This is a genomic window from bacterium (assembly GCA_029210965.1).
Classification (GTDB): domain Bacteria; phylum BMS3Abin14; class BMS3Abin14; order BMS3Abin14; family BMS3Abin14; genus JALHUC01.
The window spans coordinates 1-57,671 of sequence record JARGFZ010000008.1; the positions used below are offsets into that span (position 1 = coordinate 1).

General features: G+C 53.1%; 51 protein-coding genes (1 of these 51 running past the window's edge). 39 read left to right on the forward strand and 12 right to left on the reverse strand.

Features of this window, described 5'->3' with window-relative positions; translation table 11 throughout:
- The 5 genes from P1S59_04960 to P1S59_04980 form a co-directional block, all read right to left on the reverse strand.
- Positions 1–567 (reverse strand): transposase (locus P1S59_04960; GenBank protein MDF1525604.1); only part of this gene is annotated, 567 nt, incomplete at its 3' end.
- 200 nt (positions 568–767) lie between these two features.
- Positions 768–1,757 carry an AmmeMemoRadiSam system radical SAM enzyme gene (amrS, locus tag P1S59_04965; GenBank protein MDF1525605.1) on the reverse strand — a complete coding sequence of 330 codons (990 nt, stop codon included), beginning with the start codon at positions 1,755–1,757 and terminating at the stop codon, positions 768–770.
- Entirely contained in the window at positions 1,726–1,965 is a 240-nt protein-coding gene (locus P1S59_04970) for a hypothetical protein (GenBank protein ID MDF1525606.1), read from the reverse strand. The genes amrS and P1S59_04970 overlap by 32 nt, the downstream gene beginning before the upstream one ends.
- Positions 1,952–3,127 (reverse strand): 4Fe-4S binding protein, encoded by a 1,176-nt coding sequence (locus tag P1S59_04975; GenBank protein MDF1525607.1) that lies wholly within the window; start codon positions 3,125–3,127, stop codon positions 1,952–1,954. Before P1S59_04975 ends, P1S59_04970 begins: the two co-directional genes overlap by 14 nt.
- A gap of 32 nt (positions 3,128–3,159) precedes the next feature.
- Positions 3,160–4,275 (reverse strand): alcohol dehydrogenase catalytic domain-containing protein, encoded by a 1,116-nt coding sequence (locus P1S59_04980; protein ID MDF1525608.1) that lies wholly within the window; start codon positions 4,273–4,275, stop codon positions 3,160–3,162.
- 358 nt (positions 4,276–4,633) lie between these two features.
- Between P1S59_04980 and P1S59_04985 the strand changes: the two genes are divergently transcribed.
- The 6 genes from P1S59_04985 (at position 4,634) to speB (ending at position 10,272) form a co-directional block, all read left to right on the forward strand.
- Positions 4,634–6,730, forward strand: a complete 2,097-nt coding sequence (locus tag P1S59_04985) for a chitobiase/beta-hexosaminidase C-terminal domain-containing protein (protein ID MDF1525609.1) — start codon at positions 4,634–4,636, stop codon at positions 6,728–6,730.
- Between the two features lie 291 nt (positions 6,731–7,021).
- A complete protein-coding gene (locus tag P1S59_04990; GenBank protein MDF1525610.1) occupies positions 7,022–7,570 on the forward strand; it encodes a cupin domain-containing protein in 549 nt (182 codons plus the stop codon).
- Between the two features lie 33 nt (positions 7,571–7,603).
- The gene (speD, locus tag P1S59_04995) at positions 7,604–8,020 is read left to right on the forward strand and encodes an adenosylmethionine decarboxylase (protein MDF1525611.1); all 417 of its coding nucleotides are present in this window, start codon (positions 7,604–7,606) and stop codon (positions 8,018–8,020) included.
- A complete protein-coding gene (locus P1S59_05000; protein MDF1525612.1) occupies positions 8,017–8,508 on the forward strand; it encodes an arginine decarboxylase, pyruvoyl-dependent in 492 nt (163 codons plus the stop codon). Before speD ends, P1S59_05000 begins: the two co-directional genes overlap by 4 nt.
- Before the next feature lie 61 nt (positions 8,509–8,569).
- Positions 8,570–9,403, forward strand: a complete 834-nt coding sequence (gene speE / locus P1S59_05005) for a polyamine aminopropyltransferase (GenBank protein ID MDF1525613.1) — start codon at positions 8,570–8,572, stop codon at positions 9,401–9,403.
- Positions 9,400–10,272: an agmatinase gene (gene speB / locus P1S59_05010; GenBank protein MDF1525614.1), complete on the forward strand. Its 873-nt coding sequence runs from the start codon at positions 9,400–9,402 to the stop codon at positions 10,270–10,272. The genes speE and speB overlap by 4 nt, the downstream gene beginning before the upstream one ends.
- Positions 10,273–10,475: 203 nt before the next feature.
- Here the strand turns inward: speB and P1S59_05015 are convergent, their stop codons facing one another.
- On the reverse strand, positions 10,476–10,841 hold the full coding sequence (locus P1S59_05015) for a response regulator (GenBank protein MDF1525615.1): 366 nt from the start codon (positions 10,839–10,841) through the stop codon (positions 10,476–10,478).
- A 359-nt stretch (positions 10,842–11,200) separates the two neighbouring features.
- Here P1S59_05015 and P1S59_05020 point away from each other — a divergent pair, with 359 nt between their 5' ends.
- From P1S59_05020 to P1S59_05065, 10 genes are all read left to right on the forward strand, one after another.
- The gene (locus tag P1S59_05020; GenBank protein MDF1525616.1) at positions 11,201–13,042 is read left to right on the forward strand and encodes a TIGR04442 family protein; all 1,842 of its coding nucleotides are present in this window, start codon (positions 11,201–11,203) and stop codon (positions 13,040–13,042) included.
- An 11-nt stretch (positions 13,043–13,053) separates the two neighbouring features.
- Positions 13,054–14,085 (forward strand): ParM/StbA family protein, encoded by a 1,032-nt coding sequence (locus tag P1S59_05025; protein MDF1525617.1) that lies wholly within the window; start codon positions 13,054–13,056, stop codon positions 14,083–14,085.
- Positions 14,085–16,871: a chitobiase/beta-hexosaminidase C-terminal domain-containing protein gene (locus tag P1S59_05030; GenBank protein ID MDF1525618.1), complete on the forward strand. Its 2,787-nt coding sequence runs from the start codon at positions 14,085–14,087 to the stop codon at positions 16,869–16,871. Before P1S59_05025 ends, P1S59_05030 begins: the two co-directional genes overlap by 1 nt.
- Positions 16,872–16,958: 87 nt before the next feature.
- Positions 16,959–17,525, forward strand: coding sequence for an FHA domain-containing protein (locus P1S59_05035; GenBank protein MDF1525619.1), 567 nt, complete (start codon positions 16,959–16,961; stop codon positions 17,523–17,525).
- A gap of 18 nt (positions 17,526–17,543) precedes the next feature.
- Entirely contained in the window at positions 17,544–18,944 is a 1,401-nt protein-coding gene (locus tag P1S59_05040; protein MDF1525620.1) for an HD domain-containing protein, read from the forward strand.
- 50 nt (positions 18,945–18,994) lie between these two features.
- A complete protein-coding gene (locus P1S59_05045) occupies positions 18,995–19,957 on the forward strand; it encodes a hypothetical protein (GenBank protein ID MDF1525621.1) in 963 nt (320 codons plus the stop codon).
- Positions 19,947–20,228 carry a hypothetical protein gene (locus tag P1S59_05050; GenBank protein ID MDF1525622.1) on the forward strand — a complete coding sequence of 94 codons (282 nt, stop codon included), beginning with the start codon at positions 19,947–19,949 and terminating at the stop codon, positions 20,226–20,228. Before P1S59_05045 ends, P1S59_05050 begins: the two co-directional genes overlap by 11 nt.
- A gap of 13 nt (positions 20,229–20,241) precedes the next feature.
- A complete protein-coding gene (locus P1S59_05055; protein MDF1525623.1) occupies positions 20,242–21,576 on the forward strand; it encodes a peptidoglycan DD-metalloendopeptidase family protein in 1,335 nt (444 codons plus the stop codon).
- Entirely contained in the window at positions 21,563–24,361 is a 2,799-nt protein-coding gene (locus tag P1S59_05060; GenBank protein ID MDF1525624.1) for a sigma 54-interacting transcriptional regulator, read from the forward strand. The genes P1S59_05055 and P1S59_05060 overlap by 14 nt, the downstream gene beginning before the upstream one ends.
- A 477-nt stretch (positions 24,362–24,838) precedes the next feature.
- Positions 24,839–25,357: a permease gene (locus P1S59_05065; protein ID MDF1525625.1), complete on the forward strand. Its 519-nt coding sequence runs from the start codon at positions 24,839–24,841 to the stop codon at positions 25,355–25,357.
- Between the two features lie 137 nt (positions 25,358–25,494).
- On the opposite strand, the gene P1S59_05070 is transcribed toward P1S59_05065, so the two are convergent.
- Both P1S59_05070 and P1S59_05075 read right to left on the reverse strand, forming a co-directional pair.
- Complete coding sequence (locus P1S59_05070) at positions 25,495–25,779, reverse strand: DUF3467 domain-containing protein (GenBank protein MDF1525626.1); 285 nt, start codon at positions 25,777–25,779, stop codon at positions 25,495–25,497.
- A 350-nt stretch (positions 25,780–26,129) separates the two neighbouring features.
- Positions 26,130–27,065: a diguanylate cyclase gene (locus P1S59_05075; GenBank protein MDF1525627.1), complete on the reverse strand. Its 936-nt coding sequence runs from the start codon at positions 27,063–27,065 to the stop codon at positions 26,130–26,132.
- 294 nt (positions 27,066–27,359) lie between these two features.
- Between P1S59_05075 and rlmD the strand changes: the two genes are divergently transcribed.
- The 3 genes from rlmD to P1S59_05090 are packed head-to-tail and all read left to right on the forward strand — an operon-like array spanning position 27,360 to position 29,589.
- Positions 27,360–28,667: a 23S rRNA (uracil(1939)-C(5))-methyltransferase RlmD gene (gene rlmD, locus P1S59_05080; GenBank protein ID MDF1525628.1), complete on the forward strand. Its 1,308-nt coding sequence runs from the start codon at positions 27,360–27,362 to the stop codon at positions 28,665–28,667.
- 7 nt (positions 28,668–28,674) lie between these two features.
- Positions 28,675–29,097: a hypothetical protein gene (locus P1S59_05085; GenBank protein ID MDF1525629.1), complete on the forward strand. Its 423-nt coding sequence runs from the start codon at positions 28,675–28,677 to the stop codon at positions 29,095–29,097.
- A 60-nt stretch (positions 29,098–29,157) separates the two neighbouring features.
- Positions 29,158–29,589, forward strand: coding sequence for a hypothetical protein (locus P1S59_05090; protein MDF1525630.1), 432 nt, complete (start codon positions 29,158–29,160; stop codon positions 29,587–29,589).
- Positions 29,590–29,789: 200 nt separating this feature from the next.
- Here the strand turns inward: P1S59_05090 and P1S59_05095 are convergent, their stop codons facing one another.
- Positions 29,790–31,694, reverse strand: coding sequence for a SurA N-terminal domain-containing protein (locus P1S59_05095; GenBank protein ID MDF1525631.1), 1,905 nt, complete (start codon positions 31,692–31,694; stop codon positions 29,790–29,792).
- Between the two features lie 434 nt (positions 31,695–32,128).
- Between P1S59_05095 and P1S59_05100 the strand changes: the two genes are divergently transcribed.
- Genes P1S59_05100 through rodA form a run of 5 tightly spaced genes read left to right on the forward strand, consistent with a single transcriptional unit; the run spans position 32,129 to position 37,488 of the window.
- Complete coding sequence (locus P1S59_05100) at positions 32,129–33,166, forward strand: rod shape-determining protein (GenBank protein ID MDF1525632.1); 1,038 nt, start codon at positions 32,129–32,131, stop codon at positions 33,164–33,166.
- 25 nt (positions 33,167–33,191) lie between these two features.
- Entirely contained in the window at positions 33,192–34,025 is an 834-nt protein-coding gene (gene mreC / locus P1S59_05105) for a rod shape-determining protein MreC (GenBank protein ID MDF1525633.1), read from the forward strand.
- Complete coding sequence (gene mreD, locus P1S59_05110) at positions 34,022–34,537, forward strand: rod shape-determining protein MreD (protein MDF1525634.1); 516 nt, start codon at positions 34,022–34,024, stop codon at positions 34,535–34,537. Before mreC ends, mreD begins: the two co-directional genes overlap by 4 nt.
- Before the next feature lie 3 nt (positions 34,538–34,540).
- Complete coding sequence (mrdA, locus tag P1S59_05115; GenBank protein MDF1525635.1) at positions 34,541–36,409, forward strand: penicillin-binding protein 2; 1,869 nt, start codon at positions 34,541–34,543, stop codon at positions 36,407–36,409.
- Positions 36,406–37,488 carry a rod shape-determining protein RodA gene (gene rodA, locus P1S59_05120; protein MDF1525636.1) on the forward strand — a complete coding sequence of 361 codons (1,083 nt, stop codon included), beginning with the start codon at positions 36,406–36,408 and terminating at the stop codon, positions 37,486–37,488. Before mrdA ends, rodA begins: the two co-directional genes overlap by 4 nt.
- A gap of 394 nt (positions 37,489–37,882) precedes the next feature.
- Here the strand turns inward: rodA and P1S59_05125 are convergent, their stop codons facing one another.
- From P1S59_05125 to rsmI, 3 genes are all read right to left on the reverse strand, one after another.
- Positions 37,883–39,406 (reverse strand): response regulator, encoded by a 1,524-nt coding sequence (locus tag P1S59_05125; protein MDF1525637.1) that lies wholly within the window; start codon positions 39,404–39,406, stop codon positions 37,883–37,885.
- A 328-nt stretch (positions 39,407–39,734) separates the two neighbouring features.
- Entirely contained in the window at positions 39,735–39,914 is a 180-nt protein-coding gene (locus tag P1S59_05130; protein MDF1525638.1) for a hypothetical protein, read from the reverse strand.
- Positions 39,915–40,136: 222 nt separating this feature from the next.
- Positions 40,137–40,961: a 16S rRNA (cytidine(1402)-2'-O)-methyltransferase gene (gene rsmI / locus P1S59_05135; protein ID MDF1525639.1), complete on the reverse strand. Its 825-nt coding sequence runs from the start codon at positions 40,959–40,961 to the stop codon at positions 40,137–40,139.
- A 715-nt stretch (positions 40,962–41,676) separates the two neighbouring features.
- Between rsmI and P1S59_05140 the strand changes: the two genes are divergently transcribed.
- The 15 genes from P1S59_05140 to gspD form a co-directional block, all read left to right on the forward strand.
- Positions 41,677–42,714, forward strand: a complete 1,038-nt coding sequence (locus tag P1S59_05140) for an ATP-dependent 6-phosphofructokinase (protein MDF1525640.1) — start codon at positions 41,677–41,679, stop codon at positions 42,712–42,714.
- A gap of 10 nt (positions 42,715–42,724) precedes the next feature.
- Positions 42,725–43,753, forward strand: a complete 1,029-nt coding sequence (locus P1S59_05145; protein MDF1525641.1) for an NAD(P)-dependent glycerol-3-phosphate dehydrogenase — start codon at positions 42,725–42,727, stop codon at positions 43,751–43,753.
- Complete coding sequence (locus P1S59_05150; protein MDF1525642.1) at positions 43,737–43,955, forward strand: DUF4177 domain-containing protein; 219 nt, start codon at positions 43,737–43,739, stop codon at positions 43,953–43,955. The genes P1S59_05145 and P1S59_05150 overlap by 17 nt, the downstream gene beginning before the upstream one ends.
- The gene (locus tag P1S59_05155; GenBank protein ID MDF1525643.1) at positions 43,939–44,370 is read left to right on the forward strand and encodes an RDD family protein; all 432 of its coding nucleotides are present in this window, start codon (positions 43,939–43,941) and stop codon (positions 44,368–44,370) included. The genes P1S59_05150 and P1S59_05155 overlap by 17 nt, the downstream gene beginning before the upstream one ends.
- A 500-nt stretch (positions 44,371–44,870) precedes the next feature.
- Entirely contained in the window at positions 44,871–45,326 is a 456-nt protein-coding gene (locus tag P1S59_05160; protein ID MDF1525644.1) for a phosphatidylglycerophosphatase A, read from the forward strand.
- Positions 45,327–45,338: 12 nt separating this feature from the next.
- On the forward strand, positions 45,339–45,806 hold the full coding sequence (locus tag P1S59_05165; protein MDF1525645.1) for a CinA family protein: 468 nt from the start codon (positions 45,339–45,341) through the stop codon (positions 45,804–45,806).
- 201 nt (positions 45,807–46,007) lie between these two features.
- Positions 46,008–46,601: an RNA 2',3'-cyclic phosphodiesterase gene (gene thpR / locus P1S59_05170; GenBank protein ID MDF1525646.1), complete on the forward strand. Its 594-nt coding sequence runs from the start codon at positions 46,008–46,010 to the stop codon at positions 46,599–46,601.
- Between the two features lie 192 nt (positions 46,602–46,793).
- Entirely contained in the window at positions 46,794–46,955 is a 162-nt protein-coding gene (locus tag P1S59_05175; protein ID MDF1525647.1) for a hypothetical protein, read from the forward strand.
- Between the two features lie 476 nt (positions 46,956–47,431).
- Positions 47,432–48,463, forward strand: a complete 1,032-nt coding sequence (recA, locus tag P1S59_05180) for a recombinase RecA (GenBank protein ID MDF1525648.1) — start codon at positions 47,432–47,434, stop codon at positions 48,461–48,463.
- Between the two features lie 14 nt (positions 48,464–48,477).
- Positions 48,478–49,662, forward strand: a complete 1,185-nt coding sequence (locus P1S59_05185; protein ID MDF1525649.1) for a PilT/PilU family type 4a pilus ATPase — start codon at positions 48,478–48,480, stop codon at positions 49,660–49,662.
- Positions 49,663–49,721: 59 nt separating this feature from the next.
- The gene (locus P1S59_05190; protein MDF1525650.1) at positions 49,722–50,165 is read left to right on the forward strand and encodes a RecX family transcriptional regulator; all 444 of its coding nucleotides are present in this window, start codon (positions 49,722–49,724) and stop codon (positions 50,163–50,165) included.
- Positions 50,162–52,807, forward strand: coding sequence for an alanine--tRNA ligase (alaS, locus tag P1S59_05195; GenBank protein ID MDF1525651.1), 2,646 nt, complete (start codon positions 50,162–50,164; stop codon positions 52,805–52,807). The genes P1S59_05190 and alaS overlap by 4 nt, the downstream gene beginning before the upstream one ends.
- Positions 52,804–55,245, forward strand: coding sequence for a hypothetical protein (locus P1S59_05200; protein ID MDF1525652.1), 2,442 nt, complete (start codon positions 52,804–52,806; stop codon positions 55,243–55,245). The genes alaS and P1S59_05200 overlap by 4 nt, the downstream gene beginning before the upstream one ends.
- A gap of 27 nt (positions 55,246–55,272) precedes the next feature.
- Positions 55,273–56,196 carry a type II secretion system protein GspC gene (gspC, locus tag P1S59_05205; protein MDF1525653.1) on the forward strand — a complete coding sequence of 308 codons (924 nt, stop codon included), beginning with the start codon at positions 55,273–55,275 and terminating at the stop codon, positions 56,194–56,196.
- 4 nt (positions 56,197–56,200) lie between these two features.
- Positions 56,201–57,671, forward strand: the 5' portion of a protein-coding gene (gene gspD, locus P1S59_05210; protein ID MDF1525654.1) for a type II secretion system secretin GspD. Its footprint extends 551 nt past the window's final position; only the first 1,471 of its 2,022 coding nucleotides appear in the window; the start codon lies at positions 56,201–56,203; its stop codon lies off the right edge, out of view.

Consider the following 57,671-nt stretch of genomic DNA (forward strand, 5'->3'; position numbering starts at 1 on the left):
CACCAGAGCCACAGCCAGGGGCGCAAGGGGATACTTCAGCTTTTTCATAATGTACCCGACGACACCGAAGACGAGGGCCGCATCGCACTTCGGCAAACGAAAACCCAACGACTTGCACACTCCACGAACGTGGTTGACAAGCTTTGTCCGCGTCTCCATCAGTACCCGACGGCTTCGGATCACCACCAAACCCGCCTGACGCTGTTCACTATGGATCGCCACAGGGTGCAAAAGCTTCGGATCCGAACGGGCAAGACGAGCCAGCATCTCGGCGTCTACACGATCGCTCTTGTCATCGTTCTGGTAGATGCTACGAACCTTCCTGGGGTTGGCCAGAATCACCTCGTGACCAAGCCCCTCCAATAATCGGCCGATCCATGGGGAGTGTGTCCCCACTTCAAAAGCCACGCGGACTCTATCCATCTCACTAAAACGACGCCTTAGACCGTGAGGAGTCGTCGGAACCTTGCTCTCCTCTTCAACCTCACCGTCCATCCCCAAAACGCAAAGGTGACTGTAGCGATCTGATACATCCATTCCAACTACCCGTGTGATATTATTATCCATGGCCGGTACCTCCCGTGTCTTTGGGGCCTTCGGGACCCCGTTAAAAGTTGGGAGCTATTTTAGCATCCCGTTGACAGGTGGTACCGGCCTACTTCATCCCATCTGTGGTGAAAAACATCGTCTTAATAATAACCGCGCTGTTCCCCAAAACTTAAGCTTTCCTCTGCGTATCTTCGCGCACTCTGCGTTAAAACCGATCTTTAAAACAATCCGTAAATTGTTTCCCCACAAAACCTGCACTTCCCGTTCACCACATCGTTTCTCAATATCCGGTATCCGTACCGATCAATGACAAGTTTACCGCAGGAAGGACAGAAAGTGTCCTCCCCCGGGTCCCCGGGAACGTTACCGGTATAAACGTATTGCAGACCAGCGTCCAGTGCCGTCTCCCGGGCACGCTGCAGGGTCTTTACCGGGGTGGGCGGCAGGTCCTTGAGCTTGTACATGGGTGTGAAGCGGGAGAAGTGGATGGGGACTTCCTCCCCCAGTTCGGAAACCATCCATCGGCACATCTCCCGTATCGTGGTCATGTCATCGTTTAAATTGGGAACAATGAGGTTCGTGACCTCCAGGATGACCCCCTCTTCCCGCGTGGTCACGAGGGTGTTTTGAACTGCCCTCAGGTTCCCGAAACACACCTCCCGGTAGTACTTTTCGGTGAACCCTTTCAGATCCACATTAGCGCCGTCCACCACCTGGCATAACTGCCGCAGAGGATCTTTGTTGATGAAGCCGGCGGTGACCATAATGTTCCTGATCCCCCTCTCTTTCGCCAGAGCGGAGGTGTCATGGACGTATTCATAAAAGACAACCGGTTCCGAATAGGTGTAGGCGATGGAGGCGCAACCGGACTTTACCGCCAGTGCGACCGCTTTTTCCGGGGGCAGGTCTGTGTTGTTGGCGTCCTCGGGATCGGTCTGGGAGATCTCCCAGTTCTGGCAGAAGAGGCAGTGAAGGTTGCACCCTGCTGTGGCTACGGAGAAGGCTCCAGAGCCCGGAAGGAAGTGGAACATGGGCTTCTTCTCCACGGGGTCCACGTGCACTGCGCACACCTTCCCGTAGACCAGGGAATACAGCTTTCCCTCATCGTTGTACCTGACCCGGCAGTCCCCACGCTGGCCGGGGGCCAGGCGACAGGACTTCGGGCAGAGGGTGCACTCAACGGATCTCGGTTGTGTCAGCCCCAGCATAGTCTTTCCTGTAGTAGATCGCTTCAGTACGTCCCACGTTGCCGTGCTGGATCTGCTGCTTAAGAAGTTTCATGTCGACAAAAGGCAGGTCCGCTATCGGATATCGGGAGGTTATCTCCCGGTGCCAGCCCGTCAGGAGTACGAGCAGCAGCGTCAGTCCCAGAAGGAGGGCGGCGACGGCCGGTGGAAGTTGTCTATACCGTTTCATCGGCTTTTCCGTCCCCGGGTCTTGCGAACCTGCTCAAAATGGAAAGCAGCGTTCCTGTGGGACACATGGTATTGCACCAGAAGCGTCTTAAAAACATGGACATTATTAGAGTAAAGGTAACCATCACCCACATAATTGAGGTTAGCCTGAGGGAAAAAAGGCTGAAAAACGGTTCCACTTCGGTGAACCCTTCCCAACCTGTCCACGTTGCCAGGAAGAGGAGGAGAGCAAGTACCAGGCGCCTGATGTTGGGGAGGTGTTCCACGATACCGGGGGTGAAGTTCAACTGCCAGGGAGAAATCCGGGCTGCCAACTGCTGAAGGGCCCCGAAGGGACAGACCAAACGGCAGTATGCTCTGCCCTGAAGAGGCAGGGATATGAGGACATACAGAAAAATGAGGATCAGAAGGGTGTTTTCAGGGCCGGGCAGTTTAAGGGTCAGGATCCTGGACAGGGCAGAAAGAGTGAGGGGTGTGTTGAGGATAAACCCGATCCCCACCAGGTTGAGGACCATGACCACCTCCCTGAATGGTTTCCGCTTCCGGGCAAACCCTGCCAGCAGGGACATGCCCAGGAGCAGGGCGATTGTAATAGTCTTCCAGTCAGTCCACAGGTTTTTCCCAGGGATAACGGGAGGAGGCACCTCTATTCCAAACAGGGACCGGGCTGCCAGAGAGGAAGCCTCCCTGATGTCCCTGATGATCGCATGGGAGGATATTGTTGCCCCGGATATTGTGTCGATCTCAGGGAAGGGCCTGGAAAGATCCAGCCTGGTCATATCATCGATGAGGCCGGAATCGATGATCATGTTCATATAGTATGGTGTTTCCTTGTGCCGTACCGTAACCGCCTGGGTGATCCTGCCCTTTTCTGTTATTCCCACAGCCACGCCGATCTCTCCCAGATACCCCCTGACCGCAGGTGATATGGTATCTGTGACGATGATGGCTCCGATGAGTTTGCCCTTGGCATCGAGAGCCTTGAAGTGAAAAAAAGGTTCCTTGCTTTTTTCAGTGCTGGCTGCGTCGGGAAACACTGCCAGGAGGGTGCCGTTGGATAGAGGGTGAGGCGGCGCGAGGATGTCAAGAAATCCAAAAACCAGGCAACCGACAGCGATAACCAGGACAAGGACCCAGGTCAAGGTGGTCCATCTGGCCAGCAAGCCGGTTTCCTTATCGTAGCGGCCCACAGGCATCAGGTCAGTGTCAGGGATGGAATAATGGTGTCTCGTGTGTCCAGAGTCAGGAGCCGGTTGTATTCAGCCAGGGGGAATGTGTCTGTCAGGAGAGATGCCAGGGAGTCCCCGTAAAGATCTGATAGCTCGGTTAAATCTCTTACTGCCAACTCGAAGGCGTCCCTGCCGGCCTTGATGCTCCCGAAGATCACCTGATTTCCCACGACCATGCGTGTAAAGACCCGGTTTATGTCCACCTCCGGGATCTTTTCCTTAGAATCGTGATCGGGAACTCCGATGATCGCCATGACGGCGTTGGGGCCCATAAACGGCATCACGCTTATCATGTACTCCGGATCGCCGGTGGTTTCGAACAACTGTTGAAAGCTGTATCCGGTCTTTATAAGGCGCGGTATGGGTATGCGGGATGTGTTGATGTACTCAAGGTCGAGGGGTTCGAGGATCCTGGAGCGAATGTCGTCAGATTCTCTGCGGCAGAAGACGGTTAACCTGTAACCGTACAAGCTCAAAAGGTAGGCCATCATGATGCCGACCGATCCCATACCTGTTATCAGTGCGCTGGGAACGACATCAATCGACTCGTGGTAACAATAAAAATTGTACCGTTTGATTATCTGGATCGCCTCCTGGTGGGCTTTTTCCGCGACGCTTAAATGTGTCAGCAGCAGGGCAAGGTCCTCGAGCTGGGGCGGGATCTTGATCAGGTAGCGTCCGTGTACCGCCATAAAGTCCCTGGCAAAGCCGTGAGCACCCGAAATGCCTGAATCCTGGTAGCGATCGGGATGGGGGCATAGATCGGACCTGGCATCAATACAACGGCGGCAGTCCCTGCGGATCGTGGGTACCACGATATCCCCCGGTTCAAACTCCTTGACCATGGAACCGATCTCGACCACCTTTCCCACAGCAACGTGTCCCGGGATGATAAAATCATCTCCCTCCGGCATTGTGGCGCTCTTGTCTTTCAGGAGCAGGCGGTCACGGCGTGTGAAGGCAACCCGCGTGATCCGGACCAGTATCTCGTCGGCCTCAAGGGGCTGTATCGGGAAATCCACAAGGCGTATTCCACCGTCTGATGGGAAATAAGCGAGGGCTCTGGTGGTCTGGCTTGTCATGAAACTTATTATAGCAGGTATTGGTAGGGCCCGTGCACCTCGTAATCGAAAAAAATGATAACGGAGCTATATTAGGAGGTTGAATTTTTCGAGGTACCTTTCGACTGGACGAAGAATTCCGGATTCCGAATTGATCATTCCGAATCAAGGTCAAAAAAATTCTCAATCAGGAATCCTAAATTATCAATCGCTCTTGTTGCCATTTAAATTTAGATTCCCTAGTATGTCGCGGTATTCCCTAATATGTCGTGGCGTTCTCACCGTATCTTATATTTTCCATGATATAGGCCGGTGTGCTCCAGGGGCCTGCCAAAGGATCACTCCAGGCTTCCAGGCAACCCTATGGTCGGAGGTCCAGGTGGATTTTTCAACTGCGCGCAGCACTCTTGGTTTTTTCCTGATTGCAATCATCGGGTTGCTTGTCACACCGATTCCTGCCCATCCAGGGGAGACAGGCCTTACGCCCGTTCCGGGGGAGTATTCGAACCCTATTACCGTGACCTTCAATGTTCCTGAAGATACACACATATATTACACCCTGGACGGCTCAGAACCCAGTGGCAACTCATCGATCTTCAAGGGCCCGGTAGCTATTGAGGATGATACGGTTATCCGTTACTTTACTGTCCATTCCAGTGGTTTGCGGAGCAGTGTCCAGGAAGCGTTCTACCGTATCAGGCTCCAGAAGCCTTTCGAGGGCGAACTGAGGACTGTGGCAGAGCCTCCTGCTGGAATGAACTCAAAACGCGTCAGAGTCACGCTGTCCACCAAGGAAGGAGCGACGATCTATTACACCATCGATGGTTCCGATCCCTCCACCGACAGTAACAGTTACAGGATGCCCATAGTCCTTACAGTGGATACACAGTTGAAGTTTTTTGCCATGGACACGGATGGGTCCAGGGAGTCGATCAGGGAGGAGTTCTACAGGTTCAAGCTTGCCGATCAAATGCTGGACACGACCCCCCCCGAGGCCAGTATTACCCCCCTGCCGGAGAATTACCGCGCCGGGGATTTTATCAGGCTGACAGCCAATGAGAAATCGGAGGTCTACTACACTCTGGACGGGACAGAGCCCACAGAGGGGTCGGTAAAATACGAGGGTCCGTTCTGGCTGACCCAGAGTTCGGAGCTCAGGTTCCTTGCTGTGGACGAGAGCGGGAATCAGAGCAGGACCTACAGTGAGACCTTTCATCTTGATAAGGATGCGCCGTCATCTGAGGCATTTCCTGCAACCGGTCTTTACACCTCTCCCCTGACAGTGAAGATCAACGTATCAGATGCCGATGCCCGGACCCATTACACTATCAACGGTCTTCCTCCTACCACCAACTCTCCCCAATACATGGAACCACTGGTGCTCAGGAAAGATACTGTTCTCCAGTTTTTTTCCGTGGACCCCTTCGGCAACAGTGAAGCGTTAAAAAAGGAGACATACCTCTTCGATGATGCTGCGCCTGTAACTATTGCTGATCCTCCTGGCGGTGATTATGTTCCGCCCATAAACGTCACTCTCCGCACCGAGGAATCGGCCAGAACGCATTATAGCCTGGACGGATATGACCCTGACACGGAAAGTCCCATCTATTTTTCAGGTTTTTCCTTCAGCAGACCTGCCACGCTGAAATTCTTTTCCATGGACAGTGCCGGGAATAGGGAAAATATTCAGACTCACGAATACGGGTTGGTGAGTGGAGTATGGCTAAGGTTCGCCAGAGGAGTTTACCTGATACCCAGCATCACAGATGGCAAAACTTTCTGGATGGGATCGGAATCTGGGCTGGCAGTCTACCATGTCGGCTCAGGGGAAAGGGTTTTCATGGGGGAAGGGGAAGGGCTCCTGGGAACCAGTATCAATGATCTTGTTCTCGATGAGAAGGGAGACCTGTGGATCGCCACCGATCGGGGTCTCAATCACTTGCGCCCCGATGGAGGTTTTACACATTTTACCCGTGACGAGGGTCTGCCCGACAGGGAGGTTCTCTGCCTGGGAGTGGACAGGGATGGGAGCATATGGGCAGGAACCAATAAGGGGGTTTCCCGCATCAAGGATGGTGTTGTCCATGAGACTCTTAGAGCAGCGGATGGCCTGCCCCACGATACCGTCCTCTCCATTGCCGTGGACTACTCCGGTAATAAATGGTTTGGCACCATGAAGGGCTTGGCCAAATTCACAGGAAGTGAATTGCGGATCTATACCAAAGACAGCGGGATGATCAATGACGAGGTCCGAACTGTGGCCATTGATAAGGACTGGAATACCTGGGTGGGGACTCCAAGGGGTGTGTCTGTTTTCGACAGGGAAGAGTGGGTGAGCTTCACGAAAAATGACGGTCTTCCTGGAAACGCTGTCGTAATGGTTGCGCCCGACCCTGACGGAGAGGTGTGGGTTGCCACCCGAACGGGAGTAGCCCGCTATTCCAATGGAGAGTGGATAAAAGAGAATCCTCCTTGATCTCCTGGATCAAGGAGGATTTTGTGAACGGTTAACAGTGAATCGTGAACAGTAATTAAACGCAACCTGAGGGGCCAAACGGCCCCTGTTTTATTTTTTTAATTCACCCTTCACCTTTCACTATTCACGGTAAACGGAGCACTTTCAGCGAGGCTCCGTTTTCATCTTGACAACCATCTTTTCCCTGTTCTATAAAGTCAACTCTCACTAAACACTTTGGTACATGTTGTTAAACACTGCAGTTGTACCTGCCTCGGGTCAAACCGGGGTTTTCGAAAGTGTATTAACGCTATGGAAATCGGGAAAAAAATAAAAAGGCTCCGCCTTGCCAACGATCTGACCCAGGACGAGCTGGCTCTAAGGTCCGATCTGACCAAAGGGTTCATCTCTCTTCTGGAAAGGGACCACACATCCATATCCATCGAAGCTTTGGCCCAGGTGCTGGAGGTTTTCGGGTCCAGTTTGTCGGAATTTTTCAAAGATCTGGAAATGGGTGAGCAGAAAGTGGTGTTTCGTGCAGGGGACAGGGTGCTGGTCCAAGGGGAGGGAGAAGAGGAAACCATAGAACTTCTGATCCCGGGCGCACAGCGGAACATGATGGATCCCGTTCTGGTGACCATCGAGCCAGGGAAGGCCTCAACGGACAGCGGTCATGAGGGGGAGGAGTTCGGGATGGTCCTTTCCGGAAGCGTCATCCTGGAGATGGAGGGGCACAAGCACCAGCGTATAGGCAAGGGAGAGTGTTTTTATTTCAAGGCCGACAGGCCTCATGCAGTTGTCAACAGGGGCAAGAGAACCGCTAACGTACTATGGGTCGTATCACCTCCGGTTTACCACTAATCCGGGAGGCCGTATCCTTGAAAGGGATGAGTTATGAAATCACTGGGCAGGCATATACTGGTTGAGTTCTACGATTGCGATCCCGTGGCCCTGGACGATCTGAGCCTGGTGGAAAGGTCCATGAAGGAGGCTGCTGTCGCAGCCGGGTCCACCATCGTCGATTCTGTCTTCAGGAGGTTCGCGCCTCACGGCATAAGCGGGGTCGTGGTCATTGCCGAATCCCATCTTGCCATCCATACCTGGCCGGAATACGGCTATGCTGCTGTCGACCTCTTTACCTGCGGAGAAAAGGTGGACCCGTGGGCGGCACACGATCATCTGCAGGATGTCTTCCGTGCCCGTGACTCCGAATACAAGGAGGTGCCCAGGGGAGAGCTGCGAGTTCTGGGTGAAAACGCGTGTCACAAACCAAAGGGCAGTTTAGGCCCCGTTCCACACCAGGCAGGATGATGATCACTCGAATACCGGACGCCTATTTTTTTGCCAAGGGTGCATCCGAAGGATATATGCCTCTGAACGCTTTTGACGGTGCTCTCCTGGCTTCAGGTATCGGTAATACGAACCTGGTCAAAATGAGCAGTATCGTCCCACCCGGTGCCCGGCTTATCGAACCGGTTTCAATTCCCTACGGCGCACTTGTTCCTGTGGCCTACGCTTCCATCACAAGCAGTCTCAAGGGTCAGACCATCTCGGCGGCGGTGGCAGCAGCGTTTCCGGAGGATCGGTCCATGCCCGGACTCATCATGGAGTACAGCGCCACAGGTCCTTCAGAGGAGATAGAGCAGATCTGCTGTGATATGGCTGCCCACGGCCTCGGGATGAGAGGCCTCAAGGTTGGCCGTATTGAGAGCGCTGCGGTTTCCCATAATGTTGACAGTGTGGGAGCTGCTTTTGCAGCTGTTGTCCTCTGGACAAAAGATGATGATGTAGGGGTATAGAATTTTCCAGCTTCCTTGTTTTCCCTCCCCCACCCTTAATTTTTTTGTGAGGTTAGCTGAAATGGGCATTTGGTACACCGAAAAACATACTCCCCATTGCGGGATCACCATAGAGGTGAAGAAAAGCATCTACTACGGTGAGAGTGATTTCCAGACCCTGGAGATCCTGGACACTTTCGAGTTCGGACGGGTGTTGCTTCTCGATGGAGTGGTGATGCTTACCGAGCGCGATGAATTCGTCTATCACGAGATGCTGACTCACGTTCCGCTCAACACTCACCCCTCCCCTGAGAAGGTCCTGGTGATCGGTGGTGGAGATGGGGGGACGGCCAGGGAGGCGCTCAAACATCCACAGGTCAAGGATGTCACCCTGGTGGAGATCGACCGCATGGTGGTGGAGGCTGCTCTTACGCATCTGCCCGGCATCAGTGAGGGGCTCAGGGACCCCCGCACGAGGATCGTTTACGACGACGGGGTGCGGTTTGTTGCCGACGCTCCCCCGGGTAGTTATGATGTAATACTTGTAGACTCTACCGATCCCGTTGGCCCTGCCGAGGCGCTTTTTTCAGAGGATTTCTTTCGAAACTGTGCAAATGCACTTGGGCCTGATGGTGTATTCGCATGCCAGTCAGAATCTCCCTTTTACCATCTGCCCTTCATGGTCGATATATTCAGGCGGGTGGACGGGATCTATCCGAAAGTGGCGTTCTACCTCGCTGCTGTGCCTACCTACCCCAGTGGAAACTGGAGTTTCCTCATGGGTTCCAGGGCAGGGGGAACACCTTTTCCACAGTGCCGGGAGCATGTCCAACTGCAGACCAAATACTACGATCAGCACATTCATCTTGCCAGTTTTGCCCTTCCGCGGTACCTGGCTGAAGCCCTGACCAAATGAACACCCACCAGCGCTACCTTGGAGCGGACTGCAGCGTCGATGAAGCCGATGTCGTATTGGTAGGGGTTCCCTTTGATGGCACCGCAAGTTTCAGGCCTGGAGCCCGTTTCGGGCCTCAGGGGGTCCGGTTCTGGTCTGATGCTCTGGAGACCTACAGCCGTCCATTTAATGCCGATCTGGAGGATCTGAAGCTGGCTGATGCCGGGGATCTCCGGATACTCCCTGCTGATTGGCAAAAAGCTGCAGGAGCGATCCACGAGGCGGTTGAAAAGATCCTCCAGCTGGAAGCTGTACCGATCATGATGGGCGGTGAACACCTCATTACCCTTCCAGCAGTCGAGGCCACTGTCGCAGCGTTCCCTGGACTTGTTGTGGTTCACATGGATGCCCATATGGATCTGAGGGATGACTATGAGGGGATCAGGTTGTCCCATGCCACAGTGATGAGAAGGGTAATGGAAAAGGTGGGTTCTGACAGTATGCTGCAGTACGGGATTCGTTCCGGGACAAGGGAGGAATGGGCGCTATCGGAGGAAAATGACACCCTTCTCTCTGATCTTGAGACCCTTCCTGATATTATAGGGGACAGGCCGGTTTATCTCAGCATTGATCTGGATGTTCTGGATCCCTCGATCATGCCCGAGACAGGCACACCGGAACCAGGTGGAATATCCTTTTCCCAACTTCACAAGGCAATACTTGCATGCCGTGGACTCAATATGGTAGCGGGAGATGTTGTGGAATATTGTCCAATTCCCGGCTGGGGAGGCCCTTCGGGAGCTGTGGCTGCGAAGGTGGTGCGAGAGCTTATTTTTCTTTGTGCGGAAAGCCACCAGAATGCAGAACGCAGAACGCAGAACGCAGAATAAATATATAAACGTCAGACTAAAGCAAGTTTTCCACCATCGCTAATCTGTACTCAACAAAACTTTCCAGAACCAACCCGTCCCCGTCCAGATAGAAACCGGATTGGACTTTTTGCGACTCTATCAAGCTTGAAGTGGTAAACGTAGATTACTTGGTTAAATATTCTCTTTCTGCGTTCTGCGTCCTGTGTTCTGGGTTCTGTATTTCAAAGAAGCTTTTCGATTCGTTCTATAAGCTCCTCCGGTTCGAAGGGTTTAAAGATATAGTCGTCTGCCCCCATGGCATAACCATTCGTTACTTCATCCTTAAAGGCTCCTGCTGTAACCATGATAATGGGGGTTGAAAAGATCTCCGGGTTATCACGGACAGCTTTGCACACCTCCAGTCCTGAAACCCCGGGCATATAGACGTCCAGCAGGATCAGGTCAGGTCTTTCTTCCACTGCCTTGTCGATGCCGCAGCGTCCATTTTCACAAAGGACCAGATCGTAATCGTCCCTCAGGATAAAGGTCATCATAATCCTTATATCGGGGTCGTCTTCGACCAGGAGGATCTTATTTTTTTTAACCATGGTAACAGACCCTTTTTCAGCTGACTCAAATGGGGGGTTTGAAAGGATGTTATATCTGGAATAAATTGAACAACATTTTTACCCATAACGTCAAGATTTCAAGCTGTTATAGTGGAGATTTTAATGCTCAAGACATACGCAAAGAAATGATATAACATTATCGAAGTTTTTGAAAATTTCATAGGACTCGGGATGCCGTAAAGTGTCAGGTAAAGGTGTGCTCTGGTTTTGCTGCAAGGATGATCTGGTATGTCAAGGTCGGTTTGGCAACTGTCTGGATAAGAAATCGGGGTTTGGTTGTCAACTCCCGAAAACAAGGCCCGCTGGACTAAAACAGAAGATTCAGGTGGACTGAAAATATGATCAAGGATCTCAGGATCCATGGCGAAATAGGAGGCGACAAGGAGTTTTTCGCTACACTCAGCGGAGACGGCCTGGACGGCCGTTATTTCCACGAATCCCTGGAAAGGGAGGGTGAAATCGTCCACCGTTTTTTTGTAGGTGGCAGCGAATTTCTGCTGGGTCCGGCAGCCCTGTCTCATTCCGGCAACGGAGGCAATTTTTGTCCCTACATGTTCGGTGTGGACGAGCCTATTGAGGACCTTGTCAAACAGGAGGTGATAAACCGTCTTGTGGTCTTTGGCGCGAGGCATGAGCCGAGCTCCAGGATCGTATTCTCGGATAGAACTTCCTCCAGTGAGGAGTACAAACAGATCTTCCTCAAAGGGCACGCGGTTTTCAACTATTACTTCTTTGTTCAGTACAAAGGCAGCGGCGGACTGAAAAAACAGCAGGAAGAGATCCTCAGGTCGCTGGGCAAAGCCCTCAAGAGGTTTCCGCTCAATCTGGATGAAGAGGATTCGCGTATTGTGGAGGGGCTCAAGTCGAGATGGTTCGAGCTCGCTTCCGTATTTTTCCTGCTCAAGGTGGTCAACCGCTCACACCTTAAATTTTACCGAAGACTCGAAGAGATGTTCGCCGCATCCCAGACCCTGGGAGACGAAGAAAATGCTCTTTTGGGGGAACTTGCTGCTCGTCTCGCCATCGACCCCTATTCTCAGGAAAGAATGAAGATCGATGTTATGTACAGATATCCGGGCAACCGTCAGGTTGTGGAGGAGTACCGCTCCATACTGGTTGATATCAGGAGCAGGGACGAGATCCGGTTTGACGACCAGGCGCGCATTTCACGATTGCGGACAGTAGCTCTTCGAAAGGGAATCCCGGTAAACCTGCTCAACTCTTTAGATGAAAAGCTGCTGGGCGACCGGAAAATGATCGTCGCCGAGGAACCGGCTTATCTGGTCGAGATGAGGGGGGTCCTGGAAACCATCCTCCTGCAGAGCAGGCAGGTGAGCATCCTTCTTGAGAAAGAGGACCTGATAAAATTGCTCAAGTCAAAGCTCATCGCTTTGGAAAATAGGGATTCGGCCTTCGACCGGATCCTCATTGAAGTGGGAAAAGAGTGTGACGAGCGTAGCCGGGAAGCAGGGAATACTGTGGCCCTCGAAGAGTTCGGGAATATCGTCACCTTCTTCGACAGGTTTGACAATGTATATCACGTTGTCAATAGTCTGGGTTTCCACGAGGAAGAAAGGCTTCCGGAGGACAAACTCCGGAGCCTGATGATGAGCAAGAAGGTGTTCGATGATGTTCAGGAGAACCTTTTCCACGACCTTTTCATCGTCCAGATCCTGAAGAACCATTATCTTCCGCAGTACGGTAAAAAGAAGGTGGAGGCGCTGTTTGGCGGTATGTCCCATATCGAGACAGGTGATTTTTCCCTTCAGGACGTGCTGATATCCCTGGAAGATCTGGTCAGGGAAGAGCGGGAATACCGCATTGTAAAGACAGCCATGGATCGCTGGCTTAAAAAGTTTGGTCGTTCCCTCAAAGGGATCGAAGAGGAAACGTCATTTATTAACGATGTCAGGAAGATGCTGGTTTCCCGCTCGCTGGTACGTCCGGACGTGCCGGAATCGTTTTTCCGAAAGGCTCTCGAGGACCTGAAAATGGAGAGGATCTTTTTCGGTTCCGTGCTTCCCAACGCTATCAAGGCCAGGGATGCTGTCATCAGAAGCGAGTTCATCGACACAAGCGGTATGGATATGATGAGGATCGAAGAACTGGAAAGAGAGTTTCAGCAACAGTACCTTATCACGGACGAGGTCATGGATATTATCCGGAGTGATGGAGCCTGAGGAGGACACATATGTTAATGGCAGGTGTTGATGTTGGGTTCGGATTTACCAAGGCTACAGACGGTGAATCCTATACCCTGTTCAAATCTATCGTCGGCGAACCTCAACCGCGGTCAATGGAGGACAATTTTTTCTCCAGTGAAGCGATACCGGGGCTGCATTTGACATTGGATGACCGCTCCTACTTTGTTGGAGAACTGGCCGAATCGGAGTCAAGGGTACGGCAATTTACCCTGGACCAGGCTCAAATGGTTACCCAGCAATTCAAGATCCTTGCCCTCGCCGCACTTGCCAAGATAGTGCCCAGCCGGGTACCAGTCAACGTGATCACCGGGTTACCGGTGGGATATTACATGGAGTACAAGGACAAGCTGGCCCAGGTTCTGGAGGGTGAGCACAAGCTCCTGATCCATGACAGCTCCCAGGGGAATGAAACCGAAACCGTTCTTAACATCAGCCATGCCAGGGTGATACCCCAGCCCTACGGGAGCCTCGTAGATTATCTGTTTCGGGATGACGGGACTGTACTCAGAGCGGATGCTGCGCGGCAGAAGATAGGGGTGGTCGATATTGGTTTCAAAACAACTGATTTTACCGTTTGCAAGGATTTCAGGCATTCCGAGCGCGGCAGCAGGACCACCGATACAGGCATTGCCAAAGCGTTCACTTACATCTCCGAGGCGCTCAACGACATGAGCGGTGTCAATGTGGAGATCTACCGTCTGTACGATGCAGTCCGTGAGGGCAGTATCAAGATCAGGGGCGCTGAATATGATCTTTCCAAGGTTAAAGGCGAAGTTTTCGGCAGGTTGGCGACGGCTGTGGCCAGCGATATGGAGAGGGTCTGGACCGATGATTGGGATCTGGATCTTGTTCTCCTGGCCGGTGGGGGCGGAGAGGCACTCTTCGAATACCTGAAACCCCTGGTACGTGGCGAACTGGCACTACTCAAGACAAAGGATGATCCACGGATGTCGAACGTTTCGGGGTATGTAAAATACGGTCGTTACTATTATGATGGAAGCGTGGTGAAGGAGGCCTGATGAGAGGCAAGAGTTTCCTTTTTCTGGCGATACTTCTGGCGCTGGTAGCGGTCCTGGCACAGTTCTGGCCTTTTGACCGCACCCCGCCAGAGGTCCAGATTCAGCCTGCACCGGGTAAATACCACGAGAAGATCCAGGTCACGCTCACCACGGAACCGGACGCTGAACTGTTCATCGCCACTGGTGACGGGCAGCCCATGCCCTATTTTGTCCCCCTTCAGCTCAAGAAGGATACGGTTATCCGATACTTCGCGAAGGATCGATACGGCAACCTGTCTACCGAGAGTATTGCCAGATATGAGGTTCGTCTTGATACGGTTCCCCCTGTAAGCACTGCCTCCCCCAGGGGCGGAAAATATTTCCACCCTGTTTCCGTCAGGATAAATACTGAAGATGGAGGAGTGGTCCATTACACCACGGACGGGTCAAAACCCACCCGCCAATCCCAGACTTACCTGAACCCCGTAGCCATGAGGAAGGATACCACTATCAGGTTCTTCGCGGTGGACGAGGCGGGGAATGCAGAAGATGTGCACAAAGAGGTCTACACCGTAAGGGTTGACAGCACCAAACCGGTCACTCTGGCTGAACCGTCCGGCGGTCTATTCAGGCAGCCGGTTTTGGTTAACCTTTCAGCAGAAAAAAATACCACAGTTTACTACACTGTTGACGGCAGTCGGCCCACGACGAAGTCCCCCCGGTACTCCACCCCCATCAAGTTCGTCAGAAGCGGAGTCCTGAGGTTTTTCGCTGTGGACGAAGTGGGCAACAAGGAGAGCGTCAGAGAGGAAAGCTATGTTGTTGATTCACAGCCGCCAACTGTGAAAGCGGATCCCGCGGCAGCTGCCTTTGCCGGTCCTGTTAAAGTTGTTCTCATATCCAGTGAACAGGGGACTATTCGATACGAACTCGATGGCGGTGAGGCAAGTCTGTCATCGCCTGTGTATAAAGGCCCTCTGAATATTTCCAGGACAACAACCCTGTCCTTCCTCGCTGAGGATAAAGCTGGCAATAAAAGCCCTGTCATAAAGAATGAATATATCATTGATACAGTACCTCCACAGGCCGTTCCCAGGCCGCCGGGGGGTAAATATTCCGGCAGGATCCGTGTAAAGATCGAATCATCGGAACCCGCCGACATTTTTTACACAGTAGACGGTTCGACCCCATCAGGGGACTCTTCCCCATACAAAGGTCCCATCACCATAAACAACAACACGACTTTGTCCTATTTTGCTGTGGACAAGGTTGGCAACAGAAGCGCTGGACAAAGTCAGCGATACATCCTCGACAGCAGCCCTCCAAAAACCAGGGCCGAGCCGCCAGGGGGAACCTTCTCGGGCGAGATTACTGTGAGCCTTCTAGGTGAGGAAGACTCCGTGGTGCGCTATACACTGGACGGGATCTCCCCCACCGAGGCTTCACCTGTTTACAAAACCCCTGTCCGCCTGGTCAAGGACGCCCAGCTTAAATTTTACGGCACCGATATATCAGGGAACAGGGAAGAGGTTCAGGTCGAAAAATACACCTTTGATACAACCCCCCCCTCCACCAGGGTCGAGCCTTCGCCCGGATATTACAGCAAGCCGATCAGTGTGACCCTCTCCTCGGAAATGAGCGGTCAGATATTTGTGCGCAGGGCCGAACAAAAGGGTTTTGTCGTGTATACAGGGCCCTTCGTCATTGAGAAGACGGAAAAACTTTCCTTCTACGCCATGGATGATGCAGGGAACAAAGAGGCCTCCCAGGTGGCCGAATATATAATAGACACTGATGCGCCCCAGACGGTGCCGTATCCGGCCCCCGGTCAGTACAACCCTCCCATTACTCTTGAACTGAAATCAGAGCAAAACGCCCGGATCCATTACACCCTCGATGGTTCTCAACCATCGGAAATGTCTCCGGTTTACAATGCGCCCCTGTCCCTGAATGACAACATCACCGTAAAATATTTCGCGGTGGACAAGGCAGGGAACCGGGAGCGGACAAAAACCGCTGCATATACTGTATCGAGTGGTATCTGGCGCGATAACTCCAACGGTGTGTTTATCCATCCCAGTGTGATCGAAGGTGATTTCCTTTGGGTCGGTGGTGAGGAAGGGCTTTTCAGGGTCAATATAGAAACCAAGAAGAAGAAAAATTATACAACCTCCAACGGGCTCATAAGCAACTCGGTGCGCGCCATAGCTGTTGACAGGCTGGGTTTCAAATGGATAGGCACCGACAAGGGTATATCCCAGTTCGATGGAGATCGAAACTGGGTAACCTACGATTACAGTGACGGCCTGCCGAGCAACTTCATCAACTGTGTTGTCATAGATCCTCTGGACAACATCTGGTTCGGTACCGATAAGGGACTGGCGATATTTGACCGCAAGAAGTTTACGGTCAGGACCACAGAACAGGGCCTGCCCGACAACAACGTGACATCCCTGGCCATTGATGCCAACGGTGTGTTCTGGATCGGGACCTCGAAGGGGCTCCTGAGACAGGACGGAAAAAAACAGCGGGTGTTCACGACATCCCAGGGGCTGCCTTCAGATCGGATCCTTTCGGTAGCGGTAGACGGCAGATGGAATGTCTGGGCCGGTACTGAAGGTAAGGGAGTAGCCAGGTACGACGGCGGGAAATGGTTGCAATATACTGATTCACAGGGAATGCCCCGGATCTCGATCAGGGTGATCGTGGTTGACCTTGCTGACAGCAAATGGTTTGGGACTGACGCAGGTGTTTATAAATATGATGGAAGGCTGTTCACTCGGTCGGAGACGGAAATATATAGATAAGAGGCCGTGACTAGTGACTGGTAATGAGTGATTAGTAAATTCTTTTTCCAATCACAAATAACCAGTCACCAATTACGGAGGTAACTTATGAAATTAGCTTGCTCCAACTGCCAGACGAATTATCAGATTGCGGATGAAAAGATCCCGGTCAAGGGTGCGCGGGCCAACTGCCAAAACTGCGGCCAGCTCATTCTTATCCCCGGGAGGGGCAGTGAAGGCAGGTCCAGCAGCTTTCTTCCCGGAGCAACAGATGTGGATTTCGGACAGACAATGGCATACGATTTTTCCGAAGTGGACCAGAGCCGGACAGAGATCTCCGCATTCCTTGAGAAAATTTCCGAACGTGAACCGTTCATGGAGGAAGGGCTGGTCCTTTCCCTGAGGGATATTCAGACCGGGGAGGAGTATGCCCTGCCCGGGGCAGAGGTGACCGTTGGCCGACGCGGGGCCAGTATAAACGTGGATGATCCGGAGGTTTCCAGGAGTCACTGCCTCATCAAGGTGTTTGGCGACCGTATTGTCATTCTGGATCTCGAGAGCACCAACGGTACATACGTCCATGGCAAGAAAGTAATGACTGCCAGCCTGGGAGTCTCTGAACAGTTCAGCATAGGTAACACAATAGTTGAACTGGTGAAAAAACAGGTGGATTGAGGTGACGGGGCCTACCTCATGAAGACAGACGCAAAGACTGACAGAAACCTCCTGGACAGAAGTGGAATCCTTCCTCCGGGATTCTCCCATGAGGTTGCCTCTTTTGGTCGCAGCTCTGGACCTTTCACTTTTTCTCTTCGCTGGAAGGTTTCTATCTCCTTCTCCGTCCTTTTATTCATGGTCGTCGGTCTCCTGTTCTTTGCCTTTATGCGGTACGAACGGATATTCCTCCAAAAGGAAGGGGAGAAAAGAGCTTACTCACTTGCTCTAAACCTTGCCGTAAATGCGCGGGATCCTCTTCTGGCGCAGGACGATCTCAGACTTGGTCCCGTTACAGAATCCATTAGCCAGGACAGTGATGTTTTATACGCCTTCCTCATGGATCATCAGTCCCGTGTTCTCTATCACTCAGATCCCGTTAAAACGGGGAAGCTGCTGCCTCAGGGTGTTCCCATGTCTGAAAAAGGGGTTATCCAGGCATCGGTACCTGTAGTGGTGGAGGGTGTCCAGGTTGGTACCGCAGTGGTTGGCCTGAGTGAGAATCATATCAGAAAAGCGGTTGAGGCCACAGCAATCGGCCTGATCTTTCCCTTGAGCGTAGGGACGGGGTTAGGCCTGCTCGGCATTTTTTTCCTGACGGGGGTGCATATCAACAGAGTGGAGCTACTTGAAAAGGCAGTGCAGGCCCTGGGATCGGGCAACCTCCAGGTGAGGGTGGACGATCGGAGCATGGATGAGGTTGGCCGATTATCAAGGGGATTTAACGAAATGGTTAGCCAGCTTCATATGGCCAGAAAGCTGGTAGAGAAAAACTTTAAAGAAACTATCAGCGCTCTGGCTGAAGCGGTTGAGGCTAAGGACGCATACACACGTGGTCATTGCGATCGAGTTGCCAGGATCTCTATGGCCATAGCGAAACGGGCTGGTTTGGAAACCGCGCGCTGCATGGAACTGGAGCTTGCAGCTATCCTGCACGACATTGGAAAAATCGGTGTTGAAGAAGGTGTGGTTGGAAAGCTTGGGGCGCTTAACCAGGACGAAACGAGGGACATGAGAAATCACCCCGAGATCGGAGCAAGGATCCTCAGCCCCCTGTCCTCCCTCAAGAGAGTCGGTTCTTATGTTAAGCATCACCATGAACATTACGACGGGACAGGGTACCCGGACCGGCTTAAGCGTGAAAAAATACCTCTCCCATCACGGATAATCCTGCTTGCAGATGCATTTGATGCCATGACAACGGACCGGCCCTACAGGGACGCTCTGACAAGAAAAGAGGCCTTTCAGAGAATAAACCTGGGCCGTGGCAGACAGTTCGATCCCCGGATCGTAGATATCTTCTTTGCACTGGCCGATGAGGGGTATGTTGATGCGGTCTATGGGGATGTTCCAGAGGAGGCCCAATCATCAAACGCTTGACAGTTGCCCTTCTCGCGATGCTGTGGATCAGCTCAGCAGGTTGCGCTCTGGTGGAAAAGGGAGCAGGGCGAAGGTCGGAATGTTCCCGGATCGTTGGTCTTGCCCGCTCCGGTGACCATAAACCGGCTGTGGATGCTGCCCTGGCGTTGGAAGAATCAGGGAAGAGCTGCTCTCCTGATGTCGTGGAGGCGGTATCCCGATCCCGATCAAAACTCCAGAAAGCCGATTTTTACGTTCACAAAGCCCTGAAGATGAGAAAAGAAGGGGACCTTTTATCCGCTCGCGCTGATCTTAAGAGGGCACTTTCGATCTATCCGAGGTACTACTGGGTTCAGACCCTGATAAAGAACGTTGACAGGTCCATACAGGCGGAGCTCGACAGCCTGTGGAATGAGGCAAGCTATTTGAAATCAAGAGGGGATCCGGAAGGGGCCCTGTCAAGAATCCAGGAAGCCCTGACCCTTTCTCCCGGGGATCAGAAGCTAAAGTCAGAAGCGGCCGCATTACCGGAGATGATTAAAAAGGCCCAGGCAGACTTGAACGTTAATAATGTTCTGGATGAAGCGAGGACCTATCTTGAAGAGGGCCGGTTCGATGAAGCCCAGGAGCTTCTGACAAAAGGTGATTTGCCAGGGCGACTGGGCACCAGAGGAGAGGATCTGCTCTCTGAGGTTATCAGTGGTCGTAACGAGGTAATTAAACAGAAATTCGACGATGCCCTGGATAAGGAAAAAGAAGGGGATCTGGATGCTGCGGCCGGGCACACTCTCGATGTCCTTGGACTGTCGGTGTTAGGAGAACAGTTTACGGCTGATATTGTGATATTTGCAAGACTCCTGGGGATGAAGTTTTATTCCGCGGGGGAGCTTTCCAGGGCTAAAGAACTCTGGGCCAAAGCTCTCATTGTCGATCCGGGGAACCTCAAGCTCCAAGGCTATCTCAAGGAAGTTGAGACCCGCCTGGATAACCTGGATCGTATTAAAAAAGGAGGGGCCGAAAACGTTGGTAAATGAGCTTGAAAAGTTTATCTGCTCGGCTCGCGATGTCCTTTATTCCTACGGGAGAGACTATGCCCTCGGGGCGGTTCGTGGTCTGGCGGTACGGAACATGATCTCCGTTGTTCTTCCGGATCCAGTAGAGGGTTTCTATCCCATCGTCAAGGTTCACGAGATGGCTCTGAGGGATCTGGAAGAGGTGTTTTACAATTATATCCAATCGGTGGAAGGGTCAGATAGCAGAGAGGAACTTATCCTGGAACTGATTGACCAGAAGGTGTGGGAGTGAGGGAACATTCCGAATGATCAACAACCCGTCGCCAAAGCGCAACATCTATCTACTGGGAAGGGGTCGGCTCAAGGTCCGGTACCTTCTGCTGATCCTCATGGGGTTTGTTGTTCTGTGCGTCAGCAGGCCGTATAACCCTCCAAAGGAAGGGCCTGGAGAGCCTGCGGTACTGGAGGTTCCGGTAGAGTCCGGCATCCTGATACAGGAAGCAGTTCTTTTACCTCCGCCGGTCACTGTGGAGGAAATTTCAGTTCGACGTGGAGATACCCTTTACGACATTCTCAAGGCAAAAGGGTTGTCGGATAACCGAATAATCGCCATTTCCGATGAGAAAGTCGATGGTATCAACCCCTCCCGGTTGGTTGTGGGGAGGAGCTACCGGTTGTATGTCCAGGATGGCCAGGTCACAGAATACCAGTATGAACCGGACGACGAGAGGATCCTGCGGATTGCTTTTGATGTTGATCCCCCAGTACTAAGTGTGGAACCAATCCCCTATGAGGTTTTCACCGCCCCCATTTCGGGTGATATCAGGGACTCTCTTTTTGAAGCGGTGGAAGCGATAAATGAAAAACCGTCCCTTGCCATGGATCTGGCTGATCTTTTCGCCTGGCAGGTGGATTTTTTCAGGGATCTGAGGACCGGAGATTCCTTTACGGTCCTGGTTGATAAGTATTACCGTGACGGGAAGTTTGTCCGATACGGGAAAATTCTGGTTGCCCGCTTTGTAAACAACGGAAGCACGCATACCGCTTTTCTCTTCACACCGGAAGGCGGGAGAGAGGATTATTTCGATGAAACCGGCGGGAGTCTCAGAAAACAGTTTCTCAAGTCCCCACTCAGGTTCCGACGTATCAGCTCGGGGTTTTCCAAAAAAAGGCTTCACCCGGTGACGGGAAAAGTGATGGCTCACTTCGGGATCGATTACGCAGCTCCCACGGGTACTCCTATCGTGTCCATCGGTGACGGGAAGGTTCTGTTTAAAAAACATGATGCCGTCAACGGGAGGATCATAAAGATCAGACACAATGGCACCTATTCCTCAGCCTACGCCCACATGAACAGCTTTGCCAAGGGGATCGACAAGGGCAGCCGGATCCGCCAGGGACAGGTCATCGGGTATGTGGGGAGGTCGGGGAGAGCCACCGGACCCCATCTCCATTTCGCTATGTACAGGAACGGCAATTACGTTGACCCGCGGCGTATCAATGTACCCAGAGCAACCAGTATTCCTGACCGGGACCGTACTGCATTCGATGAAAAGATCAAGGAGATCGCACCTCTGCTGGGTGGTGACCCTGGGGAACAGGTTGCAACGAATGAGGTTCCAACCCATGCCCAACGTTAAACAGATCCTGGCTTTCGACAAGGAGAATCTGCTTGATATCCTCCACTATCTCGCCAAAGAGATAGCCGAGGTTACCGATCGGCCAGAGGTCAGGCTCTACATCGAGGACATGCGGGGCGGGGCCCTTAACTGTCTTTACACTCCTGAAGGAGAGTTGGAGAGGAAAGGAGCCCGGATCCCGATCCAGAGGCGGGATAACACCCTGGTCAAGTCCTATCTCGAGTCCAAAATACTGGATGGTATCGTCCTTGGGGCCGGCACCGATGACCTTCATAGGGAATGGTATGCCAGGAAAAAACTGGTCAGTTCGGCTATCTTCCCTCTTCTTGACGCCGGTCGTTCCGTAGGTGTCCTGAGCGTGGATTCATCCCGCGATTTCGGGGAGGTTCTCACCAATCGTCAACGGGAAGAGATTCGCCTGTTTTTAGGCATCATCATGCCCACCCTGGCCAGGGCCCACCGTTTTAACCAGAAGATGATGCTCAACAGACACCTGGACCGCCTGAGAAAAAGAGACGCGGCCAGGGTCCTGCTGCAGGGGGGGTTCGAAATGGATCTCTCTTTGGATATCTCTTCAGTTCTGGTCTCGGCTGTATCACCAATCCCGGAAGTGCTCAGGAGTGAGCACGGGGGTTATATGGAGGTGCTGGCGGCAGCATCTAAAAGTTCCTCAGATCTGCAGATCTACGAGACCCTTGAAAGGATCAGCATCGAGGAGGGCAAGAGTCTGCTGTCGAGGCTTGTCATGCAGGATGGGGACCGGATAATAAGGCGAGAGGGGACTGCATCAGTTCTGTTTTTAAAGGACATCCTCACTGAGGAGTTCGAACGATGGGAAGTATTCAATAAACTGGCCCTTAAAACCCTCCTCATGATCCCCGTGGAAGATGAGAATGGGGAAGTAATCTGCGTAGTGAACTATTTTACCAAGCGTCCCCACCGGTATTCGGAATCTGAAATCAAGCTCCTGACTGGTCACGCTCGTACCTTGAGTGAAGGTATAAGCGATGTGGTTGTGGAGCATTTCGAAATAAGGGTTCTTTCTGAGATAGAGCAGCTTCTTGCGGAAGATACCGAACTTCCCGTGTTCCTTGGAAAGGTTGTGTCCCGAGCGGTTGAACTTGCGGGAGCCGATTCCGGATCCCTTGCCCTTGTAAGGGAACGGGATCACCAACGGTGGCTGGTCGTCGAGGACGAGGATGGCCAGATTGTGGGCGCCAGATCCCATGTCTGGAGGAAAGGCAGGATCCCCCTTCTCAGGGTTGGCGGTGAAGAGCTGCCGCCGGAACATCGGTCACTCACCGGTTACGTAGCGTTCACTGGTAAGCCCTACATGTGTGCAGACACGGAGGCGGAGATCGCCCGGGGAGGGTTTTACAGGGACCTGGCCCCGGATATCCGGTCGGAGCTGGCCGTTCCCATCATGACAGGGGATAACGTTATCGGTGTCATCAACCTCGATAGCCACAAGAAAAACTACTTTGGAACGGAGCACCAGGGCATTCTTCAGCTCATTTCCCGCCTCATATCAAGCCGTATAGGCGATTACCTTAAAATAGCTGAATTAAGGGACAAAGTGGAAAGGCTGCACAAGGAAGTTTCCTATAAAGATCCGGGTATCAGTTCCTACCTCCTGGGCAACATTATTGGAAAAAGTCCTTCATCCCTCAGGCTTGTGGAGCGGATCAGTCGTTTGACCGTGCCCCTGACCAACCGGCTGGTAAACTGGAAACGAGGTGGTGAAAAAGAGTTGGACCTGGGTCTGCCCACCCTTCTCATCACCGGGGAAACTGGAGTGGGAAAAGAGTTTGTCTTTAACAACCTGTACAGCCTTATCAACCAGAAGTACCGGGAGGACGGAAGAGTTTCAGGTGAGCTTTCTCTCCGAAAGACAAACATTGCGGCCTTTACCGGAGAACTTACCTACACCGAGTTGTTCGGCCACCGGAGAGGGTCCTACACGGGGGCCCATGCTGACAGGGTGGGCATACTCGAAGAGGCGGATGGTGGTGTCGTATTTCTGGATGAGATAGGGGATGCTGACCTTAAGACCCAGGTCCAGCTTCTTCGCTTTCTGGATTCGGGCGATTTTTCCAGGTTGGGGGAGAGCCGTATGCGCCGGAGCCGGGTCATTTTTGTAGCAGCAACCAACAAGGATCTGGCAAAGGAGATCTCCCGCGGAGCGTTCAGGGAGGACCTTTATCACCGTCTCAGCGAAATGACGCTCCGGGTACCACCACTTCGTGAAAGAAGAGAGGATATCCCGGATCTTGCCAAACACTTCCTCGGTCGGCTTCACGTTACCTACGGTCTGGCAGGAAAGGTTCCCGTTCTCACGGGGGAGGCAGAGGCATACCTCAAGGAACTGGGATATCCCGGCAATATAAGGCAGTTGATAACTGTTCTCCAGGGAGCCCTTTTCGAAAGCTCCGGAAGTATAATAGGCCGGGAGGAGATAGGTCGTTTTCTGGCTCTTGGACGGGAGGAAGAAAAAGAAGATACAGAGGGGTTTGCGGGAATTTATGGTCGTATCCGCCAGGGAGAGGGAGACTTCTGGGACCTGGTGCACGGTCCCTTCATGGAACGGGATCTGACCCGCCAGACAGTGCTTGAAATTTACAGGATGGCCCATGATGATGGTAATGGTGTTAGGGGCGCTGCCAGACTGCTGCGTGCGCTGCCGGAGGGTGGGGTGGGGGAGGAAGCTGCCCTGACTCGATTCAGAAATTTCATGTATAAAACTGTCGGCCTGGGTAAAAAAGAAGAGGGGGGCGGCGTGCGATAACGGGCAATCTGCTGCGTTATCGCCCCTCGGAAATTACTGTACTTTGTGTTTCATTAAACATCGCCTTTATAGCAACCGCGCCCTCCCCCGGATTCTAGCCTTTCTCAGTGTTCTCAGTGAACTCAGTGGTGAAAAACCTCGCCTTGATAGAAACTGTGGTTTTCCCAGGGTTCCCCCGGTTTAACCCCGTGTCACCCTGTGTCCCCTGTGGTAAGTTAGCTTTTACCGTTTCTGTGGCAATCGAACTTTGACAGGGTCGCAAAAAGTCCATTATCGGCTTTTTGCTCCTCGGAAAGGGAAAAGCGTGGTTTTCTCTTTCCTCACAGATCAATGACTTATATCGACAGTCATTGATCTGGGCTCCCCCCTCGGGGCGCGTTGATGACTTTTTGCGAAGTCATCAACTTTTCATTCCGGAATCTGGAATCCTTGTCGCGCCGTAGCTGTTCCTTAGGCGTTAGCGAAGGCGGATGGAATTTGACATCAACCAAAAAGAGGGACAAAGGTATGCTCTACGCGACCCTTATCTTCGCCGTACTGGCGTTGGTGCTCCTGTCCATCGGGTACTTCCGGGGGGAGGGGCAGCACATTACCGGCCTCAGGGCCGGTTTCACGATCCTCATCCAGATCCTGCCCCTGTTGATGCTGGCGTTCATCGTAGCAGGAATGGTGCAGGTGCTCATACCCAAGGAGGTCATCGGTCAGTGGGTGGGAGCCGAATCGGGGTGGAAAGGGATCCTCATCGGTACCGGCGCGGGGGCTCTTACCCCGGGTGGTCCCTTCGTCTCCATGCCCATGGTGGCCGGTTTTTTCAAGGCCGGCGCAGGTTACGGGACCATGGTGGCCTACATCACCGCCTGGTCCCTGCTCTCGGTAGCTCGTCTTCCCATAGAAGTGGGTATTCTGGGATGGCGTTTCACCGTTATCCGCATAGCATGTACATGGTTTATGGCGCCACTCGCCGGGTTCATAGCGAACACGTTCTTCAAGGTCTGAATGGTTCGCTATGGATCTCAGATCTCATATCTCAGATCTCAGAAAAGGCTGAGCACTTTAACGGATTATTCTCCCTTGGTTGTGCCTGGGTTGCGATTTAAGTTTTGAGATCTGAAATTTGAGATTTGAGATTCGCTTTAGTTCATTGTCCCCGTGAACTCAGGTTCCTTTCCTGGAACGGTTATCTCTCCGAAGGTAGCTTCATACTTGTCAATGTTCTCCATGAGCGCCACCGCAAACTGCTTGGCGTGGTTGGGGGATGTGAGGATCCGTGAAACCACCTTTCTTCTGTCTCCTGGCAGGAGCATCATGAAGTCGACGATGAACTCGGTGGGGGAGTGCATAATGGTGGCCGCGTTGGCGTAGCGCCCGGTTTCCTCGGATGGGTCAATGTGAATAACGGCTTTCTTCTCTTCAGACATGGGGTGCCTCCTTTAATGCTCATTCGTAATTCTGCGGGCGTGAGCCCGTAGATGAAAGTACCCGGAGTATTCCTGCACCTGGCGAGGTCAACGAACCAAAGTCAGAGTGCGGAAGACGGAGGGCAAGCGCAGCTTGGCCTTTATGATGCCACGGGCGTGAGCCCGTGGTAGTTCACTTTCAACCGCGTAATCCATTTTTGTACAATTGGGAAGTACTGCATTGGGGGAACGGGTATAATGGGTTAAGTATCCAGTATCCAGTACCCAGTATCTTTGAATCTGGCCGAAGGCCGAAGGACGAAGGAAATAGATGGAGGATGTGGAAAGACAGAAAATTCCTCCTCCCTCCTTCACTGTTCTTCCTCCCGGGGTTCCGACTGCACCTGAGCCGCTCCTCCACATGCAACCCTTATCACCCTATTGCCACCGCTGGATTTGGCGCGGTACATGGATTTATCCGCACAGCGGATGAGACATTCTATGTTTTCGCAGTCAGACAGAAGTGACAGGCCGACGCTAAAGGTCAGAAGCCAGGGGGTCGCTTCCGCCAAGTTGCCAAGGAGTCTGTCCACCGTCTGGACTGCCTGATCCAGGTTGGTCTCCGGCAGTATGATCATGAACTCGTCACCCCCGTACCTGTAGGCACTGTCCACTCCTTCGCGGATGGAATTGCGGATAATTTCGGCAATGCCGGCCAGGGCTTTGTCCCCCTTGAGATGCCCATAGGTGTCGTTAAAACTCTTAAAATTGTCCAGATCCAGAAGGGCAACGGTGAGGTCTTTGAAATTTCTGGAAACCCTGCGGATCTCACTTTTGAGGCTTTCGTAAAGAAACCGCTGATTATAAAGTCCGGTAACGTAATCGGTTCGGGAAAGGGAAACCAGTTCCCTGGCCTGAAAGGCCTGGGCGATGGCACGGTCAAGGTATACTTCGGCATTCCACCGGTCAATATCCTTGGGAAGGGCATCAAAAGCGCCCATCCTGACCAGAGCAGTATCACGGCTGCCGCGCGCTCCATTATGAAAGGCGACGACAGGAACGGAGTTCTGGGTGGATCGGCACTGCTCCAGGAACTGGATGATATCGACCCCGTCCATGTCCGCGTCGATGAGGATGAGGTCCCACTCCTGGTCCCTCAGCTCCACACCTTCGAAAGGTATGGTGTGGATTAATTTGTATTGAACCCGGTTCTCCTTGAGGTGTTTCAGGATGGAGTCTGTGCGCTTACACCACTCAAGGATACACAGAGCCCTTAGCCCTTCGGAGTCGTTTAAATGTTCTGACATAAGTTAGGGGTCCTTAGGTGTTTTGGTCGCCATTGTTACGAAAATGTAATCCAACCGGTTCCAATTAGCAAGCATATCTTTTAGGGAAGGGGGTATAATGGACTTCAGTACCCGGTATTTTTGATCTGGCCGAAGGACGAAGGATGTGGAAAGACAGTAATTTCCTCCTACCGCTCTTTCAACCGGGCTCGGGATCCTGAGCTAACGAAAGTGCGTCGAAGGGCTTCCATATTCCTCCTTCAGGTGCAATTACCATGGCTGAGTTGACACGTGCAAACCCCAGGTGACCGATCAATGGCCAAAATAACGAAGGAAGACCATAAACACACGACACCCCCTCCCGTACGGATCGAAAAGCTTGTTCCAGGGGGCAGCGGTCTAGGCTATATGGATCAAGGTGTCCTGTTCGTTCCCCTCACAGCTCCGGGGGATATTGTCTCTTTGCGGGAGATAAAGAAGCGTCGAGGCGTTCATTTCGCCGAGTTGGATAAACTTGTTGAAAGTTCCGCCCAGCGCAGGGAACCTCCATGTCCGTGGTTCGGGCGGTGTGGCGGGTGTCAGTGGATGCACATGGATTATGGATCCCAGGTCCGCTGGAAAGAGGACATCTTTAAACAGGCCATGAGAGGAATCGCTCACCTTAAAGATCTGCCCTCCATTCGGGTTCATCCATCCCCTGACGAGTTTGAATATCGCTTCCGCGCCCGTTTGCAGATCAAAGGACTTGCTGTCGGGTTCTTCAGGCGGGGTTCCAACAGCATCGTTCCCTGGAATCGATGTATGCTGGTACCCGAAGCTTTAAACTCAACTGTAACGGATCTAAGGCACTGGCTCAGGGACAATGGGACTCACCCGACCCTCCAATCATGTGAAGTTGCCCTGAGTCCCGTAGACGGAAGTATTTCCCTTAACTGGATTATTGACAAATTAAATGGAAATAGTGATACGGCCCGAATGATCATGGATGACATGGAAACTATGGCAATTCGTGGGGAAGTTAACCTGGCAGGCCAGGCTGCCCATGACTCCCGTGGAACAGCGATTGCGGCAAAAGGAGGGAGCCTGCCTCTTGAAGTTGAAAAAATCCGGATATGGGCTTCTCCGGGCACCTTTTTTCAGGTCAATCCGGAGGTTAACAAGGTCCTGGTGAAAAGTGTCCTCACACATCTCCAATCCAGAGACTCAAGTTCTCTGTTGGACCTCTATTGCGGGAACGGTAACTTCAGTCTGCCTGCTGGGGCTGCTGGAATGAAGACCGTTGGTGTGGAAGCCTCTCATGGCGCCTTACTCGACGCCCGGTCAGCATCCGCACCAGACAACCGCTTCATCGAGATGGACACGACGCGCTTTTTGGAAAAGGATTTCGCCCAATCCGATGCCGTAATCGTTGATCCTCCCAGAACAGGACTTCCCCTGGAGGTGGCCAATTTACTGGGCGCTAAACGTTTCCCTTGCCTGATTTATGTTTCCTGCGAACCTTCCACCCTGGCCAGAGACCTTGCCCGTTTGACCGAGGCAGGATACGTTATCAGCGATATAGAACTCTTCGATATGTTTCCCCAGACTTTCCATTCGGAGGCGATGGTTGTGATGAGAGGGTAGGTTGGCGATGCCAGACGACCGCACCGATCCCAGATTTACCTTTTCTCGCAGTGCCGATCGATACCTCATCATAGATAGTATTGTACCTGAAGCGGCGGATAAAGACCGATTCATCAATGAGATAGAGCGGTTGCGCGATCCAAGCCACGTGCGCTCCCATATTCTCCGGCAGTGGCTGAAGTTTCTTGAAAAGACAGGATTGGAGGCGATCTCAGTCCAGTTGTTCGAGCGAACCTATCCTTTTCAGGAGTGGGCCAAGCGTACGGGTCTTGATGAGGATGGGATCAGAGCTCTTGAGGAAAAGTTGCAGCAGGCTTTATCGGAGATCAGGGAAAAGTTCAAGGTGCAGTGGGACGATGAAGGGAAGGTGGATTCCTACACCGATGAGAAGGGGATTTTTCTTCTGAAAAAAGTGAACAGTGAAGCGTGAACAGTCCCGCCATTGGCGGGATTCACTATTCACGTTTCACTCGTCTATTAAGGAGAGCCCATGTGTCGATATAAACAGTACCTTACCCTTACCCTTTTACCTTTAGCCTTTTTTCTGGTTTTTTCCGGCTGTGAAAAAACGATTGAGGAAGACGTGATAAAGCCTATCGAGATGATGGTCGGGCAAAAGAGTGCTGCCGCGAACCAGGTGGCGGTTTCCAATGTGAATAACGTGAGGGCGGCCCTGATGAGATACCCAGCTCTTTCACCCTCCAATGAGTATCCGGGTGATATGGATCTTTACGATTACAGTACGCTAAGGGCTATCCTGGCCAACGCGAACCTCCCAGCAGACATGACTGAACTAATGTGGGACCCTGCCTACGGCATTATTTACCGGTCGGACGGATCCACGTTCACCTTCGAGGTCAGAGCCTTGTCGGGGGACAGGGAGACTATTACGGCCACGGTAAATGGAGTAACTAAGAACTAGAACGCAGCACGCAGAAGAAGATCAAGATCAAAATATCTGGAAATTAAGAATTCAGGTTTTAAAAATAAACAAGCCGGGCGTTAAATGCCCGACTTGTTTATTCTGATTGCTATTTTCTATTAACCAGATTTCATTTTAGTCAGTTCAACGGGTTCTCCGTAGTTCATCGCGGTTTTCCTCCTGCGTGCTGCGTCCTGCCTTTACAGCATTTCCTCATGCACTACGATCTTATCTCCCATCTCTTCCTTGAGAGCCTGGACGTATCCTTTGAGAATATCCTGTTCTCTCTGGTACCTGAGGGCACCTTCAATCATTGTACGGTTCTCGTTCAACTCTTCTTCACTCGATTCCACGAAGCTGTCCAGTACAATTAGATAATGGGACTGTGTACCGCCGGCTACTGCTGCCCGGCCGGGCTCGGAAAGGGCAAAGGCAGTCTGGATGATCTTCTTGGCATCGTTGATCCCGGACAGGGAAGTTTCCATGATGGTGAACGGCTCTGTAGTTACGACTCTCTTGTTGACTGATGCAGCCAGTGAGTTGATGGATCGTCCACCTTCATAAGCAGCAAGCAACTCCCTGGCCTTTTCAAGAGCAATTCCCATGGCTTGTTTGATCAACAGGCCGCCTGCCACCTGTTCACGGACTTCATCTATTTCCGGAAGGTAGGAATCGTTTTTCTCAATCGTCTGGAAAAGATAGAGTTTACCGTCCCTCTCGTAGATGTCACCGACCTCCTCTTCCTCGGTGTCAAAAACAGCCTGGAGAAGATCCTCCGGCAGCTCCATGGTCTCCAGGGCCGAGTCTCGGGTAAAAAGAGGGGTTGTGATCGTCATAAGGCCCTTGTCTCTGGCCAGTTCTTCCAGGGGACGGGCAGAAGCCTGAACTTCATCAAGCAGATCGTCAGCCAGGTCGTAAGCCAGTTCGAAAACCTTTTCACGTTTTATCTGCTTTTCAATATCATCACGTACCTGTGAGAAAGGTACCAGCTGCTCCTCCCTTGCTTCGGTCACGCTAATGATCTCGAAACCCCTTGCCGTAGGTATTGGATCGCTGATCTCATCCAGGTCAAGCTCCTGTGCCGTGATCCGGACAGGTCTGTCCAGCTCATTCTCTTCCAGAAAACCAATGTCCCCGTTTTTGGCGAGGCTTCTGGTGTCATCGGAATATTTCTCCACCGCCTTTTCAAAGGATATCTCACCTTCCCGGATCATTCGAACAACATCTTCGGCCTTGACCCTGATCTCACTGATGGTCTGGGCAGAGGCCTCCTGGGGAAGAGAAAATAGAATGTGTTTGAGGCGGTAGGCCGCAGGCAGGGTGTACTCTGGCTCCCGGTCTTCATACCAGACCTCCATCTCTTCCATGGTCACCTGGATCTGGTCTTCCAGCAAGGGAGGGTCGATCACAGCGATGGTGTGCTTGAATGTTTCAGGAATCCTGTAGCTCTCCAGGTTTTCTTCGAAGAAGTCCAGCAGCTGATCTTCACTGGATGTGGGGACGCTGCGCAGGAAATCGTTGGGACCCAGTTGGATAACCTTTACGACAGCTTTCCGGGTAAAAAGCTGAAGATTATCCTGTACCTCCTGGGGAGTGATCACTGCAGACACCTTGATGAGTTCCATTGCCTTGGAGAGGAGAAGGTCGCGTTCAATGGAAGCCTCATATGTTTCAGCAGTCACTCGGTTCAGATCCAGAAAGAGCTGATACTTCTGGGGTGAAAAAGCTCCGTTTTCCTGCAAAGTTAAGTCACTGGCGATCTGTGCGGCGATTTCGGAACTAGAGACATTCAGGTTCATTCGTCGGGCAGCCTCATACAGCAGGTATCTTTCGGTCAGGGTATCGATGGCCTGTTTTTTGATATCGAGAAAATCAAGAGTTGCCGAATCCAGATTCTCATATACTTCCCGGTAGGATTCAAAGAGAGTGTTGTATATATTCCTGTATTCGTTGTAAGGGACTCTCATCTCGTCTATTGTCATGACGGTATTAGTGTCCTTGTTCGAATAGGAACCCACACCCCAAAAAGAAAAAACGATGGCGATACCGAAAAGCATAAACTTGATCACCCACGAACCGACATTTTTCCTCATATACTCGAGCATTTGCAACTGTCCTCCCTAGCAGTGTTTTTAAGTACTTTAAGTACTCAGATGCGCTGCGAATGTTTGTCGAAGTTGAGCAACGGAATATTATAAGGGAATAGAGGATGAATGCAAGGATGAACGGCGAACGCTCAATAGTGAAAAGTGAACAGTGAACAGGTTCCCGTTATACCCTTCACTCTTCACAATTTACGATCCACTTGTAGCTTGACCACAAAAAAAGTTAAAAATAATAGGCTTTTGTGGCGATGCGGACGTTGAAATGATTATATTGTTCTGCTAATATCGCCTGATTGAATAGTCGTGACGTTTTCACCTTTGCGGTCAAACCGGGTCCTTTTTTTTCATGGATGGGTTAGGTCTTTTTCCAATTGCTTTGGCGGGTGTTGATTCTTATCCCGACCCGGCAGTGAGCTGATATTGAGGTAATACTTATGTTTTGGAACAACATCCTCGGGTTAATGTCAAACGATCTGGCTATCGATCTCGGTACCGCCAACACTCTCATCTTCGTCAAGGGAAAAGGTATTGTCACTGACGAGCCTTCCGTTGTTGCTGTCCAGAAGGACAGCAGAGGGAATTCCCATGTCCTGGCAGTAGGTCGTGAAGCCAAGCAGATGCTTGGTCGAACGCCCGGCAGCATCGTTGCCATAAGGCCTATGAAAGACGGTGTCATTGCCGATTTCGAAGTGGCAGAGGCGATGCTCAGGTACTTTATTCAGAAAGTTCACAACAGAAGCCGTCTCATCAGGCCCAGGATAATTATAGGTGTGCCGTCAGGCATTACCCAGGTTGAGAAAAGGGCCATCAGGGAATCTGCCACGGAGGCGGGAGCCAGAGAGGTCTACCTTATCGAAGAACCGATGGCGGCGGCCATCGGTGCGGGCCTTCCCATCTCTGAGGCAACTGGAAACATGATCGTTGATATCGGCGGCGGGACGACGGAGGTCGCGGTAATCTCTCTTCACGATATCGTTCTATCTATCTCGGTAAAGGTTGGTGGTGACAAGATGGACGAGTCCATCGTCAACTATATCAAGAAAAAGTACAGCCTCCTGATCGGAGAGAGAACGGCGGAACAGATCAAGATATCTGTGGGTTCCGCTTTCCCTCCCAAGGATGTGGAGACCATGGAGGTCAAGGGCCGTGATCTCATTGGAGGAGTTCCGAAAACCCTCGAGGTCAACAACAAGGAGATCTTTGAAGCCCTGGAGGAACCGGTGGGCCAGATCGTTGAGGCGATCAGAAACGCACTTGAGCGAACACCTCCGGAACTCGCGGCAGATATCGTGGACAAAGGGATAGTCCTGGCGGGCGGGGGTTCCCTGCTTAAAGGGCTTGATGTCCGGCTAAGGGAGGAGACCAACCTTCCCATTATCATTTCCGAGGATTCCCTTACCTGTGTTGTTAAAGGCGCAGGCATGGCTCTGAGCGAACTGAAACTCCTCAAACAGATTTCCCTCAGGGACTAGTTCCGTGTCATCGTCAGGCAGCCCCATGCGCGATTTTCTCATGCGCCACAGGGAAGGGCTGCTATTGGTGATTCTTGTTCTTTCATCCCTTCTCATCATTTCCAGGCAGGTCCAGGACCCCACCGGCATAAACTATTTCCGGAGGAGTGTCATTACCGTCACATCGCCGTTTCAGAACGGATTAACTGCTGTCATCGGCGGAGTGAGGAGCATTTGGGGCGACTATCTTTTTTTCTTCGGTACCAGGGCGGAAAATACCCAGCTCAGGGAGGAAGCCAGCCAGCTGAGAAGCGAAGTCCAGAAGTTACGGGAAGAACTGTACAGGGCAGGGCGTCTTGAAGAGTTTTCTGCATATCGGTTTGAAACCGGCTTTACCGGAATGGCTGCCCAGGTGATCGGTGAATCTCCTGATTCATGGACACGCACTATTGTTGTCAATCGAGGAATGGAAGAGGGTGTGAAACGAAGCCTTCCGGTTGTAACGCCGGACGGCCTCGTGGGAAGTGTTGTCCAAACCTCTGATCACAGTTCCATAGTTCGCCTGATCGTGGACCGTTCCTCAAGGGTTCCTGTTCTTGTAAGCCGCTCACGGGCAAGGGCTATTCTGGAGGGGGAGAGCTCCGGAACCTGTCAACTGAAATACCTGGACCGGACCGAGGATGTACAGCAGGGTGACATTGTCATAACCAGCGGGCTTGCCGGTATTTATCCCCGGGGTATAGAGGTCGGTACGATCACTCAGGTTCTGACCAGAAGTCATGGACTATATCAATATGCCAAAGTTCTGCCGAAAGCGGCCATAAACCGTATTGAGGATGTCCTCATCATCCGGACTGAACAGGGTCTGGAGGAAAAATGAGGTATTTATATTTTCTGTTCCTTTTCGGAGCCGCTCTAATTCTTCAGTCATCTGCCGTTTCTGTTGTTCTGCCCGACTGGTTCGTCGGCGGTTTTGATCTTCCTCTGATCATCGTCCTTCATATTGCCATGACCCGCGGAAAAATTCCGGGGATGATGACAGGTCTTGTGATGGGATTTCTCCAGGACTCCATGAGCGGGGGTGTGCTCGGTTTCAACGGGGTTTCCAAGATCATAGCCGGTTATATGGGAGGCTTCCTCAAGGAAAAGTTCTTTGTGCGCAGTATGGGTCACAGGACTGCATCGGTGGCCGGGGCTGTTTTTGTAGCCCTTCTGTCAAAAGTCACCGTTCTTGCCCTTTTTGCGCAATCCCGCCCATCCCTGTTATCGGTACAGTTTTTATGGGGTTTTGCCGGCAATACCCTTTTTGCCCTGCTGATCCATTCTCTACTGGATCGTTTCGAAAAAGCTTTCGGGGTCAGGGCGGAAGAGGAACTGAGTCTGGGGGACTGAGAAATGGGTCCACTTCCAAAAAGGTCCGGTGATGTGCTGCCCGGTATTGAGAGGCGGATCGTAGTCACCATGGCAGTCTTCTCCCTTATTTTTCTCCTGCTTCTCTTCTACTTCTGGCGGCTCCAGGTTCTGGACCACTCCCTTTACCTGAGGCTCTCTGACAACAACAGGATTCGACTCATCGACATGGCGGCGACGCGGGGTATTGTCACAGATCGCAACGGTGTGATCCTGGCTGACAGCACTCCGAACTATGCTCTCGCCCTCATCCCGGAGGATATGGGAATCGACAGGGAAGCTGAAATAGTATCCTTGGCCGACCTTCTTGGGAGGGATGGTGCCCAGGCTGTTGAGCTGTTTGAAAAGAACGCAACCCATGCACCTTACAGTGCCGTCAGGGTTTTCGAGCACCTCGGTCCTGAAGAGGTGGCCCTGTTCGAGGTCAACCAGGACGACTTCCCAGGATCCCGCCTGATGGTAGTGCCCCGCAGGTATTATCCCTACGGTAAGATCGCAGCGCATATATTTGGATATGTCGGGGAAATATCAAGGGAACAGCTGGACTCCGGGGAATATCCCGGGACGAGGAAGGGGGATACGGTTGGTAAGTACGCTCTGGAAAAAGCTTATGATCAATATTTGAGGGGTAAAGATGGAGGAAGGCAGGTCGAGGTGAATGCCAGAGGCAGGGAGCTGAACATCCTGGGAGCCACTGAACCGTCTCCGGGGGCCAACGTCACGCTGACGCTGGATATTCGACTGCAAAAAGCTCTGGAACTGGAGCTGTGGGAAGTGAGGGGGGCCGGTGTTCTCATGAACGTTCAAACCGGTGAGATCCTCGCCATGGTAAGCAGGCCGGCCTTTGACCCCAACGAATTCTCCCTGCGCCTGACCAGTGAAAGGTGGAATGAGATCGTCAGGGATCCGGGGCATCCTATGCAGAGCCGGGCCATCCAGGGGATGTACCCGCCCGGTTCCACCTTCAAGGTCGTCACTGCCATCGCAGCGCTTATGGAAAAAAGCATGGATCCTGATGAACCCCTTTTCTGCTCAGGCGGATATCGTTTCGGTCGGAGAACTTACCGCGATTGGAAGCTGGGGGGGCACGGTAATGTTGATCTTTACAAGGGGATCGTTGAATCCTGTGACGTCTATTTCTACCAGGCGGGTGAAAGGACCGGTATTGACGCCCTGGCGCGATGGGCCTCGGTCCTGGGGCTTGGCAGGAAAACCGGGATCGACTTACCCGGGGAGAAAGAGGGGCTGGTGCCGTCCCCTGACTGGAAAAAAAGGGTGAGGGGTGAAGTCTGGTTCCCGGGCGAGACACTTTCGGCCGCAATAGGGCAGGGCTACGTTCTGGTAACCCCCCTCCAGCTGACATCTCTGTACGGAACCATCGCGAGAAGAGGAACTCATATGGATCCCTACCTTGTAAGCCGAGTTGAGGATGTGGCGGGTAACGAACTGTACAGGCGCGACCCCGCTGTGAAGCATGAATCAGACATCCCGGATGAGGTCTTTGACAGAATTATCAGCGGGCTTGCAGGTGTTGTGGCCGAGGACAGTGGTACGGCCAGGTTCGCCCGCTGGGCGGGTGTGCCGGTGGCCGGAAAAACGGGCACCGCCCAGGTGGTGCGCCTCCAGGAATTGCCTGAGGGAGAGGAGGAATTTCCCTACGAACTAAGGGATCATGGCTGGTTCGCCGCCTTCGCTCCGGTTAATAAACCCAAGATAGTTGCGGCGGTCGTCGTGGAGCACGGTGGGCATGGTTCCTCATCAGCCGCCCCCATAGTAACGCGCCTGATAAAGAAGTACGGAGAACTCTACCCGTTAGAGGAACCCGCCCCCGATCTTTTGGAAGAGACACCGTGAGAGGGCTTTTCAACATACACCGGATAGATTTCGTGCTGCTGGGCTCTACACTGGCCCTGTCTGGTATGGGGATCCTGGTCATCAGGTCCGCTACCGCAGGAGGCCGCTTTGCCGAGTACCCCGGACGGCAGGCTTACTGGCTGGCTATAGCCCTCGTGGCCTATTTAATCGGGTATTTCGTGGACAGGAGACATCTTCAGCGTGGCGCTTACAGCTTTTACTGGGTGACATTCACAGTTCTGGTAGGGCTGGCAGTGGCAGGTAAATGGATCGGGGGGGTCCAGCGTTGGATCCATGCTGGCGGTTTGACTTTCCAGCCATCTGAACTGGCAAAGCTGGCCCTTATCCTGGCTCTTGCCAGATATTTCAGCAGGAGGAAAGCGGCGCCTCCTTACGGGCTGGAGGAGATCATGGTGCCGCTGCTCATGATCGCAGGTTTCGCGATCCCCGTGGCCATTCAACCGGATCTCGGTACTGCCATGTTTCTTGTCCTCATATCCGGAGTTGTGATCCTCTTTTTAGGAGTGAGATGGTCCACACTCATCGTTTTTGTCGTCGGCGCTGCCGCCGCTGCCCCTTCGCTGTTTTTCACCCTCAAGGATTATCAGCGCGACAGGATATTGAATTTTTTTAGTCCCGGGCGGGATCCCCTGGGGACCGGTTACCATGTGGTCCAATCCAAAATCGCAATTGGTTCGGGTGGTTTGTTCGGCAAAGGGTTCCAGCAGGGGACTCAATCCCAACTGCGATTCATCCCGGAACAGCACACAGATTTCATCGTCTCGGTACTGGCAGAAGAGTTCGGTTTCGCCGGTGTCCTGCTCATGCTTGGCTTGCTGCTCTTCCTCACTTTGTACCTTTTCAGCTATATCGAATTCACCAAGACCCGATTTTCCGTAATTGTCGTAGTGGGGATCACATCCGCCTTTGCCCTTCAGGCTGCCATTAATATTGCCATGGCGGCGGGGGTTTTGCCGGTGGTGGGGTTGCCTTTGCCGCTTTTGAGTTATGGGGGGTCCTCCCTGGTCACTACCTTCCTGGGGTTTGGAATCATCGCGGGCTACAAACGTCGGAGATAGGGGACGTCCGTCCATAGCACGCCAGCTACTTCGTACTTACTCTTCGCAATCCTCAACAACTTCTTAAATTCTGGGTTCGGCCCTCAATAGCACATCATTTGTCCCGCCGATTGCGGGATTATCACCCTTCGGCAATCCTCATCCCGCCAAAGGCGGGACTGCGGTTCCCTCGTCAATCGAGCCTCGTATCTGGCAAACTTTGAACGGCCGATAAGAACGGTCCATATGAGTGCGATTACGGTTTACACGGAGCAAATTCAAATTATTCTCAAAAAGAAGTGATTTGGAACGGGAATAAAAGCCGAAGGGTTGGAGTTGTTACCAGACTGACACGAGCCACCGGAGTTCCGTTATCGGCTAACAGCATTTGATCTTCTCCTGCGTCCTGCGTTATTTATTCCCCGATCTCCGCATATATTTCCTCAAACTCACCCTCGTTCTCTCTGAAGATGGATAGGATCTCCGGATCGAAGTGATCTGGTACGGTCCGGTCGTCGCCCTCCAGGATGATGCGGCATGTGTCGTTGTGATCGAAGGCTGATTTGTATACCCGGACGCTTCGAAGGGCATCGTAGGTGTCGGCCAGAGCCATGATGCGTCCTTCTACTGGGATCTGTCCCTGGGCCAGGCCGCTGGGGTATCCTGTTCCGTCCCACTTTTCGTGATGTGTCAGGGCTATGGTCTTACCCATTTCGAAACGCTGGTGCTCGCCGATGATCTGTGCTCCATACAGAGTATGTTTCTTCATCTGGGTCCATTCCCCCTCGTCCAGCTTACCTGGTTTCTGGAGGATGCTTCGTGAGGTGTGGAGCTTACCAATATCATGAAGTGTTGCCTGGACGCGGATGTTTCTCGTAAACCGATCGGACATGTTCAGCTTTTCGGCCAGGGTGGAACAGTAAGCTCCCACGCGCTGGATGTGGTCACCGGTATCCTCATCCTGGATCTCTGCCGCTCTGGCCAGGCTGTAAACAGTATAGTTAAAAGCGTCTTCTGTCTCAGTTACCTGTTCGGACAGGGATTTCAGGAACTGGGCCTGCATGACCAGGCTCTCCAGAACTGTTGCCTCATAGGTGGAAACTTCCGACTGGTAGTTGAGCGCATACAGCGACAACGACTTGCTGGCGAAGGACACCATGTTTTGCACAGTGGTGCCTGTTTCCTTCAGGTGGGAGACCAGTCCTGCGAAGGAAGAGTTTTCCAACTCCGATCGGTTGTAGAAATTAACAGTCGCAGTTTTTGTTCCAACAGATGACGGTGCACATGATTGTTCCGGCAGGTCCATCGGCGTTCTGTTGGTCTTTCCGTTTTCGTAAGAATATTTATAAAAGTGGCACTCTTTGTCATCCCCTTCCACACCCAGGATAAGGGAGGTCGGTTTTGCCGCCGCGCCTCCGTTCTTACGGATAAGCTGGCTTACAATGCTGTCCATGGAAAAGAGGAGATCAAAATCGGAAGGGTGGAAGGTCTGGATAATCGATTCACCGAAATTAGTGATGCCCTTGATAGTAGTGTAGGCGTCGATAAGCTTTTCGTTGAGATCCTTGACCTTGAGAAGCATTTTTATGCGTGCGAGAACTTCGGCTTCCCTGAAGGGTTTGTTGATATAATCTTCTGCACCGGCCTCTATACCTTTGATCCTGTCTTCGGTGTCGGTGAGGGCGGTGACCATGATAACGGGAATGTGCCTTAAATGTTCGTTGGTCTTTATGCGCCGGCATACCTCAAAACCATCGATACCCGGCATGTTGATATCCAGGAGGATTATGTCTATTGCCTCGTCCTGGAGGATCTTAAGGGCCTCTTCGCCGTTTTCAGCTTCAAGGATCTGGAATCTGGCAGAATCCAGCATATCGCTGACGATAACCCGGTTGAGGCGTTCATCGTCCACACAGAGAATTCTTGGACGGTCTGACATCTTCTGCTCCCCACTGCTCTATTACACAATTGTATTCCTACCTGTTATAGATATGGTTGTTTTAACGGAATGTCAAGGGTGGAAAAACAGAATGTAGAACGCAGAAGAAATACGCAATAAACCATGACAACAATCTGATTAGAAACAATGCTTTTTCTACATTCAACCTTGACAGGGTCGCAAAAAGTCCGTTATCGGCTTTTTGCTCCTCGGAAAGGGAAAAGCGTGGTTTTCCCTTTCCTCACAAATCAATGACTTACACCCGCAGTCATTGATTCGGGCGCCCCGCGCGGGGCGCATTGATGACTTTTTGCGAAGTCTTCAGCATTCAAAAGCATCCCAATAAACACTGTGTTATTTTGATCTTGTTCCCCTCTTCATTGCACGCTTTGCCCACCAGGGAAAGGTGGACGCCCAGTTTCTCGGCAATAAGGTGGGCATCCTGGCAGGAAAGGCTGCCGTCCACGATCTTCTCCTCGATCATCTCACGCAGTTTTGCATCGTCCATAGGGGCCTCCCGGGTTTTTTGGACCGCTTGACGCGGGGACGCGGAGACGCGGTGACACGGGGAAGGATCGCTCCGTACCAGCAAATGGGACATCTCCGCTTCCGGATATTTATAAGGTTCAGCACTCTGAACGTATTATCGGTTTCTCGTTCAGTGTTTTTAATAACATTTTTTTCTCTCCGCGTCCCCGCGTCGCCGTGTCTCCGTGTCAAACGGTTTTAATCAGATCTCGCTCGCCATCATATATATCACGCTTCTCTCTTCCCCGGTGATCTGGGAAAGCACAGAAGCGACCCTTGAGGCAGAAAGGCCCTCTGCCCTTAGCCTTTTTATTGCGGGAAGCAGGTCAACGGTGCGTTTTATGGGCTCAGCCCCTTCGATCAGGATGGAGACCTCGCCCTTGATCTTTCCCGTTTCCAGGTGATGTGCCACCTCACTGGCTGTACCCCTGATAAACTCCTCGTGAAGCTTTGTCATCTCCCGACCAAGTACCAACTGACGGTCTCCCATGATCTGCGCTATCGCGCTAAGGGCCGCAAGAACCCGGTTGGGTGATTCGTATATCACAAGAGGGAAGCCTGTGGCTGCAAGTTGTGCGAGAACCTCCTCACGAGACCCTTTTTTGGGAGGGAGAAACCCCTGGAAAAGGAACCGGGTCAGCTCCATACCAGAGGCAGACAGGAGAGCGGTTAACGCACTTGGACCGGGTATCGGGACCACCGGGATCGATTTATTCACACACAGTCCCACCAGATAATGGCCGGGATCGGAGATGCCGGGAGTCCCGGCGTCGGTGATAAGAGCCACATCTTTGCCTTGCTCAAGTCTGGCGGCGATCGTTATAGCCGCATCCTGGCGGTTGTGTTCTCTGTAACTGATCATCTCCGTATTGATTTCAAGAGCGGAAAGCAGCTTGCGGCTGTGGCGTGTGTCCTCGGCAGCAACCACGTCCACCTTCCGGAGCACCTCTTCTGCCCGTCGGGTGATGTCCCCCAGATTACCGATGGGTGTCGCGACTATGAAAAGGGTTCCTTTTTCCTCATGCATCTAGACCTCCGAAACAGCTCTCGTTTTGATCAGTGCCGTAAATCATATACCAAGTGTTACCACAGATAATAGTACTTCCTTCAAAAGCGGGAAGAGCTGTTTCTCGCAGAGACGCAGGGGGCGCAGAAAAAAGTAACCCGGGTGAAAGGTTGTCATCGCGAGCCATTGCCTGAGCGAAGCGATCTCGATCCCTGCAAATGCGGTAATCTTCTAACACAAAGTACACCAAGTTTTGCAAGGGAAGACCCAGGCAGGTTTCACAAAGGCAGACCAGGCCCAGGGCAATCCGGGTCATCGCGAACAGTTACCCATGTGAAGAGATCCCGGTTTTATTGAAATCAGTAAAGGTGATCTCTTGCAGGGTCGCCCGCCGTTGCCAAGGCTATGGCGGGCAAGCAGCTTGTCCACCAACTTGTGCAGCGTAGCTCGCAGAGCGACGGTGGGAGTTCTCTGAAAAAGGCACAGACTTTAAGATCTTAACCCGGATTTGGTCTAAACTGCGTTCCCTGCCCATCGATCACGCTCTGGGACCTGAGCTTGTCGAAGGACGTTTGCAGTGAGTAACGCTTGCTGCAAGACAAACCGGCGTGAAAAGGATTTTCCATGGAAGATGGAATATCTTTTTTTCAAATTAATTCAGTTACTTCCGTTTGACACTCGGATTAACCATCTGATAGATTTTTATGTTAACTTATATTTTTTGGAGGGAAAGACCATGAGGATCGGAATCTTGACGGGTGGAGGTGACTGTCCCGGTTTGAATGCAGTCATTCGTGCCATAACCAGAAAGGGTCTCCAGGAGGGTGACAACATTCTCGGAATCCTGTACGGGTGGAAGGGGATGATCACGGGGCAGCATAAAGAACTGACACAGCGTTCAGTTTCCGGACTGATCCATCGTGGTGGCACTATCCTGCACACGTCCAGAACGAACCCTTTCAAGGAGGAGGGGGGGGGCGAAAAGGTGATAGCTACCTTCAAACGCCTGGGTTTAGACGCCCTGGTCGCCATTGGTGGTGAGGATACACTTGGCGTCGCCCACAGGCTTTACAAAGAGTATGATATGCCCGTTGTCGGTGTTCCCAAGACCATCGACAACGATCTTTCCGGAACCGATGTGACCTTCGGGTTTGACACGGCTGTATCCATAGCCACGGAGGCCATTGATCGCCTTCACACGACAGCCGAGTCCCACGACCGGGTAATGGTTGTGGAGGTTATGGGCCGGCATGCCGGCTGGATTGCCGTGCATTCGGGGATGGCCGGCGGGGCCGACGTCATTCTCATCCCGGAAAAGCCTTTTGATCTGAATGAGGTTTCAGAGGCCATAAGGTCCAGGCATGCGAGGGGCAAGAGTTTCTCCATCGTTGTGGTGGCGGAAGGGGCGAGGCTTGAGCAGGAAAATACCAATGGTCTGGTGAAGCAGACGGAAGACCTTGACGAGTTCGGGCATGTGAGGCTTGGTGGAATAGGGCATTTTCTGGCCAATGCCATCGAAGAGAGGACAGGTTTCGAAACGAGGGTGACCGTACTCGGTCATGTCCAGAGAGGTGGTACTCCCACGGCACATGACAGAATATTGGCCACACTCTTCGGAATACGAGCACACGAACTGATCAGGATGGGAAGGTTTGGCAAGATGTCCGCCATTGTGAACGGCCGCCTAGGTGAAGTCACCCTTCAGGAAGCTATTAAAGAGCTCAAAACTGTTGACATGGAACTTTTCAGGATGGCGGCCATTTTCTCAGGTTAGGATTGTATTGATGCCAGAATTCAGAACAAGGATGGGTGTTGTGGGAGGCGGGAGCTGGGGTACAGCCCTGGCGATCCACTGTGCCAGTGTCGGGATGTCGGTCAACTTGTGGGTCTACGAAGAGGATCTCGCCCGGCGGATGGTTGAAACGAGGGAGAATGATATTTATCTGCCCAATGCTCCTTTGCCTGATGCCATCAGGGTGACCCACCTCTTCGAAGATTGCCTGGCTGGGGCCCAAATGGTGATGTCCGTGGTCCCCTCCCACCTTTCGAGGGAAGTCTGGAGCGAGGCTCACTCTTACCTCCCTGTCGATGCTATACTCATCAATGCCACCAAAGGAATAGAGGACGAAACCTACCTGACCTCCTCCGGGGTGCTGGCCGAGTCCGTTGGGGGGGACATCCAGGATCGTATGGTGACACTTTCCGGCCCCACATTTGCCAGGGAAATCGCTTTGGGTTTGCCTGCCGCTGCAGTCATAGCCGGGAATAATGCTGAACTGACAAGCACAGTCCAGTTGGCTCTCAACTCGAAAAGCTTTCGGTTCTACACCAACCAGGATCCCATAGGTGTGGAAGTTGCCGCTTCTCTGAAGAACGTCATGGCCATAGCCGTAGGTATCTGTGATGGGCTTGGGCTAGGCCATAACGCGAGAGCCGCCCTCATTACGAGGGGGTTGGCTGAACTGGCCAGACTCGGTGTAACTCTCGGTGCCGATCCCCTGACCTTCCAGGGGCTCGCGGGTGTTGGTGACCTTGTTCTTACCTGTACAGGGGATCTTTCCCGTAACCGGACCCTTGGGCTAAGGTTGGGCCAAGGCGAAAAACTGGCCGATATTATCGCTTCCACCCCCATGGTTGCGGAGGGCGTCAAGACGACCAGATCGGCACGAGGACTTGCCAGGCGGGAGGGGGTGGAGATGCCCATTACCGAGGAAATTTACGAAGTCCTTTACAGTTCAAGAGATGCGCTTGGGGCCCTCAAGGCACTTATGAGTAGATCCCCCAAGAAGGAGAACCTTGAATCTAAAGTATAAAGTGGTGGAGACCCAGATCGTGACCGATGAGGTAATGGAAGGCCTCATCAACTCCTGGGTGGATAAGGGATGGCATCTGGATGGAATACGTTTTGCCATGAGCGATGCAAGCAAGCGACCATCGATGGCATTTATCCTTTTCACCAGGGAAGGGGACACACTGGAGGAAGAAAATGGAGGTGGAGATGGAGAGGGAAGTTAGTGCTGTAAAGCTGAAGACCAGTGTGCTCAAAAGGGTTCTGGCGCGCCTGGTGGACGGCCTTGTGGCCTGGGCTTTTGCTCTGGTCCTTCCCCCGGTTGGGATCCTGGTGGGCCTGGTGTACCTCGCTTTGGCTGATGGTATGCAGAAAGGGCAAAGCCTGGGCAAGATGGTCTTTGGTCTGGAGGTTGTGACATCAGATGGATCACCTTGTGACCTGAAGGCTTCCATTTACAGAAACATTCCCTTTGAACTGGCCTTCCTGTTTGCGGCCGTTCCCGTCCTGGGCTGGATACTCCTTATCATAGCTGGGATTCCCATTCTCCTTATCGAACTCTGGCTGGTTATCGCGGATCATCACGGGCTGCGGCTTGGAGACCGGATCGCAGGCACCACGGTCGTGGAGTTGGTCCATTGAGATAGGTCGCAAAAAGTCCATGAGTGGCTTTTTGCTCCACGGAAAGGGAAAAACGCGGTTTTCCCTTTCCTCACGGATCGATGATATTAGTGTCGTTCATCGATCCGGGCGCCCTTCTCAGGCGCGGCAGCATTACCCGGGATTAAGGAAGCACAGGTCCTGTGAAAGGCGGGAAGAGCTAATTTACCGCAGAGCGAAGATGGGTCATCGCGAGCTGATACCATGCGAAGCGATCTCAGGTTTTTGAGATTTGAGATCTGAGATCTGAAATTCGCTTTTCTAACAGGGATAAAGGGGATAAAAAGAACGGGTATCGGAGTGTCGGAGTGTCGGAGTATCGGCGTATCGGGGAGAAAGGCGCGTGGGAGCATGGGTGCGAGGGGGAAAGATTGTCATTCCGGACACAGCCTGATCGTGATCCGGAATCCAGGGGAATAGCAGTTTCTGGGGGAAGCGTTAATGGCGGTATCTCACAGGCATGAAGGGGATTAAGTAGCTCGATGAAAAACCGCCTCATTACACTCTTCGCATCAGGTCTGGGCGCCGGCTATTCCCCCATAGCCTCAGGGACGTTTGGCACCCTTGTCGCCATTCCCCTTTTCATCCTTCTTTCACGATGGGGAACTCCCGGGGTTCTTACTGGTCTGGTGGTTATCGCTTTACTGGGGATACCGGCTTCCGATCATATGGAAAGATCTATAGGTGCCAGTGACCCCGGCAAGATAGTCATCGACGAGATCGCCGGGTATCTGCTTGCCATGGCAGGTTCGCCGGTGGAGGCAAGGTACATAATCGCCGGGTTCTTTTTGTTCCGGTTCTTCGATATCCTTAAACCGCCCCCTGTTCGCCAGGCCGAAAAATATCTGCGTGGTGGACTGGGTGTTGTGGCCGATGATCTCCTGGCTGGGGTCTATGCCTGGATATGTCTGAGATTGCTGGAGAAATTTCTGTTCTGATTGGGGGACAAAGTGCCTGAGGGACGGATTCTTGAGCGGTGTATCCAACGGGGGTGGAAAATGGCTGTGGCCGAATCGTGCACCGGCGGCCTGATAGGGGCGCGTCTTACATCCGTGCCGGGCAGTTCGTCCTATTTCCTGGGCGGTGTCATCGCCTATTCCAACAACCTGAAAAAAGACCTTCTCAAGGTTCCTGCTGTACTTCTGGATTCAGAGGGTGCAGTGAGCGGCCCCGTGGCCGAGGCCATGGTCCGGGGGGTCATCGCTGCCACGGGTGCTCACTGCGGGATCTCGGTTACAGGGGTGGCTGGCCCCGATGGGGGGACCCTGGAAAAACCGGTGGGAACGGTGTGGGTGGGAATCGCCCTGCCTTCAGAAACAATGTCGAGACAATACAATTTCACCGGAAACCGGGATGAAGTGAGAGAACAGGCAGTAAATGCGGCACTGGAGCTTTTCCTGGAAAAAGCTGGTTCATGAAATGCGGTAAGAGCCTTAACGCAGAAGGCCGCAGAGGCGGCCCGCTGGTAGGCCGCATGTTCCGCAGGGTTACGCAGTTAGATCTAAACCGAAATAAAGATTCAACCGCGGCCCTCCGCGATAGCGCCTGCAAGGTGGCGCTCCTGCGATTCTCTGCGTTAAAGTTTTTGATTTTGCCTTCTGGAATTTGGAATCAAGACCATGCGCCTTTTCATCGCTATCCCAATAGATAAAATAATTCTCGACACCCTCGGAGGGGTGGTGGAAAAGCTCAGGGAGTCCCGGGCGCCGGTGCGGTGGGTCCGCCCGGAGGGCATGCATTTGACCTTAAAGTTTCTGGGCGAAACGGACGAGGACCGTGTGGAGCCCCTGGCTGAGGCAATAAAAGGAGTAACCAGCAGCATCCTGCCCTTCCCCATTTCAGTCACCGGTGCAGGTGCTTATCCCAACCTTCGGGGGCCCAGGGTCCTGTGGGTTGGTGTCGTGGAAAGCTCCGGCACTCTCAAGCGCCTCGTAAAGAATGTTGAAGAGGAGACTGAAAAGCTTGGCTGGGAGAGGGAAAGAAGAGCGTTCTCTCCCCACATCACCATCGGCCGGGTTAAGGGAAATATGAACATCGCCCGCCTCACCACTTCTGTGAAAGAGATAAAGAATGATCACTGGGGGGACCAGGAGGTGGGAGAACTGGTTTTGTATAGCAGTGAGTTAAAGCCGGGAGGAGCGGTGTATGAGAGGGTGCGCGTGCTCAATTTAGGAAAAGGGAATCCAGAATCCAGAATCCAGAATCCAGATTAAGATCGAAAGCTACCCTACTTTTTGTGTCATTGCGAGGAGCGTTAGCGACGCGGTAATCTCAGTGGTTATGAAAGCGGCAAAAGCCTTAACGCAGCGGGCCGCAGTTCAGCCATTCCCAGGCTGAATCGCAGGGTGACGCAGGGTAAACCTAAAACCACAAACTCTCTTAATGAAATAAGAGGATAAGAATTAATGAATCATGTGAATGGTTCTGAACTTGCTGTTACAGATGAAGAGATAGCAGGTGTTAGGAAAATTATTGGAAGAAAGAGAGTAACTCTTGTAACGGCTGCTCTGATTTTGATTGAAAACTTTGCGGCCTTTGCAGTAAATAGCTTTTTACCGCTGTTATAGAAACCGGGATCGCTTCCGTCGTCGCCTGCCGCTATGACGTGACAAGTCGCATGAAATAATGGTTCGCGAAGACAGACAAGTTGGATTCCGGGTCTTCGCTTTCACTCCGCCCGGAATGACGGCTTGTCTTTTCCCCATCCCCTCCATCCCCTTCACCCCTGTTAAACCGATCGCTTTTAAAGTGACTGCTCCTTCCCCTTTTTTTGGGTTCCCTCTGCGTCCGAAGCCTGTCACGCCAGAGGCGTGACAACCTCTGCGTTTCAAAAACATTGCTTTTATAAGAGCTGCTTTTAGCCTGGTTTAAAGGTTTTCTTCTGCGTTCTACATCCCCTGTCCTGAGCCTGTCGAAGGGCACATTCTACATTCTACATAACCTGCCGTTTTTCGGCAGGTTATGTAGCAAACTGGTACAGAATTTGCTATTATCCGCTGTTACAAGTGCCATCGGACCCGGAGACATCGGAAGGTAGAGTGAAATGACACAAAGAGTGGAAAAAGATAAGGCAATAGAAGCAGCGGTCACCCAGATCGAACGGCAGTTCGGCAAGGGGTCCATCATGCGGCTTGGTTCGGATGAGGCAGTGCCCGGGGTGCCGGTCATCAGCACCGGGGCTATTCCCCTGGATGTTGCTCTGGGAGTAGGCGGCATCCCGAGAGGCCGTGTAACTGAGATATACGGGCCCGAATCATCCGGAAAGACAACCATGATGCTCCATGTGATAGCCCAGGCCCAGAAAGAGGGTGGAGTAGCCGCCTTCATTGACGCTGAGCACGCACTGGACATTGGATACGCCAGGAAGTTGGGAGTGAAGACCGACGATCTCCTGATCTCCCAGCCGGACACTGGTGAACAGGCGCTGGAGATCGCCGAGATGCTCCTTCGAAGCGGCGCTCTGGATGTCATTGTCATCGATTCGGTGGCCGCTCTGGTCCCGAGAGCTGAGATCGAGGGGGAGATGGGGGATTCCCACATGGGTCTCCAGGCCCGCTTGATGTCCCAGGCTCTGCGAAAACTTACCGGAGCGATCAGCAAGACAAGAACCTCTCTCGTTTTCATAAACCAGATTCGTATGAAGATCGGTGTTATGTTCGGCAACCCGGAAACCACTTCCGGCGGTAATGCCTTGAAGTTTTACGCTTCCGTACGGCTTGATATCAGGCGTATCGGCAGCCTCAAGGATGGAGAGAGGCAGGTGGGCAGCAGGGTGCGTGTCAAGGTTGTAAAGAACAAGCTGGCTCCACCTTTCCGCCAGGCCGAGTTCGACATGATCGATGGTGAGGGCGTTTCTCACGAAGGGGCCCTCATCGATATGGCCCTTGACGCCGGGTTCATTACCAGAAGCGGGGCATGGTACTCCCATGGGGAGGAGCGCATCGGTCAGGGTCGGGAAAACGCCCGGCAGTTTTTTAAAGAGAACCCCGATATTGCTGCCCGGATAGAGGCTCAGGTTCGAGAACACTACGGTATAGCTGTTTCTGACGGTAACAGTGGGGGTGAGGAAAAATGAGTGAGCAGGATATACTGGACATCAACGAACTTCTGAAAGCCTCTTCTGCCTACAAGGCCTCCGATCTGCACATCAAGGTGGGTAACCCTCCGGTTCTGCGGGTGGATGGCCGTCTACATCCCATGCCGGAAAAGAGGAGGGTTACACAGGAAGATGTCATGAAGATCGGCTATTCGGTCATGACTGATGGCCAGAAGGAGAAGTTCAAGCGCAGTAGCGAGATCGATATCGCCTACAGCGTCCCGGGTCTGGGAAGGTTCCGGGTCAACATTTTCCAGCAGCGCGGTACCATCGGCCTCGTTTTCCGGCTTATCCCGGTGAAGATCAAGACCCTTGAGGAACTGGATCTCCCGCCTGTATTGGGAACCCTGGCGTTAAAGCCTCGAGGCCTGATCCTTGCCACCGGGACAACGGGAAGCGGCAAATCCACTACCCTCGCGGCGATGGTTCACCACATCAACCAGAACAGAACCTCCCATATCCTCACCGTGGAAGACCCCATTGAATACCTTCATCGTGATGTTAAATCCATCGTCAACCAGAGAGAGGTCGGCTCGGATACACTCTCCTTCGGAGCGGCCTTAAAGAGTGCGTTGCGACAGGATCCCGATGTCATAATGGTCGGGGAGATGAGGGACTTCGAAACGGTGGAAACGGCTCTGGTGGCTGCGGAAACCGGACACCTTGTTATGAGTACTGTCCACACCGTGGACGCAACGGAAACGATCAACCGGATCATCTCGGTATTTCCGCCCTATCAGCAGAAGCAGATACGTATGCAGCTGGCCGGGGTTTTACAGGGGATCGTATCTATGAGGCTTGTACCTGTTTCCCAGGGAAAAGGGCGCGCTCCCGCGGTGGAGGTCCTTATAGCCACCAACAGGGTCAAGGAGTGTATTATCGACAAGGACAGGACTGCAGAACTTCCCGATGTCATCTCCTCCGGATACACCCAGTACGGTATGCAGTCCTTCGACCAGGCCTTGATGATGCTGTTTAAGAAAAAACGTATCACCTATGAGGAAGCCCTCAGACAGAGTACGCGTCCTGATGACTTTGCTCTGAAGGTGAAGGGGATAGACGGTACCTCGGATTCATGGTCGGAAATGGAAAAAATGTCGGCAGACGCATCCGAAGAGGATGAAACTGCATCGGGACCAGAGGATGACAGCGCGGGACTCAAGCTCGACCGTTTCTGATGACCGGGAGCAGCTATAAGTCCGCCAGGCAATGCGCGCTGAGAGCCCTTGGCAGGCGGATGCACACGGTTTATGAGATCAGAGCAGCTTTATCAACGCGTGATTTTGCAGAGGATATTGTCGATAGTGTTGTGGAAGTACTGGCCAGACAGGGCTATATCGATGACCTCGACTTTGCGCAGATCTGGGTCGCAAGCCGTTCCGTTAATCAGTTGCATGGTCGCTTGCGCTTGCTGAAAGATCTGAGGCAAAAGGGTATCCCCGACGAGATCATCGAATCGGTTCTCAGAGACTCCTTCCCTGACGAGGATGAAGCGGCTGTGGCGATAAAGGCAGCTGAAAAAAAACTGCGGGCTCTGAGATCATATGGGAAAGCGGCCGGGAAGGCCACCGGAGCAAAAGGCAGGGAGGCCCTTTACCGTCATCTCAGGTCAAAAGGCTTTTCGACCCGGGCTATCGGCCATGCTATGAACGGTATTTCCTTCGAGGAGGATTCATCTTGACAGGTGCCGAAATCAGGGAACTATTCCTCAGTTATTTTGAAGGGAAGGGGCATCAACGTGTTAAAAGCTCCTCCCTCCTTCCTCATAACGATCCCACCCTCTTTTTCACCAACGCCGGAATGGTCCAGTTCAAGGAACTGTTCCTGGGTAACGAGACACGGAGTTACTCCCGGGCCGCATCCACCCAGAAATGCATGAGAGTGTCCGGCAAGCACAACGATCTTGAGAATGTCGGCCGCACCGCGCGGCATCATACCTTCTTCGAGATGCTGGGCAACTTTTCCTTCGGGGATTATTTCAAGAAGGAGGCTATCCATTACGGATGGGAATTTCTCACCAGCGTAGCGGGTCTGGATCCTGACCGGCTCATAGTCACCGTATTTGACGATGATGATGAGGCTCATGGACTCTGGCAGGAGGTCGCCGGGGTTCCGGCCGATCGGATCTTCAGGCTGGGAGAAAAGGATAATTTCTGGTCCATGGGGGAAACCGGGCCCTGCGGACCCTGCTCGGAGATCCTTTTTGATCGGGGTGAGGATACAGGCTGCCGGTTGCCCGCTTGCGGTCCGGACTGTGATTGCGGCCGGTTCCTGGAGCTTTGGAACCTTGTGTTCATGCAGTACGACAGGGATGGCGAGGGCAAACTTCATCCTTTGCCGAAACCGAGTATAGACACGGGCATGGGGCTTGAACGTCTGGCAGCGGTGCTTCAGGGCCAGGACAGCAACTACCACACCGATCTGGTGTTCCCCTTTGTTGAGGAGGCCGCAAGGGTCTCGGGAGTCAGTTATGGATCTGACGATGACAGCGATGTCAGCCTCAGAGTCATCGCCGATCATGTGCGCGCTGTCACTTTTCTCATCGCCGAAGGTGTACTTCCATCCAACGAGGGGCGCGGATATGTTCTTCGCCGGATCATGCGCCGGGCTGCCAGGCACGGCAAGCTCCTTGGATTGAACGAACCGTTTCTCTACAGGATCTGTCCACTTGTTGGAGAAGTCCTCGGGGATGCCTTCCCCGAAGTGCTTGAAAGCATGAAAACGGTGCAGAAGGTGGTTCATCTCGAAGAGGAACGGTTTGGCAGAACTCTTGATCAGGGTCTGATGCGCCTTAGCCAACTTATCGAAGAGATAAAAGGTTCCGGCAAGGACCAACTCCCGGGTGATGAGATCTTCCGCCTGTACGATACCTTTGGATTCCCCCTGGACCTGTCCCAGGATATCGCCGCGGAAAGCGGCGTCGGTGTGGATGTGGAGGGTTTCAACCAGGAGATGGAAAAACAGAAGAAAAGAGCCCGGGCGTCCTGGTCAGGTTCCGGAGCCCAACTGGTTTCCCCTGTTTACCGTGACCTGATGGATAAGGCCGGAGCCGTTGCGTTCACAGGCTACGATGAGGAACGTACTGAGGGAAGTGTCGTTGCGGGGCTTGCAGCCGGGGAAGATCAGCCTGATTCTTTCTCCGGTGAAGGCGAAGTGGAGATCGTCCTGGATCGGACACCATTTTACGGTGAGAGCGGGGGGCAGGTGGGGGATACGGGTACCATCGTCGGTCAGGGATTTAAAGCCCTTGTTCTGGCCACGACACGACCTCTCCCGGAGCTGGTGGTGCACCGGTGCCGCATGGTGGAGGGGACGGTGCGCGTCGGAGACCTCTGCAGCGCCGAGGTGGACCATGTGTCGCGCAGCGCGACGCGCCGCAACCACACCGCCACCCATTTACTGCACGCGGCTTTAAAGGAAGTTCTGGGAGACCATGTTCAACAGTCGGGTTCTCTGGTTGAACCTGATCGGTTCCGCTTTGATTTTAGTCATTTCGAGGGGGTGACCGATGACGAGGTACGATGTATTGAGGATCTGGTGAACGGCCACGTCCTGGAAAACCTGGATGTCCTGACCCGGGTGATGTCTTCAGAAGAGGCCATGGAGGAGGGAGCGGTGGCGCTCTTCGGTGAGAAGTACGGCGAAACTGTTCGAGTCGTTTCGGTCCCCGGTGTGAGCATGGAGCTGTGTGGAGGCACCCATGTGGCCCGGACAGGGGATATCGGGTTGTTCAAGGTCACCCAGGAGGGCAGCATCGCAGCCGGCGTCCGGCGTATGGAAGGTGCAACGGGGACAGGGGTCCTTGAGATGCTGCGCAATGATGAATGTTTCCTCAGGGGACTGTCCGCCTCGATGAAGGTGCCGGTACCGGAACTTCCAGGGCGCCTCAAAAAACTTCAGGAAACCGTTCAGGAGCAGGACCAGAAAATCAAGGAGCTGATGGCAAGTGTGGCCGGCGGCGGTTCTGCTGATCTGGAAGACCAGATCAGGGAAGAGTCAGGGATCAGGTATCTGGCTGCTGAACTGCCCGGACAGGATGCAGGTTCTCTCAGGGATGCGGCGGACAGGATGCGGGACAGGATCGGGAGCGGGGTAGTTCTCCTCGCAACCCGTGACTCAGGAAAGGTTGCCCTCGTTGTAAGGGTGACCAAGGACCTGTCGGATCGGTTCCCGGCCGGTGAGTTTGTCAAACGCCTCGCGCCCCTGGTAGGTGGAGGAGGGGGAGGCAGGCCCGATATGGCCCAGGCAGGGGGGAAAAACCCGGAAGGGCTCCCGGAGCTGCTGGATGCCGTGGACAGCGTGATCAGGGAGATGGCTCAATGAGATCCGGTTTCAGGAAAATCATCTTTGTTGTGCAACTCGCACTCCTTCTGGTTTCACTGGCAGTTATTTCCGGCTGCTGGATACTCCTGCCTGAAGAGACGGCCATCGTTGTGGAGGTTCTCGGCGCGAAGGGCGGCCCTGTGGACGGAGTGAGCCTGCTTCTGGACGGTTCGGATACGCTCATCACGGGAAGCGCCGGTCAGGTATTTAAAAGCCTGAGCCAGGAAGGGGACCATACGATTCAGCTGGACACCGCTACCTTGATCGATCCCCAGGGCGGGATCGGGTGGGTTCCCCTGGCCAGCCAGGTTTCCGGGGAGCTGGCGCCTCGTTCTTTTGCTGACCGCCCCTTTGCAGGCGGCAGCGACGTGCTCGTCGTTCCGGTGAACAAGGGCGAGATCACGGTTGTAACCGTTTACCTGGATGATATTCAAAAATCGCCCTTGGATAATCAGTGGCTCACGGATGGCCTGGATGCGGCAAACAGTTACCGAACGGCCAATACAGATGAGTTTGGCAGTAACTTGCGCCCCACCTTCTGGTGGCGCCAGGATCCATCCCTCGGTACTACAATAACCTATACCTTCCAGCTGTGGGAAGATGACGACGCAGATACCAGATTCCCCCTGGGAGTCGTCGACCACCCCCAGTACACCACAGCCATGGACCCTTCAGGCCCCGGCTACCTCCAGCCTGATTGGCAGGTTCCCCTTGCAGGCATCCAGAGGGCTGAGATAACGTCCACTGTGAACCAGGTGGTAGTCTGGTCCAGCCAGGCAAGCGATGCGTCAACCCCCATCGATTACGATCTCTATTACGCTCCCACCTCACAGTGGAGTAAGGCCGACTGGGAAAAGAATCCGGTCCTTCGGGATGTTCAGGGAATTTTTGACGGTGCTGCGATAAAGATCCCTGTGGGAGCGGGCACAGGGAACACGGGGGTCGTTCTGAAGAATGGAGTTGAATATACCTTTGCCCTGCGGGCCAGGGACGGGGCCTCCAACCTGGATACGACGGGATCGACCTCAACCCGGAGGGCGACCCCTCCCGGTTCTTCCTCAAGCCTGGGTTCTGTTTCCATCATCAGCGCTGTGGCCGATTCCACAGTGGGTGGGCAGATCGACATTGACCTGACCTGCCAGCCCACTGATAACCTCAGGGTTTATACTGCCCCCAGTTCCGATTTCAACGCCAGGCCTTTTGATGAACGCTTTATCAGGGATACCCACCTTTGTCCTAATAGCGGCACCGATTCCTATGTTCTGGACCGTCTGGTCAACGGCAAGACCTATGCTGTTGGATTTGAACCTTTCGACGCCAACGGGAACGTGGGGACGGCATCATCCGTTGCGTTGGCCACGCCGTCGTACACAGCGGCCCTCGACACCACTGCCCCAACCGGGCTGACCCTCACCGTTACACCCATGGGGAACGGAGATGTGGATGTGATGGTCTCAGCGGTGGCCGATTCCAGCAGTGTGGTGCGGCGAATATACTGGGCTCCGGCTTCCTTCACATCCAACGAGGAAGCCATGATGTTCACCACCTACCCGAGCGCGTCACCGCAGGAAACATTATCGCTGACCGATATTCCCGACGGTATACCCTATAACTACGTGGCCAGGGCCATTGACTCCTTCGGGAACTCGGCCATAGCTGCGAGCCAGGTGACTTTGACCGGAGGGGACGGCATCGGGCCCACCTGGGCGTCGGACGACCCCGCTTTCTTCTCCACAGTGAGCTATTCTATGGGCAGCACCACCTGGCCTCTGGGGGCCACCTGGAGCTACGGTTCCGCGGCAGGAGGGTTTGCCCTGGGGCAGGATCCGGTTCAGGGGCAGGGTGAATACGTCTGGAGGGTCATCCAGGAGAACCCCGACAGGGGCATTACCAGGGCAACCAAACTGGGGGCCTTCTACTCCTGGTCTGGTTACTATTATGCTTCTACGGAAAGCGAGAGGTTTAATATGTCATCTTCCGGTCCCTCCTCCAACGCCGATCACCGGGATGTGTTCAGTTTTGTAGAGGGCGCATCCAACGTCCTGTCGGCTGATGTCATGGGCACCCCCTTCGACAGCTCTGATTCCGCCGGGTACCGGCAGAGAACGGCCAGTCAGTTCAGTTCCTCCCTGGCTGCCGGCTCATGGACCACCAATCAGTTGACTATTCTTTACAATACCAACGCGTATGGACAGGCGGTTGTACGTGAGATAAGCAGTCCGGCTCGTGGTTTTGCAGGGATCCTGAGGGTTTTCAGTGTAAATAAACAACGGCCTTGGCCGACACGTGGACCTCATTTACAGGCCAAGGAGTTCCAGCTGTCCTATTACGATTTCAGCGATGAACTGGTTAACTCTCCAGAACCCACATTTGGGGGCAGCGGGATATTCTTCTTCGGAACCCTGGATGAACCCGACTATCAGGATCCTCTTTGGTAGGAAGCGATACCTGAAAGTAAAGGGCCAATGGATCAGGTCAAAACATACAGATACCTGTTTACCCTCGCCGATCTGGTGCTCCTGGTTGTGGCCGGTTTTGTGGCCTCCAGGATCATCCTGGCCACATTGATGCCTCCGGTGGCGTTGCTGCCTTTCACAAAGGTAGAGATGAAGGCTACAAGTGCAGTTAACAGGGGAATTCAGGAGCCGGATGCCGCTGTGATCGTCCAGCGGAACCTTTTCGGCAGCAAGGTTTTGAACACCGCCTCCCCCGCAGCCGAGAAAACTGAAGCAGATATGGAAGGCCTCCCGGAAAGCACTCTCCCCCTCAAACTGCTGGGAACGGCGGTGCAGGTCAACGGCAAAAGGTCTTTTGCCATCATCCAGGATACGGGCACCCGTGAGGAGCAGATCCATTTTGTCGGCGACGAGATCAGGGAAGGTACGGTCATCACTTCGGTAGCACGCAACAGGGTGGTTCTTCTCAGGAACGGTCTGGAGGAGATCCTGGAGAAAGACGATGACCAAAGTGCTGCGGCTCCTCAATCCTCCCGCACTCGTCCAGCCAGGGCACAGAGAACCCCAACCGTGGCAGAAGGGTCAGAGCCGGTAACGGTTCGTAAGGTTGGGGACAATAATTTCGTCATGGACCGTCGGGAGGTTGAAGGAGTACTCCAGGATTTCAACAAACTGCTCACCCAGATCCGTGTCGTGCCCCACTTTGCCGATGGGAAGCCGGACGGGTTCAAGATATTCAATATACGGCCTGGCAGTCTCTTTGCCAGTCTCGGGATGGTTAATGGTGATATAATCAAGCGCGTCAACGGTCTGGATATCACAGGCCCGGAACAGGCCCTCCAGATGTTCCAGCAGCTTCGGGACGAAAGCCAGGTGACGGTGGACCTGGAGCGCTTTCGAAAAAACCTAACCCTGCAATATGAGATCAGGTGATGCCATGAGATTACGTATGGTCAAGTTGGGCATTATATCCCTCGCATTCTGCCTGCTTCTGGCCCCGGTGAAGGTTTACGCGGCCCAGGCCTACAACGTTGATTTCAACGATGTAGAGATACGCAAGGTCATTGAGACGGTGAGCGAGATCACCGGGAAGAACTTCCTGGTGGATGACCGTGTTCAGGGTAAGGTGACTGTGATCGGTCCCAAATCGTTGACATCTCCAGAGTTGTACCAGGTGTTTCTCTCCATACTCAACGTCAAGGGGTTTGCCGTTGTCCCCTCGGGGAAGATCAACAAGGTGGTTCCATCGGCGAACATCGCCGGCTACGGGGTACAGATGAAAGTGGGCAGGTCGGAAGGGATCACAGGCATCGATGCCTACGTGACCCAGATCATCCCCGTGGAGTATACGGAAGCTGAGGAGCTTAAAAACCTGCTGGTTCCCCTCATCCCCAAGACGGATAACATTACGGCCTACGGCCCGACAAACATTCTTATCGTGACCACTACCGAATCTCTCCTGGCGCGCATAAACCAGGTCATTTCCATGGTTGATGTACCTGGCGCCCGAGAGGAGATCAGGTTGATCCCCGTGAACTATGCCTCTGTTCAGGACCTGGCGGCCAAGGTTTCCCAGGTACTCCAGAGCCAGTCGGGAAGTGCGCAGCCGGCCCAGAGGACTCCCCGCGGGCGGCAGCCGCCGGCAGCATCTTCTGACGCAAAGATCATCGCAGACGAAAGGACAAACACCCTTATCGCCATCGGGGACAGCCAGGCCCTTGATCGGATCCAGGAGCTGGTGAGCAAACTGGACGTGTCTATTCCCCAGGGAGCGGGAAAGGTCCGTGTGTACTATTTGCAGAATGCTGACGCTGGCGAGCTGTCCAGTGTCCTTACGGGCATCCCTCTGGCAGAAGCGGTAAATTTAAGCGAGACGGCACCCGGGCAGCCCGCCCCTCAGCCGGCGGCCAGGCCCCAGACAAAAAAGAGCGATATCTCCATCATCGCGGACCCTTCCACCAACGCTCTGGTAATTACAGCTACACCTGAAGAGTATGAGGCACTAATAAGGGTTATCGAAAAGCTGGATATCCCCAGGGAACAGGTGCTGGTGGAGGTCCTCATTGCCGAAGTCTCCTTTACCAGGACAATGGAACTGGGTGTGGAATGGCGGATCGCTGACGATCTGAATGGTGACGCGGCCGTGTTCGCAGGTTCCAGCTTTGGTGAATTCAACCAGCTGGTAGCTAACCCTGCCGCGCTTCCCAACGGACTGGTGGTAGGTGCCATTGGGGAGACGATCTCCTTCGGGGACCTGGAATTCCCCAACCTGGGCGCACTTATCACAGCCCTGAAAACCGACTCCGATATCAATATCCTCTCCACTCCCACTATCGTAACCACCGATAACAAGGAAGCCGAGATCATCGTAGGCCAGACGGTTCCTTTCCAGACCAGTCAGAAGTTCG

Excerpts from the sequence above, each read along its gene's own strand:
- P1S59_05055 (MDF1525623.1), top strand. The coding sequence starts at position 20,242 with ATGATCAACAACCCGTCGCCAAAGCGCAACATCTATCTACTGGGAAGG.
- P1S59_05175 (MDF1525647.1), top strand. The coding sequence starts at position 46,794 with ATGAATCATGTGAATGGTTCTGAACTTGCTGTTACAGATGAAGAGATA.
- P1S59_05075 (MDF1525627.1), bottom strand. The coding sequence starts at position 27,065 with ATGTCAGAACATTTAAACGACTCCGAAGGGCTAAGGGCTCTGTGTATC.
- P1S59_05155 (MDF1525643.1), top strand. The coding sequence starts at position 43,939 with ATGGAGAGGGAAGTTAGTGCTGTAAAGCTGAAGACCAGTGTGCTCAAA.
- P1S59_05030 (MDF1525618.1), top strand. The coding sequence starts at position 14,085 with ATGAGAGGCAAGAGTTTCCTTTTTCTGGCGATACTTCTGGCGCTGGTA.
- P1S59_04970 (MDF1525606.1), bottom strand. The coding sequence starts at position 1,965 with ATGAAACGGTATAGACAACTTCCACCGGCCGTCGCCGCCCTCCTTCTG.
- P1S59_05100 (MDF1525632.1), top strand. The coding sequence starts at position 32,129 with ATGTTTTGGAACAACATCCTCGGGTTAATGTCAAACGATCTGGCTATC.
- P1S59_05085 (MDF1525629.1), top strand. The coding sequence starts at position 28,675 with ATGCCAGACGACCGCACCGATCCCAGATTTACCTTTTCTCGCAGTGCC.
- gspC (MDF1525653.1), top strand. The coding sequence starts at position 55,273 with ATGGATCAGGTCAAAACATACAGATACCTGTTTACCCTCGCCGATCTG.
- P1S59_05190 (MDF1525650.1), top strand. The coding sequence starts at position 49,722 with ATGCACACGGTTTATGAGATCAGAGCAGCTTTATCAACGCGTGATTTT.
- mrdA (MDF1525635.1), top strand. The coding sequence starts at position 34,541 with ATGGGTCCACTTCCAAAAAGGTCCGGTGATGTGCTGCCCGGTATTGAG.
- P1S59_04980 (MDF1525608.1), bottom strand. The coding sequence starts at position 4,275 with ATGACAAGCCAGACCACCAGAGCCCTCGCTTATTTCCCATCAGACGGT.
- P1S59_05125 (MDF1525637.1), bottom strand. The coding sequence starts at position 39,406 with ATGTCAGACCGTCCAAGAATTCTCTGTGTGGACGATGAACGCCTCAAC.
- P1S59_05015 (MDF1525615.1), bottom strand. The coding sequence starts at position 10,841 with ATGGTTAAAAAAAATAAGATCCTCCTGGTCGAAGACGACCCCGATATA.
- speD (MDF1525611.1), top strand. The coding sequence starts at position 7,604 with ATGAAATCACTGGGCAGGCATATACTGGTTGAGTTCTACGATTGCGAT.
- P1S59_05200 (MDF1525652.1), top strand. The coding sequence starts at position 52,804 with ATGAGATCCGGTTTCAGGAAAATCATCTTTGTTGTGCAACTCGCACTC.
- P1S59_05040 (MDF1525620.1), top strand. The coding sequence starts at position 17,544 with ATGAAGACAGACGCAAAGACTGACAGAAACCTCCTGGACAGAAGTGGA.
- mreD (MDF1525634.1), top strand. The coding sequence starts at position 34,022 with ATGAGGTATTTATATTTTCTGTTCCTTTTCGGAGCCGCTCTAATTCTT.
- speB (MDF1525614.1), top strand. The coding sequence starts at position 9,400 with ATGAACACCCACCAGCGCTACCTTGGAGCGGACTGCAGCGTCGATGAA.
- P1S59_04990 (MDF1525610.1), top strand. The coding sequence starts at position 7,022 with ATGGAAATCGGGAAAAAAATAAAAAGGCTCCGCCTTGCCAACGATCTG.
- mreC (MDF1525633.1), top strand. The coding sequence starts at position 33,192 with ATGCGCGATTTTCTCATGCGCCACAGGGAAGGGCTGCTATTGGTGATT.
- P1S59_05070 (MDF1525626.1), bottom strand. The coding sequence starts at position 25,779 with ATGTCTGAAGAGAAGAAAGCCGTTATTCACATTGACCCATCCGAGGAA.
- P1S59_05145 (MDF1525641.1), top strand. The coding sequence starts at position 42,725 with ATGCCAGAATTCAGAACAAGGATGGGTGTTGTGGGAGGCGGGAGCTGG.
- amrS (MDF1525605.1), bottom strand. The coding sequence starts at position 1,757 with ATGCTGGGGCTGACACAACCGAGATCCGTTGAGTGCACCCTCTGCCCG.
- P1S59_05035 (MDF1525619.1), top strand. The coding sequence starts at position 16,959 with ATGAAATTAGCTTGCTCCAACTGCCAGACGAATTATCAGATTGCGGAT.
- P1S59_05000 (MDF1525612.1), top strand. The coding sequence starts at position 8,017 with ATGATGATCACTCGAATACCGGACGCCTATTTTTTTGCCAAGGGTGCA.
- P1S59_05090 (MDF1525630.1), top strand. The coding sequence starts at position 29,158 with ATGTGTCGATATAAACAGTACCTTACCCTTACCCTTTTACCTTTAGCC.
- P1S59_05095 (MDF1525631.1), bottom strand. The coding sequence starts at position 31,694 with ATGCTCGAGTATATGAGGAAAAATGTCGGTTCGTGGGTGATCAAGTTT.
- P1S59_05160 (MDF1525644.1), top strand. The coding sequence starts at position 44,871 with ATGAAAAACCGCCTCATTACACTCTTCGCATCAGGTCTGGGCGCCGGC.
- P1S59_05025 (MDF1525617.1), top strand. The coding sequence starts at position 13,054 with ATGTTAATGGCAGGTGTTGATGTTGGGTTCGGATTTACCAAGGCTACA.
- P1S59_05130 (MDF1525638.1), bottom strand. The coding sequence starts at position 39,914 with ATGGACGATGCAAAACTGCGTGAGATGATCGAGGAGAAGATCGTGGAC.
- speE (MDF1525613.1), top strand. The coding sequence starts at position 8,570 with ATGGGCATTTGGTACACCGAAAAACATACTCCCCATTGCGGGATCACC.
- recA (MDF1525648.1), top strand. The coding sequence starts at position 47,432 with ATGACACAAAGAGTGGAAAAAGATAAGGCAATAGAAGCAGCGGTCACC.
- thpR (MDF1525646.1), top strand. The coding sequence starts at position 46,008 with ATGCGCCTTTTCATCGCTATCCCAATAGATAAAATAATTCTCGACACC.
- P1S59_05020 (MDF1525616.1), top strand. The coding sequence starts at position 11,201 with ATGATCAAGGATCTCAGGATCCATGGCGAAATAGGAGGCGACAAGGAG.
- P1S59_05140 (MDF1525640.1), top strand. The coding sequence starts at position 41,677 with ATGAGGATCGGAATCTTGACGGGTGGAGGTGACTGTCCCGGTTTGAAT.
- rsmI (MDF1525639.1), bottom strand. The coding sequence starts at position 40,961 with ATGCATGAGGAAAAAGGAACCCTTTTCATAGTCGCGACACCCATCGGT.
- P1S59_05060 (MDF1525624.1), top strand. The coding sequence starts at position 21,563 with ATGCCCAACGTTAAACAGATCCTGGCTTTCGACAAGGAGAATCTGCTT.
- rlmD (MDF1525628.1), top strand. The coding sequence starts at position 27,360 with ATGGCCAAAATAACGAAGGAAGACCATAAACACACGACACCCCCTCCC.